The organism is Formosa haliotis (genome assembly GCF_001685485.1).
Taxonomy (GTDB): Bacteria; Bacteroidota; Bacteroidia; order Flavobacteriales; family Flavobacteriaceae; genus Formosa; species Formosa haliotis.
On record NZ_BDEL01000001.1, the window covers coordinates 807,400 to 865,070 of the forward strand.

The 57,671-nt window shown below is 33.1% G+C and carries 42 protein-coding genes, 2 tRNA genes, 2 pseudogenes and 1 CRISPR repeat array (1 of these 47 running past the window's edge); of the genes and pseudogenes, 9 read left to right on the forward strand and 37 right to left on the reverse strand.

From position 1 onward, the window contains the following. Positions 1-254: 254 nt before the first annotated feature. The 3 genes from A9D35_RS03400 to A9D35_RS03410 are packed head-to-tail and all read right to left on the reverse strand — an operon-like array spanning position 255 to position 5,825. On the reverse strand, positions 255-605 hold the full coding sequence (locus A9D35_RS03400; protein ID WP_066219044.1) for a hypothetical protein: 351 nt from the start codon (positions 603-605) through the stop codon (positions 255-257). Between the two features lie 3 nt (positions 606-608). Further along, a complete protein-coding gene (locus A9D35_RS03405; protein ID WP_066219047.1) occupies positions 609-5,366 on the reverse strand; it encodes a DUF6443 domain-containing protein in 4,758 nt (1,585 codons plus the stop codon). Positions 5,367-5,378: 12 nt separating this feature from the next. Then, on the reverse strand, positions 5,379-5,825 hold the full coding sequence (locus tag A9D35_RS03410; RefSeq protein ID WP_141675464.1) for a hypothetical protein: 447 nt from the start codon (positions 5,823-5,825) through the stop codon (positions 5,379-5,381). 1,000 nt (positions 5,826-6,825) lie between these two features. On the opposite strand from A9D35_RS03410, the gene A9D35_RS03415 reads away from it, so the two are divergent. The 4 genes and pseudogenes from A9D35_RS03415 to A9D35_RS03425 all read left to right on the forward strand — a co-directional run bounded on the left by A9D35_RS03415 (position 6,826) and on the right by A9D35_RS03425 (position 9,837). Next, positions 6,826-7,467: a type IV toxin-antitoxin system AbiEi family antitoxin domain-containing protein gene (locus A9D35_RS03415; RefSeq protein ID WP_066219053.1), complete on the forward strand. Its 642-nt coding sequence runs from the start codon at positions 6,826-6,828 to the stop codon at positions 7,465-7,467. Beyond that, positions 7,464-7,631: a hypothetical protein gene (locus tag A9D35_RS18855; RefSeq protein WP_218017717.1), complete on the forward strand. Its 168-nt coding sequence runs from the start codon at positions 7,464-7,466 to the stop codon at positions 7,629-7,631. The genes A9D35_RS03415 and A9D35_RS18855 overlap by 4 nt, the downstream gene beginning before the upstream one ends. After that, positions 7,616-8,319, forward strand: a pseudogene (locus tag A9D35_RS19085) (nucleotidyl transferase AbiEii/AbiGii toxin family protein). Before A9D35_RS18855 ends, A9D35_RS19085 begins: the two are co-directional and overlap by 16 nt. A gap of 321 nt (positions 8,320-8,640) precedes the next feature. Continuing rightward, positions 8,641-9,837, forward strand: coding sequence for an IS256 family transposase (locus tag A9D35_RS03425; protein ID WP_038527458.1), 1,197 nt, complete (start codon positions 8,641-8,643; stop codon positions 9,835-9,837). Positions 9,838-9,986: 149 nt separating this feature from the next. Here the strand turns inward: A9D35_RS03425 and A9D35_RS03430 are convergent, their stop codons facing one another. The 22 genes from A9D35_RS03430 to A9D35_RS03535 all read right to left on the reverse strand — a co-directional run bounded on the left by A9D35_RS03430 (position 9,987) and on the right by A9D35_RS03535 (position 36,623). Beyond that, complete coding sequence (locus tag A9D35_RS03430; RefSeq protein ID WP_066219056.1) at positions 9,987-10,895, reverse strand: hypothetical protein; 909 nt, start codon at positions 10,893-10,895, stop codon at positions 9,987-9,989. Position 10,896: 1 nt separating this feature from the next. Beyond that, on the reverse strand, positions 10,897-11,715 hold the full coding sequence (locus tag A9D35_RS03435; protein WP_439951250.1) for an ORC-CDC6 family AAA ATPase: 819 nt from the start codon (positions 11,713-11,715) through the stop codon (positions 10,897-10,899). After that, positions 11,655-12,692 (reverse strand): ORC-CDC6 family AAA ATPase, encoded by a 1,038-nt coding sequence (locus tag A9D35_RS03440; protein ID WP_066219064.1) that lies wholly within the window; start codon positions 12,690-12,692, stop codon positions 11,655-11,657. Before A9D35_RS03440 ends, A9D35_RS03435 begins: the two co-directional genes overlap by 61 nt. Then, on the reverse strand, positions 12,689-13,870 hold the full coding sequence (locus A9D35_RS03445; protein ID WP_066219066.1) for a metallophosphoesterase family protein: 1,182 nt from the start codon (positions 13,868-13,870) through the stop codon (positions 12,689-12,691). Before A9D35_RS03445 ends, A9D35_RS03440 begins: the two co-directional genes overlap by 4 nt. A gap of 3 nt (positions 13,871-13,873) precedes the next feature. Then, a complete protein-coding gene (locus A9D35_RS03450; protein ID WP_066219068.1) occupies positions 13,874-14,722 on the reverse strand; it encodes a DNA adenine methylase in 849 nt (282 codons plus the stop codon). Continuing rightward, on the reverse strand, positions 14,715-15,764 hold the full coding sequence (locus A9D35_RS03455) for a nucleotidyl transferase AbiEii/AbiGii toxin family protein (RefSeq protein WP_066219071.1): 1,050 nt from the start codon (positions 15,762-15,764) through the stop codon (positions 14,715-14,717). The genes A9D35_RS03450 and A9D35_RS03455 overlap by 8 nt, the downstream gene beginning before the upstream one ends. A gap of 21 nt (positions 15,765-15,785) precedes the next feature. Then, the gene (locus A9D35_RS03460; protein ID WP_066219076.1) at positions 15,786-16,517 is read right to left on the reverse strand and encodes a DUF6577 family protein; all 732 of its coding nucleotides are present in this window, start codon (positions 16,515-16,517) and stop codon (positions 15,786-15,788) included. A 110-nt stretch (positions 16,518-16,627) separates the two neighbouring features. Continuing rightward, positions 16,628-18,067, reverse strand: coding sequence for a type IV secretory system conjugative DNA transfer family protein (locus A9D35_RS03465; protein WP_066219078.1), 1,440 nt, complete (start codon positions 18,065-18,067; stop codon positions 16,628-16,630). Further along, positions 18,064-19,098 carry a MobB family relaxase gene (gene mobB, locus A9D35_RS03470; protein ID WP_066219082.1) on the reverse strand — a complete coding sequence of 345 codons (1,035 nt, stop codon included), beginning with the start codon at positions 19,096-19,098 and terminating at the stop codon, positions 18,064-18,066. The genes A9D35_RS03465 and mobB overlap by 4 nt, the downstream gene beginning before the upstream one ends. Next, positions 19,064-19,639: a BfmA/BtgA family mobilization protein gene (locus A9D35_RS18810; protein ID WP_066219085.1), complete on the reverse strand. Its 576-nt coding sequence runs from the start codon at positions 19,637-19,639 to the stop codon at positions 19,064-19,066. Before A9D35_RS18810 ends, mobB begins: the two co-directional genes overlap by 35 nt. 435 nt (positions 19,640-20,074) lie before the next feature. Further along, on the reverse strand, positions 20,075-20,518 hold the full coding sequence (locus tag A9D35_RS03480; RefSeq protein ID WP_066219088.1) for a JAB domain-containing protein: 444 nt from the start codon (positions 20,516-20,518) through the stop codon (positions 20,075-20,077). 74 nt (positions 20,519-20,592) lie between these two features. After that, on the reverse strand, positions 20,593-20,925 hold the full coding sequence (locus tag A9D35_RS03485; protein WP_066219090.1) for a single-stranded DNA-binding protein: 333 nt from the start codon (positions 20,923-20,925) through the stop codon (positions 20,593-20,595). Positions 20,926-21,443: 518 nt separating this feature from the next. Then, positions 21,444-22,019: direct repeats of the CRISPR family, unit length 46 nt; unit sequence GTTGTGAATTGCTTTCAGATTACTATTTTAGTAGATGATTCACAGG. A 109-nt stretch (positions 22,020-22,128) separates the two neighbouring features. Then, the gene (gene cas2 / locus A9D35_RS03490) at positions 22,129-22,476 is read right to left on the reverse strand and encodes a CRISPR-associated endonuclease Cas2 (protein WP_066219093.1); all 348 of its coding nucleotides are present in this window, start codon (positions 22,474-22,476) and stop codon (positions 22,129-22,131) included. 29 nt (positions 22,477-22,505) lie between these two features. Beyond that, positions 22,506-23,405 (reverse strand): type II CRISPR-associated endonuclease Cas1, encoded by a 900-nt coding sequence (gene cas1 / locus A9D35_RS03495; RefSeq protein ID WP_066219096.1) that lies wholly within the window; start codon positions 23,403-23,405, stop codon positions 22,506-22,508. A 3-nt stretch (positions 23,406-23,408) separates the two neighbouring features. Next, positions 23,409-27,710 carry a type II CRISPR RNA-guided endonuclease Cas9 gene (cas9, locus tag A9D35_RS03500; RefSeq protein WP_066219098.1) on the reverse strand — a complete coding sequence of 1,434 codons (4,302 nt, stop codon included), beginning with the start codon at positions 27,708-27,710 and terminating at the stop codon, positions 23,409-23,411. 447 nt (positions 27,711-28,157) lie between these two features. Further along, on the reverse strand, positions 28,158-28,526 hold the full coding sequence (locus A9D35_RS03505) for a hypothetical protein (RefSeq protein WP_066219101.1): 369 nt from the start codon (positions 28,524-28,526) through the stop codon (positions 28,158-28,160). Positions 28,527-29,187: 661 nt separating this feature from the next. After that, entirely contained in the window at positions 29,188-29,574 is a 387-nt protein-coding gene (locus A9D35_RS03510; RefSeq protein WP_066219104.1) for a hypothetical protein, read from the reverse strand. 714 nt (positions 29,575-30,288) lie between these two features. Next, positions 30,289-32,487: a hypothetical protein gene (locus A9D35_RS03515; RefSeq protein ID WP_066219107.1), complete on the reverse strand. Its 2,199-nt coding sequence runs from the start codon at positions 32,485-32,487 to the stop codon at positions 30,289-30,291. Between the two features lie 279 nt (positions 32,488-32,766). Next, positions 32,767-34,053, reverse strand: coding sequence for a site-specific integrase (locus A9D35_RS03520; protein WP_066219110.1), 1,287 nt, complete (start codon positions 34,051-34,053; stop codon positions 32,767-32,769). 216 nt (positions 34,054-34,269) lie between these two features. Beyond that, positions 34,270-34,344: transfer RNA gene (locus A9D35_RS03525), tRNA-Pro, on the reverse strand. Positions 34,345-34,395: 51 nt separating this feature from the next. Beyond that, positions 34,396-34,479, reverse strand: a tRNA-Ser gene (locus tag A9D35_RS03530). A 92-nt stretch (positions 34,480-34,571) separates the two neighbouring features. Then, entirely contained in the window at positions 34,572-36,623 is a 2,052-nt protein-coding gene (locus tag A9D35_RS03535; RefSeq protein ID WP_066219113.1) for an HD family phosphohydrolase, read from the reverse strand. Positions 36,624-36,749: 126 nt separating this feature from the next. Between A9D35_RS03535 and A9D35_RS03540 the strand changes: the two genes are divergently transcribed. The 3 genes from A9D35_RS03540 to A9D35_RS03550 all read left to right on the forward strand — a co-directional run bounded on the left by A9D35_RS03540 (position 36,750) and on the right by A9D35_RS03550 (position 39,271). Then, positions 36,750-37,928: an acetyl-CoA C-acyltransferase gene (locus tag A9D35_RS03540; RefSeq protein WP_066219116.1), complete on the forward strand. Its 1,179-nt coding sequence runs from the start codon at positions 36,750-36,752 to the stop codon at positions 37,926-37,928. 65 nt (positions 37,929-37,993) lie between these two features. After that, positions 37,994-38,743: a C40 family peptidase gene (locus A9D35_RS03545; RefSeq protein WP_066219118.1), complete on the forward strand. Its 750-nt coding sequence runs from the start codon at positions 37,994-37,996 to the stop codon at positions 38,741-38,743. A gap of 84 nt (positions 38,744-38,827) precedes the next feature. Next, complete coding sequence (locus tag A9D35_RS03550; RefSeq protein ID WP_066219120.1) at positions 38,828-39,271, forward strand: DUF2541 family protein; 444 nt, start codon at positions 38,828-38,830, stop codon at positions 39,269-39,271. Between the two features lie 74 nt (positions 39,272-39,345). Here the strand turns inward: A9D35_RS03550 and A9D35_RS03555 are convergent, their stop codons facing one another. The 9 genes from A9D35_RS03555 to A9D35_RS03595 form a co-directional block, all read right to left on the reverse strand. Further along, the gene (locus tag A9D35_RS03555) at positions 39,346-39,606 is read right to left on the reverse strand and encodes a hypothetical protein (protein WP_066219123.1); all 261 of its coding nucleotides are present in this window, start codon (positions 39,604-39,606) and stop codon (positions 39,346-39,348) included. Positions 39,607-39,764: 158 nt separating this feature from the next. Next, positions 39,765-41,522 carry an efflux RND transporter periplasmic adaptor subunit gene (locus A9D35_RS03560; RefSeq protein WP_066219125.1) on the reverse strand — a complete coding sequence of 586 codons (1,758 nt, stop codon included), beginning with the start codon at positions 41,520-41,522 and terminating at the stop codon, positions 39,765-39,767. A gap of 4 nt (positions 41,523-41,526) precedes the next feature. Further along, positions 41,527-42,009, reverse strand: coding sequence for a DUF305 domain-containing protein (locus A9D35_RS03565; RefSeq protein WP_066219126.1), 483 nt, complete (start codon positions 42,007-42,009; stop codon positions 41,527-41,529). A gap of 17 nt (positions 42,010-42,026) precedes the next feature. Continuing rightward, complete coding sequence (locus tag A9D35_RS03570; RefSeq protein ID WP_066219130.1) at positions 42,027-44,828, reverse strand: heavy metal translocating P-type ATPase; 2,802 nt, start codon at positions 44,826-44,828, stop codon at positions 42,027-42,029. Positions 44,829-44,897: 69 nt separating this feature from the next. Next, positions 44,898-45,461 (reverse strand): helix-turn-helix domain-containing protein, encoded by a 564-nt coding sequence (locus A9D35_RS03575; RefSeq protein WP_066219132.1) that lies wholly within the window; start codon positions 45,459-45,461, stop codon positions 44,898-44,900. 163 nt (positions 45,462-45,624) lie between these two features. Beyond that, a complete protein-coding gene (locus A9D35_RS03580; protein ID WP_066219137.1) occupies positions 45,625-46,155 on the reverse strand; it encodes a DUF3347 domain-containing protein in 531 nt (176 codons plus the stop codon). A gap of 25 nt (positions 46,156-46,180) precedes the next feature. Continuing rightward, positions 46,181-47,422: a TolC family protein gene (locus tag A9D35_RS03585; RefSeq protein ID WP_066219140.1), complete on the reverse strand. Its 1,242-nt coding sequence runs from the start codon at positions 47,420-47,422 to the stop codon at positions 46,181-46,183. After that, positions 47,419-51,138, reverse strand: a complete 3,720-nt coding sequence (locus tag A9D35_RS03590; RefSeq protein WP_066219143.1) for an efflux RND transporter permease subunit — start codon at positions 51,136-51,138, stop codon at positions 47,419-47,421. The genes A9D35_RS03585 and A9D35_RS03590 overlap by 4 nt, the downstream gene beginning before the upstream one ends. Before the next feature lie 119 nt (positions 51,139-51,257). Beyond that, positions 51,258-51,671: an HYC_CC_PP family protein gene (locus A9D35_RS03595; protein WP_066219145.1), complete on the reverse strand. Its 414-nt coding sequence runs from the start codon at positions 51,669-51,671 to the stop codon at positions 51,258-51,260. Positions 51,672-52,021: 350 nt separating this feature from the next. Between A9D35_RS03595 and A9D35_RS19805 the strand changes: the two are divergent. Together A9D35_RS19805 and A9D35_RS19390 are read left to right on the forward strand one after the other, a co-directional pair. Next, positions 52,022-53,151: pseudogene (locus tag A9D35_RS19805) on the forward strand (SusR-related protein). Positions 53,152-53,156: 5 nt separating this feature from the next. Next, positions 53,157-53,483: a DUF6377 domain-containing protein gene (locus tag A9D35_RS19390; RefSeq protein ID WP_066219153.1), complete on the forward strand. Its 327-nt coding sequence runs from the start codon at positions 53,157-53,159 to the stop codon at positions 53,481-53,483. Between the two features lie 356 nt (positions 53,484-53,839). On the opposite strand, the gene A9D35_RS03615 is transcribed toward A9D35_RS19390, so the two are convergent. The 3 genes from A9D35_RS03615 to A9D35_RS03625 form a co-directional block, all read right to left on the reverse strand. Further along, positions 53,840-55,864, reverse strand: a complete 2,025-nt coding sequence (locus A9D35_RS03615) for a glycoside hydrolase family 97 protein (protein ID WP_066219156.1) — start codon at positions 55,862-55,864, stop codon at positions 53,840-53,842. 27 nt (positions 55,865-55,891) lie between these two features. Continuing rightward, the gene (locus tag A9D35_RS03620; protein WP_066219160.1) at positions 55,892-57,145 is read right to left on the reverse strand and encodes a glycoside hydrolase family 99 protein; all 1,254 of its coding nucleotides are present in this window, start codon (positions 57,143-57,145) and stop codon (positions 55,892-55,894) included. 104 nt (positions 57,146-57,249) lie between these two features. After that, positions 57,250-57,671: the end of a RagB/SusD family nutrient uptake outer membrane protein gene (locus tag A9D35_RS03625; RefSeq protein WP_066219162.1), read on the reverse strand. 1,084 nt of this gene lie beyond the right edge of the window; 422 of the gene's 1,506 nt are visible here — the last part of the coding sequence; the start codon falls outside the window, past its right edge; its stop codon occupies positions 57,250-57,252.

Genomic DNA, 57,671 nt, shown 5'->3' on the forward strand with positions numbered 1-57,671 from the left:
ATTCCCTTATATGGGACTGCTTATTTTAAAATGTGCTCGGGAATAGCACGGCGATTTGCCCAAAGAAGTGGTTATCGAGGATAAACAGGCACAGGAACAGTTACGGTTGATTTCCGAGCTTGATACCGACGACAGGGCGATTATCTTCAAGATGATTGACAAGATGCTTACCTCTAAAAAGTTCAAGGATTTCTTCAGCAAAAACGTTGCTTCGCTTTAGAGCATAAAAAAACCGTCACTTGGGCGGTTCTTCGTTATCTCTTTTTGAGAGAGATATCTACCGTGTTTTTCTTTTGATAAATTTCTTTCGTTTCGTGTCCATCGGTGTAAGTCTCCGCAGATACTTTCACTTCTACAAATGCTCCTTTGTCAAAATTAACTTTATACATTCCTTCATTATTGGTAGTGACTATTTTAGTTTCGTCCTCTGTGTAACTTTGGTCTGGACTGTTGCCATATTTCCAACAAATTATTGTTACATCAATATTTTTGATTGGCTCATTCGTTTCGGCATTCTGAACAACTCCTTGTACGGTAATATCTTGCACATCTTTATTGCAAGACAAAAAACCTAAAAAGATAAATATCACATAGCAGTACTTCATATCTTAATTTTGATTTCTTGGATAGTTGTTTATCCTTGTATTGATTAATGGCTGTATTGTGTTCTGTGCTTTCTGTTGGATATTTCCGTGAGTAACACCTTTCCCAGTTACGTTTTTATTGATAACGTTGGTTTTGGATGGATTAACCGCACTATTTGGTCCACCGTTGGAACCTGGCGAATCGCTTGAGCCACTATTGCTACTACTGCTTCCGCTACTACCACTTGATGTACCTGACGAAGTTGCTCCTGTTGACCTCGAAGAGCTCGAATTTCCAGAGTCGTCAGTTTGATAAACATTTAAGTTAGTATCTACATTTTCGGGTATATCGGTATTTACAGTTGTATTCTGTAGTGGACCATCAGAACCATCTACCGTAACGAGCAAGTCTACATCTATCCCAGCTTCATTTAAACTTTCTGTTAAATCAACAGCAACATCAACCCCATAGCTATATCCGTAAACCATTACTTGGTCGCCAGCTTCATAATTATCATTTACAAAACTCATTCCCGTACTAACTCCCGATGAAGAGGTTAAGCCTGGTGCTATTATTGTTCCAGAAAACTCTCTACCTGAACTTTGAGCAAAAGATTGAGTATTAGAATAATAATCGCCTGTTGTACCAGCCTTATCAACTGTAGTTGGTTGACCGCCTCCAGTTGGTCCACCGTGGTAGTATATAGCTAAAACCTTTTCTAATCCTTCTAATTCTACAAAAGCAATCGGACTGTTTTCACTAAATGCGTATGGCGAGTTATAAACAAAATCCTCTGCTAATGGGTCAATCTGCCAAAAACGTCCAATTGCTGGGTCGTGGGTACGCCATTTAAATTCAATCACATTTAGTCCAAGGTCTTCGTGTAATTCTTGTCCTTGGAATGTTTTGAGGTTATTTTCTGTTCCTATAATTGTATTGTTGTAACCTTTGTGCTGTAATCCAAATGGGTAATAGTTGGTTTCCTCTAAAATCTCGGTATTTGGGTCAATGGCGCCATTCAAATCAAGGTCGCTGTAACTTAGGCGAACATTGCCTACCAAGTCGGTGTAATTATAGACATAATTATATCCTTGACTTAAATCATTTTCATTTTTCGGCTCACTATATCCTTCGGGGTGATTAAAAAACTTCAATTTTTCGCCATTGAATATCCCTTGGTATATATAATTACTTAAATAAAGAGTATGTATAGGTTCACTTCCTCCATCAACAACTTCTTTTCTAAGCTTTCTTCCTGTAGCATCGTAAGTATAATAAATGAATGTATCGTCTTCGTTGAAAGTTATAGTAACTGGTAAATTTAGATGATTATACGTAATATTGGTTATTCCTTTATTGATATCTTTTAACATATTTCCATTATTATCATAAATATAATCAATTGTAGTATCATCTTCAAATTCCATTGTATTATCATCTACAAACCCATAGCCACTCTTTCCTTCATCTGAAACTATTATAAGTTTATTACTTTCTTCTTGATAGGTATAAGTTAAATCATCCATCATTCCATAATCATATGAATTAGACAATCCAGGATCCTTCTCTATTGCTCCTTTTCTAATTAACTCTAATATATTGCCATTCTTATCATAACTAACATTTTGAAGATTAAATTTAGCTGTATTATCTATTGCATTTGTAATGCGGTTTAAAGCATCATAACTGTACTTATACCATTTTAACCCATTATCTGTATTGGAGGTGCGCCATTCTGTTCCACTTATATTACCATTGTATAATGGTGTACCTGAATGACTAACTCTATTATAGTTAATCTTAAATCCAAACAAATCATTGCCTAAAGTTGTGGGGTTGTTAATCTGTTTTAACCAGCCCCTTATATTGTATGTAAAATCTACGGTTTGTAAACCTGTTGAGTTTTCTATAACTGGGGCTACTTCCCCGCCTACTTTTTTACTTTCTAATTGTCCTAATTCGTCATAAGTGTTTAAAACAATGAGTTCCTCTGGTTCACTGTTAATTTTTTGCTTCTGACTTATTAAACGCCCCATATGGTCGTAACTAAACGAATCTGTGGTCGAAATAATAGGAGGACCAGGAGAACCATCTGAATGATCTGATACAGTTTGCTTTACCTTACCAACAAAATCTAATTCCATTCTAACAACATCTGTCGTTCCTAAATACGTATTAACACTCTTATTGTATATCCCGCGTCCTTTTTCATCGTATCCAATTATTGTAGTATTCCAATTAGATGTGGTTAATACCTTTACTTTACTTACTGTTGCTAGGCCTTTGGTTTTTAATCCTGTGGCTGTGGTTTGTCCCAAGACTGTACTTGGCACACTCATTCCTGCTGTATCCACATAACTATCGTAATAATTTACAGTATATAAATTGGTAATATTAGTATTTGGAAATGCTGAATTGCTGTAATAAACAGTTCCCCCTGACAGATCCCTTCCTTCGTCTTGTCTGGTTTCATACTTGGTAGAAATAGCATTAGCCGCTTGCTGTAAAGCTGTTCTAGATGAATTACTGGAATACTCTCCGGTATACACTACACGACCAAAGACATCATATTTAGTAAACAACCATTTCCCTTGTGTTTTTAAATTTGGATCTCTGGTTAATACAACCTGATCCAGTTTGTTGTAAACAATTTCCTCCCAGTCTAAAGCGGTTCCTTTTCCTGGTATTTTCTTCTCGACCAAACGATTTCGACTATCATACTTATACTGATAGCATAATTCGGACAATACTGTAGCACTAGGTGTTGTTGTATGAGATTCTGACTTTGGAGGTAACACATAAGTTAGATTCCCATAATCATCATAGACATAATAGGTGTCGTGTGGGGTTTCTGTGCCACCAATTGTAGCATAAGTCCGTTTCAATACCACTCGCCCCTGTTTGTCTTTAAACTCCTCCGTAGTGTGATTTTTCCCCGAAGTCCAGTTCTCGTCCTTTGTTATGGTTTTATACAAACTATTTTCGGGATAACTGGATGTACCTCCTATTAATGTCGGAGTAAAATCGCTAGACAAACTAACACCATATAACTTGACCTCTCCGGAAGTATTCGAGCTATAGTCAAATTCTATTTCATGACCCGCTCCTAGTCTCCAACTATCCCCTGGAGCTGCTTGGCGTATAACACGATTCAGAGGTGAGGCTTCTAATTCCTTTTCAGAGTAGGGGTTTGCCTCTGAAATACTACCCCATTCTTCTATATATCTATTATAATAGTAGAGTTTTATATCTGAAGTTACATTTATATCATTATACGCACCTAAATTAGATGTTCGTGAAATGGGTAAATAATCTTTTTCTTGTCTACCGAACTTATCATACTCTAAATGAGTTATAACATCCTCTTGTCCTCCTCCTGCTCTTATACCGATGCGCTGAATCTCCCTTCCTAAACCATCATAATATGTTACAGATTCCATCTTTTCTTCCAAAGACAAACTACTTACGTCTGTTGTAGGTGATCTTGCTATTACTGTATAAACGTAGTTTTCATTACTCAAATTACGCTGAGCGATTTCCGACTGCTTATATGAAAGTACCAGGTTATCTATCCCCATATCGCTGGTATAAGAACTTCCTGTTATTCCCGTAAATCTAAATTTAGTATTAGCTCCTGAAAAACTAGAGAGATCAATCTCCGCCGTATACCATTGATTTCCCTGATTTCCTTGTTTACTCCATAACTCCTCCCAGCTCACGCCGCCATCGGTACTTGCTAAAAACTTGAGGGTCCCCATGGCTGAACCGTACATATGATAATTAAAACTAAAGGTTCCTTGTTCTCCAATGGTGTAGCTTACTGATGTTATTGTTGCTGTTTTTGATGGATAATTTGGTGATGAAGATTCTGTGTAAAGGTATTGGCTACCTCCACTAGCGCCTGTAGGACCTGTACTTGAAGAACTCGTCCCTCCCGAATGAACTGTCCAATCAAAATCTTCATCAGAATCCTGAATCCAGTTACCTAATCCGTTCTCAAAATCTTGAGTTATCGTTGTTAGACCATTCCCTGTAGGACACCCTCCATTGGAAAGAACCCCATTCTCACTAGGGCATTGATCATCGCCATTAGAAACATACCCTAAGGGTTGACTACATGCCGATAATGTATCGTTAGGATCACCTAAACCATCATTATCTGAATCCTTATACCAAGTGTTAGGCTGATTTATGGTATAGCTTACTGTGGTAGCTGTACTCCACTGCCCAGAACTATTATCTCTTGCCCTTAGATAAAATACATTACCTGAACTCCTTGTTATGGACACTGTAGAACTAGAAGTACTTGTGCCTGTTGGACCGCTTTGCCAATAATAAGTCTGTCCTGTTGGAGGCACAGCTCTAGTTAACACCGTATTTCCACAATTATATGTTATGGTAGGCATTGGAGGCGAAGTAGGTATCATCACTATACTGGAAACCGATACCGACAAGTCTCCATAATAAAATCCAAAAGAGCCGTCCCCACTGTAACTTATACTCTGTGTACCTGATGTATTCCATGTTATTGCAACAGATGTTGGAGTCTCAAATCCCTTCTGACCCATACTTACAAACCAATTTGCTGAGAGAATATCTTCTGGCGGACTTACACTATAAATATAGGAAGAATTAACAGAAACGGCTGTAGGGCCATTTACACTCAGCTCATTAGAACCAGGTATTTGTATTTGTGCTTCTAAATATTGTACCACACATACCAATGCTAAAAACAGTAAAATTATTTTTCTTAATTTTATAGTATATATTATTTTATTCATAATACTGCTCTTTTATTGCTTGTTCTGTTTCTTTAGGTACCAAGTGTCCATTAAGCGGTTAACATCGGACGTGTTTTCGCCGAGATTTAAGGTCATGCTTGTTTCATCAATTTCCATCACCTGCTGATTAAACTCGTGACCATCCAGATAAATTAATAGCGTAACCCTGTCTGCCAAGAGCTCCCATGTCCCTTCCTGTGAATGCTCTGAATCTATTCTAATGATATAAGTACCATCTTTAGAAAAAGTAAGCCTACGAGCTCCTATACCCTTTTTTATGGCTTCTTGCTTCTCTGCTTTTAAACTTTTATAATACGACTTAGATTCTTGCTTTATCGCCTTTAGAGTGTTGGGATAATCCAACTTCCAACTACCAAGTAACAGATCGAAGGTGTCATTATAAGCACGCTCTTGAGCAACGCTAAGATTACTAATAAAAAGAAATAGACAGGTGAACACCAGTAAGCGGACTGCTGTGATGGTTTTGATAAACATATGCTTGGTTTTAGGGTTTTGGTTTATTGGTCTTTATAGTGATATTGATTTTTACTTAGTATTTTGAATTCTGAATCTTTAACATATTCTAACCTTCCAAAATCATCATAATCGTAATAAACAGTATTACCCTTGGGATCGGTCTCACTGGTCATACCTATTAACGGATCGTAGGTAGAAATCGTAAACCTTAACCTCTTCCATTTTAGCCGTAGGATTTTTCAGAATTTTTATCCCCTTACATTTATTCTATGAATTTCGATTGCTTTTGAAAATTCCTAAAAATCATCATTATAATAACGACAGGGATATGGTTAAAGATTTTCTACTGAGCGACTACCTTCTTTTGAATCTGGAAAATATTACGGTAATATCAAACCTGTTAACTATTTATTTTTTTCATGATCTAATTTTAAAGTGTGAAACTTATAAACTAATTCTTAAAAACAAGTAAGGTTCTTCCTTAGAATAAGTAAGGTTGCCCCAAAAAACACATTAATAGAACTTAAAACATTGTTTTACACGAAATAAATTCTTAATAAAAATAATCCTAACTCTTACCCTGAAAAGAATTATTAAAGATAATTACGTACAACGAAGTAAAGTAAAATAAAGTAAAGCCCTAAAACATCTATTTTATTGGTTAAAATTCCAATGTTTTAAGACTTAATTTCATTACCAACTTAAATGTAAAAACAGACATTTTGAGCCACTAGAATCAGAAAATACAAACCACATGCTCCTCATTAATTCTCTCTTAACAAATCAATTATAGCACTATAGCTTTTAAAGCTGCTTATTTTGTACCAATTCTCCCAACTATCCAACAGACTTCTACAAATTGACATAATTAACACATATAATCGTATTTTTTCCGATTATATAATACAATTTAGTCACATAATTGCTACTTTTGAATTAATTAATCGGAATAAAACCGATTAAACATAAAAATAATTACATTATGGATTTTAAAACAATGATAAAAGAGTATTCTGAGACTCCTTTATCTAGACATTTAATTCTAGATTTACTTCGTGATTACAAAAGACCTAATGATAAAATCAGCGAACTTATTAAAAGCAAAAAACTAATTTCAGTAAGAAGAGGATTATACATAATTGGACCTGAAAACTATTTACCATCACCAGAACCTTTTTTAATAGCAAATCATCTAAGAGGCCCTAGTTATGTATCTTTAGAATCTGCATTGTCGTATTGGAATATGATACCTGAGAGAACTTATGAAATTAGCTCTGTTACCAGTAAACCATCAAAATTATATAAAACTCCAATCGGCAGATTTAGTTACCAAAACTTAAAAATGCCATATTATTCCTTTGGAATAAAAAACATAGAATATTCACCTAAACAATCCGTTTTAATTGCTTCTCGTGAAAAAGCTCTATGCGATAAAATTATTCTAACACCAAATATTAATCTTAGAAGCATAAAACAAACACAAGAATTTTTAATGGATGATCTTAGAATGGATGCAGAGATTTTAAGCACATTAGATATAGAAATCATACAATTATGGATTCAGGATGCACCTAAAAAAAGTAGCCTAAAAATGCTTATTAAAATGTTAAAAGAATTACGATGATAAAAGAATGGATTGCAGAATATAATCCTCAAAATGAGGAAGAAATATTATCGGCATTACGAGAAATAATGCAAGAAATAACTTTGGCTGGCTTATCCAGAACTGATTTTTTGAGAAAGCTGCCTTCTACGGAGGAACAGCCCTTAGAATATTTTATGCTTTAGATCGGTTTTCTGAAGATTTGGATTTTTCTTTGATTGTACCCGATACTAATTTTTCAATAGAACCTTATTTTAAATCCATATTAGAGGAATTTAAATCTTTAGGACTTACAGTTAGCATTAATGAAAAGAAAAAGACAAAAGTAACAGCGGTCGACTCAGCATTTTTGAAAGCTGAAACAATATGGAAAGAAATTATTCTTGAAGATATTATAAAGGAAACCGGTGTGCGAAGCAACAGAACCATAAAAATTAAAATAGAAGTTGATAGGCAACCTCCTTTAAATTTCCAAACAGAAGAAAAACTGTTACTCCGTCCATTTTCTTTTATGTCAAGTGTTATACTAAATCCAGTTTGTTTGCTGGTAAGTTGCATGCTTTACTGTTTAGAAAATGGAAAAACAGAGTAAAAGGAAGAGATTGGTACGACTTAGAATGGTATATTAAAAAAGGGATTCCATTAGATGTTGGTCACTTTTTAGCAAGAGCTAAAGACACGAATGATTGGCAAGGAAATAGCATCTCCAAGGAAGAAGTGTTGGAACTTTTAAATCATAAAATCGAATCGGTATCTTTTAACAACATTAAAGAAGATGTTGTTAGATTTATTAAAAATGATAGCGTTTTAGCTATTTGGAGTCCTGAGTATTTCAAAGATTTAATTAATAAAATGAAATTTGAAAATATCTAATTAAAACAAAATACTAACAATTATAAAATACGAAGGCAAAAAGACATCGTATTTACAAGAGTTTACCAACGCAGGTGAATTTTAAAACAAAGCTAAAAACATAAACCTTACCATTAATCGGATTTTAATTCTGAATTTTGTATTTAAAAAGAATACTTATCGAAATTCTATCCTGTTAGGTTAGGACGAAAATCATGAACTCTGAATAGCAGAAATAATAATTTAAGAAGGCAGTATCTCATAAACTGTGTAAGTTTTAAAATCTCAGGTTAAATATTAATCTGAGATTTTTTATTCATTAATTTTAACTTTTACACACTTATGAAACCAGAAGATTTATTAAACGAAGACTTTTTAAAACAATTCAAGAATGCACCAGAGCTAACATCCTTTTTAGAACAGTTGCACAAACGTGGTATTGAGAAGTTACTAGAAGGGGAACTAGATGCCCATTTAGACTACGATAAGCACAAAAAAAGTAAAGCAGCCAACCTTCGAAATGGTTACACTAAAAAGAAATTAAAATCCGTTTTAGGAGAAACAGAGATTCAAGTTCCTCGAGACCGTGATAGTTCTTTTAATCCTTTAATTGTAAAGAAAAGAGAAAGTACAACAGAAGGCATCGAAAATATTATTATATCGCTTTATGCCAAAGGCATGAGTAACAGTGATATTGAAGAACAAATACGTGAGCTGTACGATTTTAATATTTCTACATCCACTATTTCAAGGATTACAGATAAGATTACAGAAGATGTTATTGCTTGGCGGAACAGGCCTTTGGAGGCCACTTACCTAATTGTTTGGATGGATGGCATCGTATTTAAAGTTAGGGAAAACTCTAAAGTCATAAACAAGACTATTTATATTGCAGTAGGCCTGAGAACAGATGGCAAAAAGGAAGTCCTAGGATTATGGTTAGGTAAAAATGAATCTTCAGCCTTTTGGATGAGTGTTTTAACCGATATTAAAGCTCGAGGAACTCAAGATATACTTATCACAGCTACCGATAATTTAAATGGATTTACGGATACTATTAAAACTATTTTTCCGAAATCAACGACTCAAATTTGTGTTGTGCATCAAATAAGAAATTCGTGTCGTTACGTGGTCTGGAAGGACAAAAAGGAATTTACTCGTGACATGAAGCAAATCTATACTGCTCCTACAAAAGAAGCTGCAAAAGCTGCTTTAAATGACTTCAAAACTAAATGGGATTCTAAATATTCTTACGCCATTAAAAGTTGGGAAAATAATTGGGATGAGCTTACAGTATTCTTTGATTTTCCTATTGAAATAAGAACCATAATCTACACCACAAATCTTATAGAAAACCTAAATGGAAAGATACGGAAATACACAAAAAACAAACTCTCGTTTCCAACCGATGAAGCAGTTATGAAATCCGTGTTTTTAGCTTTGAGAGAAAGCACTAAAAAATGGACCATGCCAATCAGAAATTGGGGAGTGATACTAAATCAATTTTTAGCTATATTTGAAAACAGGATTAAGTTATAAATAACCTAACCCTGAAATTTTGAACTTACACACTTTTTAGGATAGTGTCATAATTTTCTGATTTGTTAGGTCTAGGACAAATCAAATTCTAATGTGAAAAATGTTTTTTGAAACGAGTTTTAGTCACTATTTTTTTAAGAAATAATCAACTAGTTTTTAAAGTATACTTCACATATGATAAATGATTTATCATCAATGGGTTCATTATAGTATTCATTTATATCATTACCAGATCCAACTCTCCAAATATCAATATCTGAATATTTAACTGATAACATCATAGATATAAAAGAAAATGGCTTTGGACCTAAAGGGGCTATTATTATGCTATACTCATCTTTAAGATAAAAATATAACCTTGTCAACTCTTTTTCTAAATTAATTAAGTCATCAAAAGAGTAAGTGATTATATTATTAACTTTTTCTCGTAAAATATTTTGATTGTTATTTTCAATTGTATTAACAAATTTTTTATCCGATGCAGGTTTTGTATAAAATAGATAATATTTCTTTGGATCCAAGTGCTCAATAATACCCTCAGCTTTATTTTGTTCATAACCTAAACAAACTATAAGAGCTTTCGGTTTGTCCGTTGGAACAACATACTTTCCTGGTAAAGGAGCAATGCTTCTATTAGGTTTTGGTTTTTTAGGTTCAATATATTTTGAAGGTGTGTAAGAGAAATATGAAATAATATTTTTACATCTATTTTCTTTGTTCTTAAGATATAAAATAATTGAATAGTACCACGATTTTGTCATACAGGAATAATCAATTACGATATTGATAGTATCCTTATTTATTTTTTGTATTTCATTTTCCAAAATATTTATGACCTCTGTATGGTTATTTGTTTTAATTTTTTTTATTAAAACATTTTCATCATAATCTATTTCCTTATAGCAAAAAACAATCTGATTATCAATTTTATTTGTCTTAAGTAATGTGTTGTATAAAGTATATGATCTTTTTTCATGATTTTCTACACATAAAAACAAATCAATGATTTTATCTTTAAAATCATTGATTTTTATCTGCTTTCCGTATTGTATTTCCATTTTATTCGAATAATGACATTTGATTAATATTTGATAAATCAGTCCCTTTTAAACATCTGCTCAAGGATATCTCTCCATATTTTCTAATTGGCAGATCATATAAAACAAAAAACAAATATGAAAGCTTGATTCTTTGGTTTCTAATCTCAAAATCAAAGGCATCATCATTAGTATCTAATAAAATGAAAGCTCCTTGTGAGATTCCTTTCTCTAATAAATCTAAAATATGATTAGGTATTAAACTTTCTTTTTCATCTACAATAAAAGTACCTTTTGGATCCATTTTAAATTGATTACCCAAAATTTCAGATCTAAAATACAGACCTATTTTATCAACAATATCCATAATGGATAATTTATTGTTCTCACCAACAGGAATATTATTTATTACATTTTTAAATTTTTGAGCAATTAAATAAAGTTCTTTATATTGTGTTGTAGCTTTTGCATTTTTCATATCCGATTTTATTAAGATAGAATTTGTTAATCCAATTAACCATCTAGGGTTACCATCGCATATTTCACTCAAAATTTCAATCCCAGAAAGAAAATTATTAGATTTTCTACTTCTATATTTAACAATTAGTTTTCCTTTTGAAGTTTTATTACTTTCAATAAAAAAATTCCTATAATAAACTATTGGTTTTATTTTTCTAAAAAGAGTGTCTTTTTGACCTTCATTAATAGGTGTAGGGTTAGTTGTTTTTACTTTTTTTTGTTTAAGAAAAGTTTTAAACGATTCATCTTTTCTTATTAAATCTAACATTTGTTTATAAAAATCACTTCCCTTTTCATAACTATCACTTTCTTTATTGTAAATTTCGTTTGATTCAAAGTATGAATAAGGACTTGCGTTTGGATATTTCTTTTTAGAAGAGATGTGATTAAAGCGATTGAAAATTCTTTATTATCACTTGAATTCCACATTTTTATTAGTTCATAATCATTTCCTGTTGTTGCTCTATAAGTTCCTTTTAAACAATTTTCTAAATCAGAAGACAATATTGGACTTGCGCTTAATTTATAAAGAATATAATGTTTTCTGCTTCTTAGAGAGACAAACAATTCAGATTGTAGCCATATTGGAGCAAATTCTAATTCATCAAAACATAAAGCCCATTTTTTATTGTTTTTAATTTTAAAAATTCTTTCAAAAATAGGAATGATTGATTCTATTGATGTTACAAAAGATAAGTTAAAATAATCATAATGAGGTAAATCATCGCCTTTGTTATAATTAAAAATAATATTTTGAATCATTTGATTCACATCATCAACTCTTTTGGTTAGTTCCTCCTTAATATACTTAATTTTAGGAATTGTAAGAGGAAGTTTCCATGCTGAAATTAAAACTTTACCTAATTCAAATTCTTTTTCTTCACTTACATTATTAATTTCGAACTCTAAAACATTTAAAAAAGTATCACATAATGACATAAAAACATTTGTATTTACTGAAAATCTAGATATTATTTCAGAAAAATTTCCAAACTTTTTTAATTGTTCATTATATGTATGATTTTTTACATCCCAATATATATCAGTAGATATATAAATTGCATAAAAAGGTATATTTCTTCTAATATTTTCTGCTCTTTCAGATTCCCAAGAATTTAAGGCAGGAAGAGTCAGCATTTTCATCAATGTTGTTTTGCCACATCCTCTGGCACCTAAAATAACTGAATGATTGTTTTGAATTAGTTTAGAAAAACTTTCAGACCAAATAAATGTTTCAGCAACTTCTTTTGGAGCATAATGTCTTGCATTATATGTAGGAAAAATAGTATCTGATTTCATAATAGGTTTAAATTAATTATTCTTTTAGGATTATTCCATAAATGTTCATCAGGCATATAACCACTTTCTTTTAACAGCTTATATAATTGTTTTGAGTCTGCTGGAGTTAAATAATTAACGTCTTCAATATTTTCTGAAATCTCAATCCAAGACATTTCTTTTTTAGTCTCTAATAAAGCTTTTAGATATTCAAATATTTGATCAATATTTTTCTCATTTCCAAAACCAGATATCGGTGCAAAAGCACTCTCGTCAAAGTTTTTTTTCCAGCCATCTTCAGGTAAATAAGTCCATGTTAAAATTTGACCTTTACATTTGCTTTGTCTTTTTGAAAGCTCAATTATATGAAAAGCATTTCTTAAGCCGGCAAACATAATATTACTTCCCGCAGAAAAACTTCCTGCAGAAAAAAGGGGTAATCTATATTTTCCTTGAGGAGAATAATATTTTATAAATGGATCATGTTTGTGACCGTATATAAACAGATCAAAATTATTTTCACCTAACAGATTTAAAAGTTGCTCGCCATTTACAATTCTGTCATCCTCTCCTAAGTTTTTTCTTGGATGTTCAATAGGTGGATGGTGACTCATGGCTATTTGTATCTTACTATCATTATTTTGAATTAAATAACTTTCAATATATTCTATAGATTCCGGAGATATTTCACCTTTACATGCACTTTCTTTGTCATAGTGAAAATGCGAGCTATTAATCACTAGTATTCTGTATTCATTTTCTTCAATAAAAACGCACCCTTTAGACCAAAATATATCCCTATCTGCTTCCTTTTTAATTGGAAAACCTCTTTTTACACCCCTTACATTTTCAGAACTATATTTACTATTGTTTTTGTATACATCAACATCATGATTTCCAATAGTAGCTATAATGTTTTTTGATTCTAGTTCTCGGTTTATTTCAAGAGAAAATTCCCAGCCAGATATTAAACCTTGAAGACTTGCTTTATCTGTGAAGTCTCCTGGACAAAGGGTTAGATCAACTTTTAGCTTACTTTCTTCGTTATTTATTATTTTAATCAAACTCTCTACTGGATGATCATTCGTTGGATAGCGTAACTTATCTGTTAATAAATATGTACTAGGACTATCTCCAACTTTAGTTGGATGACAATGTAAATCACTTACAATTGCAATTCTTAGCTTATTTTCACTCATGTATTATGATCTAGTATTGTAAATTATTAACTCATTAAATATTCCTCTTGTTTTATTTCTACCACCAACTTGACTATTTCTGGATAACTTTTTAGTTTTCCCAATTTTGTTATATAATTTTGTTATAGAAACATGAGATGCATTTGTTAAAATAAAAAATGCTTCACGATTAATAATATTTTCAATGTAAACTTTTAATCGTTCTTGATCATCCCAAGAAAATAATTTTTGATTATACTCAATGAAGCCATTATTTTCGTGAGCAACAGTATATGGAGGGTCTATAAATACCAAATCTCCTTTTTTTATATTATCCAGATTTTTCTCAAAACTTTCATTTCGGATTATAACATTTTTAAGCTTTATACTTATATTCAATAATAATTCTTCATTAATAAAATTAACGTTTTCTTGTTTTCCATATGGAACATTGTATTTCCCTTTACTATTCACTCTAAAAATACCATTAAAAGATGTTTTATTTAAGTAAATGAATCGTGCCGCTCTTTTTTCATTTATTCTTGGATTCTCATTTCTAATTTTATAATAATTTTCAGAAGTGTTTTTTAATTTTTTTAGATATTTGATGACATCATTGGGATTGTCTCTTAATTGAATATAAGTATTAATTAAATCTTTATTAGTGTCAGATAAATAATATTCTTTTTCTCTATTTATATCTAAGTTTATTAAATGAAAAAAAACTGACCCAGCACCTAAAAAAGGTTCGTGATAATTATTGAATGAAGTTGGCAGAAAATCATCTATGTGCTTTTTTACAAACCATCTTTTAGACCCTGTCCATCTTAAAAAAGGCCCTATATTAGATATATTTAATTTTGTTTTAATCATTATACATTGATTTATACCAATAAAAAAATGCTTCTGGATTGCTTTTTTTTAGTTTGTTTAATTTATTGAACTGTTGGTTTTCAATAGTCCAATCTTTAATCTGTTTTGGGCTTTTAAATTTTTCTAAATCTGATACTATTTCATTTTTTAATACTTCTGCTAAATAAGCTGTTTTGGCTGCAGCTGTAATCGCTTCTTCAATATTAAATTTTGTAATGATGAAATTTGTAAAATTACTAATCCCTAGTTGTAAATGTTTAAATTCTTCTGATTTGACATCTCTAGTTGCTAATATGTAGCAAGCTTCTTGGGTATCTTCTAATACATGAATGGCAGATACGTTTAACTTTCTGAATTTAATTTCTTCTGCCACTACTTTGTTGTAGCTATTTTGAACTGTTTTTAAATCTGTGATGTTATCTGTTAAAAAGGCCACATCAAACAATTGCTTTATGATTTCTACGGGTCTGTTTTTACTATATAATATTCCTGTTGTTTTTGGTGCAAAAGCAGTTAATTTGTCTCCTAATATAGCATCAAAAGTTGGCATTTGTACCGTAATAATTTCTCCTGTAGTTTGGACCCAATCATGCGCTATGGGAATTTCCATAAGAGCCGGATATGGATTTGGTGTGTATAATACATCTAATAGTATTGGTTCTACACTACCATCTACATTACTGGTATAATGCATCTTAAAATGTCCTATTGGTGCATCTTGTGTGTGTTTTCTATTGTTGTCGTCTTCCCAATGTGTAAACACCTTATTTTTACTAATCTTTTCTAAAATGTTTTCTATTTCACTTTGTGTTTGCTCTGTAATAATGTCTATATCTATTGAAAATCGTTTAGGTATTTTGGTTGCTAGTAATAATGCCGTACCTCTTTTAAAAATAAATTCTAATCCGTTTACTTTTAATTGTTCTAAAAACAGCAATGCATAAATCACCTTCTCAATTAATTTAGGATCTAATTTCTTTTTTCCTAAATTACTTTTGACTTCATAAATCCAATCTGGATGGTATGTTGTTGGTTCTATCATTCGTAATTATGTTTTGGCAAATTATTTAATTTTTGCCAAAGTTAAATCCGTTAAATTTTCTACTTCATTCTCTCTATTTCGTCTGTATGCATACCGCTTCATTTTATTTTTATTTACCTCATACTTTTCAAATGCAGAAGCGTAAATAAACTCTATTTCACTTTGTTGTGCTGCGTAAAGTTTGGTATCAATAGTCATATCAACTAATAATTTTTCCAGCATTGGCAGCGTTATTTTATTTATTTCTTGCAATGGTGCTTCTGATATTAAATGCTTTAAAATAATAACATCTTCACTATTGTTTATATACAGATTGAACGTTTCTGCATCTGGTTCTATATAAACTTGTTTTCCTTGATCTTTCAGCTCATGAAATACAGCTTCTGTAACATCTTTATCTAATTCTAAAACCGTATAGAATTTAAATGGTTGATGCTTCATAAATTCATTTAACCATTTGGTGTCCCAAATACAAAACGCTGCAAAGGGGTAGTCTTTTTTTATTTTATTGAACAAGCGTTTTAAATGACTATCTACAACAGGATTGTAAGCTTTTTTTTCTTTTAGAGCATACATGCCTCTTGCGGGATTTTTAATAAGTCCTTCCTTTTTTAAACGTGACAAATACACGTTTATAGTGCTTTGTTTTAATTCAGGAAAATCTAAAATAATACATTTAACCAATTTCTCTTTTGAAATAGTTGATTGTTTCTTAAAATAAGATTCTATTTTATCTTTTAATGTATCAATCAATGTGTAAAGTTCTTAATTAATCTTTGGCAAATTACATAATATTTGCCAAAGATTAATACCTTTAAACTTTTTTAACTCAAAACATATATAACTTCGTTTAATAAAGTTCATCACCCATTAATAAATCCTATCTCTCTGTAAACCTTTTCATAATTAAATTTTAATTGCTCTTCAGTTACATTTTCTGTACAATCGGGTAAGGCTTTTATAATACGTTGATACTTAAGGCGGACTTTTCTATCCTTACCATCAGCAAAAGCAATAAACTCACCTTGTTTCAGTCTAAAAAATATACTAGCACGACGTTTAGATACTTCGCGTTCCCCTTTTGTGATACGACTCTCCATACTTAAACCACTATTTTGGCTAACACTTCTTGTTGCCACTTTAATCATTTCGAAAAAATGTTCATAATACCTAGCCGTATCTGGATCGTTGACTTTTCCAAAAAACTGATAAGAGAGATTGGACAAAATTGCTTTACTCGCTTTATCTCCATAAAGAATATCATTTTGAATCTTATCCTGCATCACATAAATTGTTGACACATCAAAACTTCTTAAAGTGGCAGGTATACGTGGCATATTTAATAGTTTAATAGTAGGAGCTTCCTCCATCAAAACAAAAGAGGACCTTCTGTGTCGTTCACTCATCTGCTTCACAATAGTATGCATAATTGTCGCTATGATGGGTGCGTATGCAGATTCGTATTTCGGATTATTTACAACAGATATAACTGAAGGATTTCTATCTGAATTGATATCTAAAGGCACTTCATCTTCAGATAACACCATAAATATTTTGTGTGAGCTAATTTTTTTAAAAGCATTAGATAACGTACTCTTTATCCCCGCTGTTTGTTTTTCGGATTCTATGCCGTTTATAAAAGCACTAGCCATACTTTTAGCCGTTAAATTTGTACTTAGAAAAGCAATTAGCCTCTTAGTCGTTAAGCTTTGAAACAACGCAATGATATGTGGCAACGTACATAGTTTCGGATAATCGGTTTTCATTTTCCAGATCATGCCTGCTAACAAACCTTCAACAGCATCATTAAAAAAGCGAGAAGTCGCATTAGTCTCACCATGTACCTCTAATAAATTTTCGATGAGTACCCGAGAAAGTTCATTCACACTTTCTTCGTTTGGCAGATATCTAGGTGCTATGGGATTAACTTTATTATATATTGTATCAAAAGAGACCGTATAAAAGTTTAAATCTGACTGTGCTTTAAAAAGCGGATACGCTATTTCAGTAAGTTCAAAATGTTTATAATCGTGAATAACTCCACAAAAATTATATTTACTAAAATGCTGCAATAAATTATACACTACACTTTCCGTTTTACCACTTCCTGCAGATCCGATAATGGAAACACCTCGTTTAATATTTTCTATATTAAAACGACCTGAGTTTAATTTAAAGATAACCCTATACTTTTTATCTAAAGCTTTAGATTCTGATTTAAACAAACCTATATATAGTAAAATTAGCATCACTAGTGCAGGTATAAGTACAAATAAAACTATATGTGGGAGTGAGTTTATCATATAGAAATAGATCCAGAATTCAGCGCTCTTGTTATTCCCTGTTTCATTTTATTTATGGTTTTAAGTACCAATTGAGTCTGACTAGTTGGAACATTAAGTATGGGAACAGATACCCCAGCCTGAGATAATAATTTAAAAGCGATAGCTTTTTCATTATTTGGTAAGCCTATTAAAGAGGCATAATAACGTTGTGGATTTTTAGTTAATAACTTCTTCGACTGATATGTTTCTACAAAATTACGATCATATTTAAACTGTCCATCAAAACGCTTTTCTGCCTGTCCAAAAAACTGGTCCCGATCAAATCCACGTTTTACGGTCTTACCATTAAATTTCACTTCGGAGGCTTTATATTTACTACCAGGAGACAAACTATACCGATTAGATTGATCCTTTCGACTTACAATAATATGAATGTGTGACTGCTCCCCTACTTTAGCCATACCTTGTGTAATCATTATACCATTGATTTTATGAGGAGCTTCATGCTCCAAATTTTTAATTTGTTTGTGCTTTTTATCTATATCCCCGACTAGCTTACCACTTTCTATTTTTTGTATATCGTTCCTGAGTTTTACAATTTCTTTATAGTAAGGTGCATTTTCCTTAATCGCTTTATCTGTGCCTTTATAAGTCCGCTCATGTTCAATTTTAGCATAATATTTAATATCCTGAATACGTATGGGTTTTCCTTCTATTTCTCTGTTAAACGCTTTAGCATAATCCTCCATAATCGTTTTGGTATACATTTTTAATTTTTCAGTATCATTTTTAATATGTTTTAATTCTGATTTACTAGGATTTACTGTTATGGAATAAAATCGAGGTTCATTTTTCTTCAGTTTGGATGTATTCCCATCAATATCTTTTATAACATCTTTAGCTAGAAATTCATCACCTTGTTGATTAAAAAAGTACTCCGTTTCTTCAAGCGGTTTATTCTCATTCTCTTTTTCTAAATAAGCCACAAAATCAGATACAGAACTACTATAACTCTCACCAATTTTCTGCGCGGTTATTGTAATGTACATGATCTATATTGTTTTTAATGCGTTCTATATCTTCTTTGCTTAAATTGAGTCGATAATATCCTACCCCAAAATTATTCCTTACATACTTCAATTTTTCAAGCATTAATTGGGTGTCCGATTTGAGATTCTGATAGTGTTTCTGACTGTCCTTATACTGCTTTTGATAATACTCTAGCTCCTCATTTTCTGTAATAAGCTCCTGAGGTTTAAATTCAATTTGATCTTCTTTTTCTTGTTGTGCACTAACTTCAAATAACCGTTTTATTAAGAAAGCTGTCGGTTCTGTTTGTTGTTTTTCAATTGATTTTATAATAGCTATAAGGGCGTTAAAACGTTTTTTCATTTGAAACTTTAAACTCGTAATAGTTTCCCCAAAACGTTCAGAAGGACTAATCTCATTGGTTTCAAAAAATAAAATCATATCTAGTAAACTAAGCGATTGCGACTTTCCATAATGCTTACAGAACCGTCTAAACTTCCTAGCTACTGAAGATTTCAGTTTAAATGTTACAAACCTTTCTTTTTCAAACCCCTCATCCATTTTTTAGTAAAAATTTATTGATTTTACTGGGCTGAACTGATTTTTTACTAAAAAACCAAGATTACTGCCATGTACCATATTCTAACAACCCCCTATAAACAAAGGGATAACAGCGAAATCGAACCCCGTAACATCGCGCAGCGTGTTACCCTCTTGCTATTCGATTTCGTCCCGTAGGGACAAAATTTTCATACACTTTTAACTCTCAAAATAATTGAGATCTTACACCGTATGCGTTCGTCTCAAGGTATTATATTATGAAGAAAACCAAAAAACTAGATTGTTCTCAATTACACTGATTTAAAATTAAACCATATGAATTTTCAAAATCTATACAATTTGAAATGCAATTTGAATTTAACTTATGAAAACTATGACATAAAAAAACCTCTGGAGAAACCAGAGGCTTTAATAGTATAATACTAAAATTATAAATTATAAGATACCATTATCGGCAAAACTATAATACGCTCCATTTGGAACAATAATTATATGATCCAATACTTTAATATCTAGAAACGTGGCCGCCTCTTTAATTTTACGTGTAATCTGTTTATCCGCTTCACTCGGTTTTAATTTACTACTCGGGTGATTATGAGCTAAAATAATGGCAGTACTCACCGATTTTAAAACTATGGCAAACAGGATCCGAATATCTACTAAAGTTCCGGTAATTCCTCCCGTTGAAAGTTCATAAACCCCTTTAACTTTGTTGGAATTATTTAAAAGAAGAATTTTAAAAGATTCGTGCAATCCTATAGTATCCTTATCCCAGTTATCATATAATATATTGCAAGCATCCTGCGAGCAACCAATTGAAAAAGAAGCTTTTAATTTCTCTTTATAACGTACCTGAATTTCATTAACTTTGCTTTTCATATGTTTGGATTTAAAAGTTTAAACGTTAATTAAAAAAGGGTGCTAGGATAAAGGGAGCACCCTTTTATTTAAAATTAGGCTCCTAGAAGAAGGATTTCACTAATTGTAATTTCTGTAACGTATCGTTTTACGCCGTCTTTGTCTTCATAACTTCGAGAAGATAGTTTCCCCTCAATAGCTAGTTCTCTTCCTGTAAACACATATTCCTCAATAATATCGGCTTTTTTACCCCAAGCAATTAAATTATGCCAGCTGGTGTTGGTATGCTTTTCGCCTTTCTTATTACTGTAATGTTCATTAGTTGCCAATGATATACGGGCTAACTTTTTTCCGTCTTCTAAAATGGTAATACTTGGTTCTTGTCCTACATTACCAATTAATTGCACTCTGTTTTTAATTGTACTCATGATTGAAAAATTTAAAAGGTTAATAAATACCCCTTAGTTTTTAAGTTTTAATGTGATGTAAATTTTAAGGGGTGCTTTGTATACTTCTCTCTAAAAGAGAACCATGTTTGAGGTAGGTTTTGTCAAGGCTTTTAGTGAAAGTTCAGGAGTGTCTGCTACGTAGTAAAATCCTTGGATTTTCAAGGCTGTAGAAACCTTAAGTTTTGCTAAAATTTACTTGGTCTTGACAAGTTCTACTATAGCCTTAGCCCTTCTTTTGAAATATTCAATACCACAGGTGTACGGAAAGTTAAGCATGGGGTATTTAAAATTTCAAATTAGAAGTGGCTTTGGCTATGCCTGGTTTTTGTTGTACCAAAAACCAACAAAGGCCTCAAACATTATAAACCCCTTAAAATGATTTGACAAGTCCTGAATTTTTATGATGAATCGCGGAAAGCCCCGAGAAGGCTTTTCCGATACAGCAGTTAAGAAAATTTAGGGGTTGACTTCCTAATTCTTTTTTAATCAAATTTATGGTTGTGAACTGCTTTCAGATTACTATTTTAGTAGATGATTCACAGGTGCGAGTTCTTAAGTCCAGCTGGTGTAAATGTTGTGAATTGCTTTCAGATTACTATTTTAGTAGATGATTCACAGGATTTGCCACATTTCCAGAAAACATTAGGCGTTGTGAATTGCTTTCAGATTACTATTTTAGTAGATGATTCACAGGCATGATGCGGATAAAATAGAGGTCTGGTTGGTTGTGAATTGCTTTCAGATTACTATTTTAGTAGATGATTCACAGGGACTAGGTGAAGCGGCCAATCAACGTATTAGTTGTGAATTGCTTTCAGATTACTATTTTAGTAGATGATTCACAGGAACAGCCGAAAACTAAAAACCTTTATGCTGGTTGTGAATTGCTTTCAGATTACTATTTTAGTAGATGATTCACAGGAAAAGTTGTAAAACAGGTTCCATTGCTTGGGTTGTGAATTGCTTTCAGATTACTATTTTAGTAGATGATTCACAGGTTTCGCTTAATAGGTTACGCATGGTTACGGTTGTGAATTGCTTTCAGATTACTATTTTAGTAGATGATTCACAGGATACCAACCACAAACAACTGGTATCCTGTTTATTAACCACAATATTAGAAATTAAAAATATTTACTATTCTTTAATTTCTAATAACTGATTATCTGACTTTCAACAATCCTAGAACAACTCTAATTGCTGACTAATTGGTTCCTGTTCAATCTCTTTTTGACCATGAAATAGCTCCATCATTCCAAACTGTTTATCGGTAATTTGCATAATACACACCTTACCTTTTTTGGGTAAATTCATTTTGGTTCTTTTAATATGCACAGCTGAATTCTCACGACTTGCACAAAATCGCATGTATATACTAAATTGAAACATGTTAAATCCGTCATCCAAAAGCTGCTTTCGAAAACGTGTAGCTACTTTACGCTCTGTTAAAGTTTCTGTTGGCAAATCGAAGAACACTAACACCCACATACTTCTATATTTATTTAATCTTGAAAATTTATCATCTTTCATAACCAAAACATCAGAACAAATACAACGCTTTAAGTAAACTCCGGATACATAACCTTTCTACTTACACCTGCAAAACACTCATACAAACTATTTGTTGTCCTACTCATAGCTACCATTAAAGGACTTTGTTTGCCATCAATTATAACATCCATAGCAGGAATACATAACAATTCCGCTTTTAAAGATTGTGTTAAGTCTTCTATATTACAACCTGTTTCTACGATATCAAACACTAAAGAATCTACAAATGGCCGGTAAGGTTCCATTACATCATCGGCTAAACAAAAGGCGTTGTACTTATTACTATGAAAAATCCCAACCGAAGGTAATAATCCACTACTAACCAAAGCCCTTGCTGCAACAGCCCTTAAAATAGCATAACCATAATTCAGCAAATTATTAGGTGGTACGCCTTTTTGGTTTCGACTGAACCTGTCAACTTCTTCAAACAATGACTGAAAATAATAGGCCGCTGCAATTGCTTCAATGTTTCCTGAGTCCCCACTTTTAACTTCCTTTGCCCAACGTTTTAACTTTAATGCTCGCTTACCTTGTTGCAACAAGTGATTGGCTTGATTATCGACTTTAGCACTTACCGTTTGCTGCCAAAGTTGTTTTTTTAAAGGAACCGAAGCATTCAATTGATACCGTATCCGTTGGGTTTGTTCACTATGCCCCACTAATGGTTGTAAAAAACCACAAGGCAAATGTTGTTTATCACAAGTAATTACTGCGGTTTTATTTTGTACCAATTTCATCATCAAACCATTTGTAATGGTAATTTGCGGATCTTCTAACACTACATACCCTAAATCTTCAATAGGAATAGTCACTTCTTTCTTATCGTCCTCAGGAAAGTTGACTACCAATTGCTCATGTTTTGTACTTAAATAGGCTGGATTACCGAAGAAGAGAGTACGTTTTATCATTGTTTAGAATTTCCAAGTTATTGAACCATCTAAATTCATTTCAAAATCTTTTTCTTCAATAGCAAAATTCCAGCCATTTGCTGTAATTCTTAAAAGAGGAGTGTACTCTGCAAAATTCATTGAGGAAGATTCTTTATACTCTTTTTTGATATCAGTGGTGCTCCCTGAAATTAAATGATGTTTTAATCTTATTCTTCCATCATTTTCAAAAATGTACATCTTATACAAACGTTCAGAAAGTTCTTTATCACTAAGCTCTTTTAACTCTTCTAAGCTTTCCTTATAAAAAACAGCCTTTTGACCCGATTTTAAAACAGTATATAGTGGAAGTTGATACTTTTTCTTTTGAATAGAATTAAAATGGGGAATTTCAAAAAAATCTTTTTCCTCTTTTATACTATCTTTCATTTTTGCTAAATCGTAAATACCGATAATGTTAATAGCTCGTTCTTCCTTTCCTTTTATTTTACCCTTATAAAAAAGACAAAATACATTTTCACCATTTTGCGCATAAGTGGTTTGTTTATATTCTTTATCAGAAGCAAAATCATGTGTATGTGGACTTACCGCAGTAGTATGTTTTAATCTTTCAAAACACCTAATATGCCTTATTTTATTAACCTTTTCTCCCTTTTTATCCAGCATATAAATACCTTTTTCTAAAGCATCTTTAAAACTTCCCGCTTCTTCAACTTGTTTTGCAATCATTTGAAATAAAGCTTTATCTACAATAACTTTTTCAACATCTGCTAAATTTTTAAAACCTGGTGAAGCAGCATCTTTAGCGTAGACTAGTGGTTTTCTTACGACAAGTTTGATTTCGTCTTCTAATACCATGTTCTTTTCCTCATCAAAAACAATGGTATTATCTTCATTACGTTTGGCTTGTTTTATAGCTCCATACAAAGACTCTCCATGTAATTGTCCGCGAATACTATCTCCTTTTGCCCACTTGGTAATCTTATTATATCTTTCATCTAATTTGTATTGCCATTTTCCTTTTTCATCTTTGTATTTTATATAATCTACCTCACCACGTTTCCTAACTTTTTTAAAGGTTTGGCTTAAAGTCCGTGGCTCAGTTAAATTATTGATAAGAGATTCTTCTTCAATTTGCTTAATGTAATAAGGTTTAAAGTCTTCCCAATCTATCGGTTGTTCGTGATGTATATACCTAAAGTTTTCTTCTTTTTTAAGTTGATATTCCTTAACGATCCTATCACGATGCTCTGGTTTAGGTATTAACGTTAATATAGCACCGTCCATGGCATGATGACTGTGTTTCATTCGGTCTTTTTTATCATCTAAAAATTTAACATTAAAAACTTCTTTAAAAATATCTACCACTGCGCCTTTTTGAACCTCAACACGATTAAACACAGTTCGTAAATAAGGCACAGCGTATTTAGTCATGATTTGAGTATCTCGTAACTGACTATTTTTCCAACTCGCTTTATATTCTTCAATAGTAAAAGTTTGTAGTTTTTGTTTTAAATAATCCAGTTTGAATTTTAAGAGATGTCTTTGCTGAATTTTATAATCTTTAGCGTCTTTATTATCTATATAACTTAGATTTTTTAATCCATCTAACTGTTTTTCTAAATCAGCTATTTTAGCCCATTTTTCAACAACTATTTCTTTTTCAACTTTACCCCTTTTTATTTTCTTTTTGTAAAAAGTTCGTTTTCCAAAAATGCTTTCAATATTTTTTATAACAGGCTCAATTGATTTCCCATTAAAAGTTGAAGCTTCTTTATAATTATTAAGTTGTGAAGGAAATCTTTTTCCTTTAATCAGGTTGTTGAAATCTTTATTTGCTAGACTTAAATTCTTTAACTCACTATCAAAACTGATACTTGCTGGAATGGTATGTTCAATATCGTAATGCTCCCCATTAAGTACATCGCACATATTAATGGTTTCTCCTGTGTAAAGGCATTTCCTATCTTGCTCTTCCCAAAGACGAATTTTGCGCAATAGCGATTTATCATTAACATCAAAACTAGTGCTACATTCTTTATTGATTTCCTCTATTCGTTTTTTAAAAGACTCGTTTTCTCGCTCACGTTCATTTTGCCATTTTTCAAGAGCTTTTCTATAGTTGGCATTGTTTAGTTCTCGAGCAATTTCAACCACAACACGAGTATGAGCATCAATTTGATTGGTTTGCAATAAAAAGTTTAATAATTGTTTTAGCTTATGCAAACTTTTTAAAGCCATTGGATTTTTAAAGCCTTTACTTATGGGCTCTGGGTCTCCCAATAATTTTAAAGAAATACCCTCGGTTTCTGCCTCTGGGTATTTATGTAAAAATCTATCTAATTCGGTTTCTTTAATATAAATAGTTTTATTCTTTAAGGAAACTTCTTGATAATCGGACGCATTAGGGTACTTTTCTTGCTCGGAAGGATGCCATAAAAACTTGATATTTCCATTTGGCACCTGCTCAGGATAATGTTCTTGTAAATATGTAAAAATCTGGTCATGAATTCTAGGCTGTTCCATAAACCCACCTTTTTTGGCTTGAAGTGGCTTTTGCAAGAACTCCTTAAAGTGTTTTTTTACATAATCTAGATATTTTTTTTGAGTTATATCATCTGTCTCCTTCCAAGTTTTTTTACCTAAATTTTCAATAATTTTTTGCTGAATCGAATCTAAATCAGAGACATCCAAATCTTCATTTTCCGAAAGATGATAGTCACCCTCAGCAACCAATTCTGCTCTAAAAAGACTATTTAAAACATTGTTGAGTTGTTTTACTGTAGAAGCATGTTCATAAATTCTATCAATTTCATGAGCAAAATGATTGATAAAATTTTCAGATACTTCGTGCGTTCCTAAAACCTTTTGAAGATTTGCCATGTAAACAGCCTTTGAATAAATAAATCCTTTTTGCAGATAGGGAAGTATCTTTTTTATCGCTGAAAGACTTAGCGTTGCATACCCCTGCTGTAATCTTATTTTTGAAAATTTTTCAGCTTGTTCTTCAGAAAGTCCTAGTTTTTGTATTCCAAACTCTTTTAGTTTTTCTTCATTATCAAAAGTGAACAATACGTGCCAAATATCTTCAATTGTATAATCTTTATTTAGTTTCTTTTTGGGCTGTGCTTGACGCTCAAAAGAAGCTTTCCAACTATAATTTTCTTTCCAATTTTCGCCTAAAATATCCTCTAGCTTTTTTAGTAGTTTAGCCGATAAAACTTTTGTATCTGGCCTTTCACTAAATTTGGAATGTATTTTTGCCCCATCTCTATTAATTCTATCCAGAACGGTTTTCAATTTAAAATCGTTACCGCTTTTTAAAAACAACGGATATATTTTTTTCTGAAGATAATTCTCTAAATCTTCCCCCTGTGGAGCTTCAATTTTAAGATTATTAATAAATACCCATGTTCTATATTCCTCATAAAACGGATGACTTATTGGCACTCGACGTTTATTCTTCTCGTAAGTACATAACCCCACCAAACCTTTTTGAGTTCGTAAGGGGCGTTGCCAGATAATCGCTTTATATAATTTTTTATAATCGTCCTCGTTTAAACTTTGTACGCGACAAATTTCTTTTAATTCATTTTCGTAATCTTTACGTAAATTATAACGTTGACGAATTCTTATTTTTTCATAATTAGAGGATTTATCCTTTTGATAATAGTAAAGCGCGGCCCCTAAACTTATATGTTTTTCTATATAATCTGCTATTTCATCTCTACCTTTTGTCGCTCCATCTTTTGAACCTTGAAGCATAGTTTTCGCTTCCTCTTCATCGCGGCCTTTAAACCCTCTTCTCTGTACTAATTGATAAAAAACACGGCCTAAAATTTCAGGATTATTCTGAAACACCTTTTTATTCTTCTCTTCTTCACTTATAGCTTTCGCCCTAAATAAATAGTAACTTTCATGTTTATCACCTCCCAATAAATTAAAATCAGGTTTACCATCGCCATTAAAATCAAACCTAAGCCAATTAATAAATCTTTCCGTTTGCGGATATTTACGTTTATCCTTTTTTGAATATTTTCGCCATTGGTCCAACTCCTCAATACTTAAAGGACACATGCCTTTATTAATTAAAAATTCAAGCACCTCCCATTTTCTATACTTTTCAGCTTGATAATTTCTTCGTTTTCCCCTACTTTCTGTACGCTTTTTAACTTTAGGAAATTCTACACCTTTTTCTTCACCAACACCTTTGTCGAAAATTAAAACGCCATTTTTAATAATTTGATTTTCGGATGCTGATACATCTCTTATCGCCCACCCGATTGAATTTGTCCCAAGGTCGATTCCTAAAGTTAAGTTATTCATAATGCGTGTTTTGTTTTTTTAAATATCTGAAGATTTATGCTTCAAATCTTATCTTCAAGATTGTTATCATTCAAATTTAATTAAAAAAAGGTTCTATACAACTTGTATATTTGAAAATAAAAGCTTTCTTTGCTTATAGAGAGAAAGTTATTTGTGCACAAATAATTGAATTTGGTGGTCCAAACCCATTTTCTGATCTTTAATAGATTTATCTCTTTTTATACTTTTGTACAGGTTTAAATTGAACCTGCACAAGTTGTATGTTGTGAATTGCTTTATTTTTTCTATATTTACTAACTGAAAGCAATTCATAATAAGGCTATAAGCCGAAGAAAAATCTTAAATCCTGCGTACCCCGTGGGATTTTCAAATTTAACCACTTAATTTCCAGTGTTTTTCATTTTTCATCTTATTTGATTTAACCCTATTTTCCATATATATTTCTCTTTAAACTTCTGTACTATTAATTCCAATTTTCCCATAGGTATATTTCGTAGTCCCATGGGATAAGGATTCTTTAAATTTAAAATTGTATATACCTGCAGTATAATGTTTAATAGATTTAGTACCACTCAATGGAATAGTCTGATATCCTTGTCCATTTCCAAAATCTGCTTGAAGACTTGTGATAGTTGTACTGGAAGACTGCATAGTAAAGTCACTACCTGTTACAAAGGTTACAGAAGTACTATTGCTATTTTCTTTTAATGGACTTAATACTAAAGCAGTCTTTTTTAAATATGGACTTCTTGATCTACCGCTTACATCTACAAATAAACTATCGCTGCCTGAAAGATCAAATAAATTTTCAACCAAAGCATTTTCATCAATTATTTCATATTCAGTGTTAATTATACCAATCGCAATTTTATTTTGAAGAAATTATTCTTTTACATCATTTTGAAGATCTGATAATTCTTGCCATCTATTTAAATAATCAGAAATTTGTAGTTCAGCATAAGCCTATAAAAATGATGTACACTGGAATTGTCGGTCGAAGTTTGATTAAATGATGGTAAATCAGACATATTAAATACCCTATCATAAAGAATATCCGTTGTTACATAAGATTTGTTTAATAACTGAAATTTGTCATCAATATAATCAGTATAAGTCTGACTATAAATCAATACTGGAAACACATGCATTAGCAATAAAAGTAATCTTTTTCTCATGGTAAATAAGGATTAGAATTATGGTTATAAATTAATTGCAGATATAAGGGGAATCAAATATAAAATGGTAAGTAAGTAAACATTAAAATTTATGACATAAAAATTTTAGATTATTAATGAAATGACCTAGCCTTATAATTTATAAGGCAGTTTTTATTCAGATTCAGCATTCAAAGTAACCAAATTAATATTCAATTTACCTGAGCTTAATAAGATGTATTTAACCGGATCATTTAAATCCTGTAGTTTAAGATTATCAAATGTTAATTGAATTTGTTTCTTTTCATTCAATTCCAATACTTTTATTTTACCAGAAAATGGGTGGATTGAGTTATTTCAGTAGCCAAATCAACAACCATTTTATTCCCATCTTCCTCATAAAGATCTTTATTTCCATCACTTAAACTTAAATCATAAGTACCTGTATGAGTAACGTCTTTTAAGTATAATTTTATTTGAGATTTTGAATTTTGAATTTTGAAAGTTAAAAATCCAATCATTTTCACTTGTAAAGACACTAATACCCTTTTAATCACTGGCAATGAACCGTGATCCTTAGGCAAAAACACATCATCATTAATCCTACAGGAAAAAGTATTTTCAGTAGTAATTGGTGGAATGGTCTCATCACTGAAACAACCTATCGTAATGGTAATAAAGGCAATAATTAAGTAGGAGAAAATTTTCATAGCTTTTTAAGTTTCCAATTGTAATACTCTAAAAATATATAAGTTAAAGAAATAAAAAAATGGTAATTTCTATTTTATTTGTATTTATCAATCTTAAACACACATAATTTTGTATAAAGGAAAAAAGCCAGAGGGTAACACGCTAAAGCGATTTTACGGTTTCAATCCCCCTATTTACAAGGCTTTTCAGGCCTCTTTGGAAATATCTAGATTTATTTTTCACGGAAAAACGGTCTTAGCACTTTAAAACCAAGCCTTTTATTCGTGAAAAACCTAAATAGGGTTCCTTTTAATTATAAAAAACTTAATATTTAAAGTTCTTAGAGACTAACCTATAAGCATAAAAATAATATATTCCTTTCTTAAAATAAAATTTAAGATTTGTTTTCGTTTTAGTACAAAACCCATTTCCTTTCAATCAAAATTTAATAAATCAAGAGATTTTTTGATTGCCCATAATATATGAAAGTCATCCCCAGCACTTGATAAATCTGAACCTGATATTTTTTTAATTTGGTTCCTTCAATTAAAAAATAAATTTTAAATTATCGATAGAAATTCAATTTTAAAATCACTTAAATCCTAACTTTATTGAGTTAAAATGTAACCTATCCCGTAATTAAACTTCCTCTCCTTAGCCATATCGAAAGCTAATTTATACAATTCTCTTTAATTTGAATCCTTTGAATAAGAACAGCAGTAATTAAATAAAATTTAGGACAAATCATCAAATAAATTTGACTCATAACTGCCTGCTATAACAGAATAAGGATAATGATTATAATTAAGGTCATATCCAATAACCAATACTCCTCTACTATTCTCATCTTCTAAGCCTTCTGCGATTATATCATTTATTAAATTATTTCGAGTTACTTTATCAATGTCCTTATAAGGAAATCCAGCAAGTGTATAACGTCTTCTTTCAACTCCAACCTTCATTAACATGTAATTATATTTCTTTTCAACCTTTCCATCAAGGATTCTTTTTTTCAGAATTTTCAAGTTTCTTTCATATTCCTTTTGGTCTTGTTCTGGTAAGTTCAAAAGAATAAAAGAATTAATTAGCCAATTTTTAGTTCTTAATTCTATTTTATCTAATAAGTCTTGCCAATATTTAGTCTTTTTAAGAATAGGTTTTTTAACTTCTACTCCTCTATGTTTACCAATCATGTATGGGTCTAGCTCTTTGGATTTAAGGGTAAAATCAAAATGAGTTGTATCATTGTATTCCACTTCTCCAATATTAAAACCATTATCTAAGTAAAAGGCAAATAAATCTATTTCATCTCCATTAAATTCAACATGTGCTTCAAACTCTCTTCTTCTTGACAAATAATGAATTTTCTCAGACTGTGACGATAATATTTCAAAAATAACCTCCAAATCAGTATAACTTATTGAAGGAGCTAATTCTTCTAGTTTATTACTGACAACATTTGCTTTTATTAACTTTTTTAAATTGCATCCAATATTGCCTAAATGTGACAATGTTACTCCTAATGGAACAAAGTATTTAATTTTTGAAGAATCAACTTTATTTTTAACTTCTGATGATTTAGTTGTAAATAAGTGTTCTTTTGGATTGTTCTTTAAAAAATTTTGAAATCTAATAGCTTGCTCAGATGGTGAAATCACCAAATCTTTCATTGTTCTGAATAACCTATCGGGAGCACCTCTCTTAGCTGAAGATGAAATTGCTCCAGATTTACACTCTACTATAATTGCAAATTCTTCAATTAATACAATTAAATCGTTTTCATAATCTTTCTTATCCATTGGACAATACCATTTACTACCTGAAAGCACTCTTGCGTTAGGGAAGGAGCTTTTAAACAATAGCTCAACCTTTTCTTCAAGATACTTACCTTTCTTTTCTAAATAAATGTTTTTTAATTTAACATCAGTCCAGATTAAGCTTTCTAAAAGACTTACTCCTAGATGGTCAAACATATGCGGTATTGAAGAAAAGTATCCGTCCTCAGTTTTAATGAAAGGCTTAGAATGAATAGGATTATCAAGAAACACAAAGTCCTTATTAATTTCAGACAATTCTCCAAAGGACAGACTTAAATTCTCTAGCATATATTCAATATCAACTTTATTATATTTCCCTTCAAAATGATTAAAGATTTCTTCAATGTTCAGGGTAAATATATCAGACAAGAATAAATCAGAATGTTCTAAAAGAAAGACTTTTAGTGCTTTTAGATTCTTTACTATCTTTTCCCTAAATTGTTCTCTTTGCTTTTCCCCCTGTTTCTCTACTGAATCAAAACTTTTCTCATAGGTATTAAAAACATCATTATAGTTTTTCTGTTGTATAAAAAGACGTGTATTATTTCTATGAGCATTGAACTTATTCTCTATTAAGTTAACCAACCCAGAAAAAACTTCAATGAAATCACTTGAATTAAATCCAATAACTCTTTTAAAATCCTCAGAAATAAGAAAAGCAAGTTCTTGATTAATTGTTTTCATTTGACCTACATAAGCCCAATTTCTAACAGCTAAAGTATGTAGCATCATATCGGCTCTAAGTATAAATTCATTTAACCCATTTTCATTTTGTTCTATATTTTTTATGAGTTTATAATACCCAATGCTTTGATTTTGATTGAGGTTTTGAACTAAAGATTTGAAGTCTTCAACTTTTTCATGTAATGGTTTAGCCGAAATAGTTCTTTCAGCCATTAAAGAAAAAGCCTGTAAAATTTCTACATAGAATTGAGGAAATTCCAAATATCCTTTTATTGCTTCCTCATCTATCCCCTCTTCACTGGATGTAAAATAATAGGCGCAAAATGAACATAAGTATAGAGGATCATATTCTTTAAAATAATTAAGCAGTTCAACATATTCATTTTCAAACCTTTTATTGGCTTCTGCTCCAAGTTCTAAAAAAACACCCAACCTTTCTTCAAATGATAAATCTTGACCAAAAGAAGGGCTTTCAAACCTAATAAAATCTTGTTTAACAACTTCATAAGGTTTATAGCTTTTCTTTCTAGGATTTTTAGTCTTCTTTTTTTCTTTCGTTTTCTACTTAAAGGCATTTATATAAAATTATGGCTAACTAAAACACTACCTCAAATGTAAAAAATATCATTATTAAATAATATCTTACCTAAAATTTAACTATCCTCATTTGTCCAACAAAGGTGGCTCTCTAATTCCAAATTTTACAACTATTTAAACAATTCGTAGGGGAACAGGTTCAAACGATGACTTTTTAATTTTATTTTTTTTCTCATTTTCTATTAATACCTGCTTCAACCTCCCCATATCCTTACTTATTTTTTTCTCCACTACCCTAGCATATTTTTGAGTAGTAGAAAGTTTGGTATGTCCCAATAATTTTGAAACCGTCTCCAATGGCACATCGTTGAGCAAAGTAATGGTAGTTGCAAAAGTATGTCTTGCAACATGAAAAGTCAGATGTTTGGAAATACCTGCTATCTTAGCTAGAATTTTAATATTATCATTGACTTTTTGATTAGAAATGATAGGAAACAGCCTAAACCCATTATTTTGATTACCATAACAACTATATCTATATAATATTTCCAAGGCCTGTGGCAAAAGCGGCACTCGAACAGGTGTCTTTGTTTTTTGTCGTTTTACATTAATCCATAAAGCGCCATCAATTCCTTCCACTATATCATTATTTCTCAACTGTTTAACTTCTACATAAGATAGTCCTGTATAGCAAGAAAATACAAAAAAGTCCCTTATCTGTTTTAAAAGTACAGAAGGTAAACTAACACTTTTTAACCTTTCTAATTCCCAAGACTCTAAAAACACACTATCGTAATCCTCATACTTAAAAGCGTAAAAACTAAAAGGACTGCACTTATAACCACCAAACTTCATGGCAATATTAATAAGCTTCTTTAAGCGTTCCATATGCTTCATCACCCCATTGTTATTTAGAGACTGTGATGCTCTTAGCGGTTTACAGGTCCGAAGAAAATCCTCAAATTTAATTACAAACAGGTAATCAATAAAGGGCAATTGGATATCAGAACCACCATACTTTTGCTTTATAAAACGTTTTAAATATTTTTCTGTTGCAGTATAGTTCTTTAAAGTCCCTGGAGTCAATTTCTTCGATTCCACTGTTCTATGGTATTCAAGGATATCATCTAGGGTTTCCATAACCTTATCCTTACCAAGATAGCGTTTCTTAATTCTTTGGGAACTTATTGGAACACCTTCGGAACACAATTGTTTATGACATTCCAATAAATCGGTATAAATCCCATCCAAAAAGTCATTAATAGATTTAGCGTCCTTTAATCTAGGCTTTACCCTAAAGGATTGGTAACACCAATTGGATTCCAATGTAGTACGTTGTACACTAATATCAGCACCAATACCATTTACTAAAATACGCGCATAAATAGGAATTTGACCATTGCTTTTAATTGATCTTTTTTTCAGCCAAAAGTTTACACTGAATGATTTTGTAGTTTTCATTACATTTCACTTTAATTAGACATATTTTAAAGTGAAAGTCAAATCTTAGAAAAGCCCTAAAGGACTCTATTATACGAAAGTACATCCTAAAAATAGGACACGCTATAGGACATATTAACCATTAGTTTCAATTGAAAACAATTGAAACTAAAAAATATTAAATAACTGATAATCAATATATTTAATACTTTTTTAGTTTACAATATGTCAAAATTGTCGGGGTGGCAGGATTCGAACCTGCGACCTCCGCGTCCCAAACGCGGCGCGATAACCGGGCTACGCTACACCCCGAAGATGTATTTTAAACTCTTTAATTCCCGATATTATATTAAAGACTAATTGCGGAGAGACAGGGACTCGAACCCTGGCGACAGTTACCCGTCGACAGATTAGCAATCTGCTCCATTACCACTCTGGCACCTCTCCTAAAAATTATGAACGTTGCAATATTTTTGCGGTTGCAAATTTAAGCTTTGTTATTAGATTTCACAACCTTTTTTAATCTTTTTTTATAAAAATTATTCAGGGTATTCTATTCGTAAATGGTAAATGTTTGCTAGCTTGAGTTTTAGCACTTTTTTTATAGATTGAATTTCTTTAAACGTAATATTAGAATTTAAGAATTGCCCCTCATCCATCTGCTTATTTATAATATTTTCTACAAATTCATCAATCTTTGTCGACGTGGGTTCTTTTAAACTTTTTGAGGCCGCTTCTACACTATCGCACATCATTAAAATGGCTGTTTCTTTACTAAAAGGCTTTGGACCTTGATATCTGAAATCATCAATATTTACATCGTCGGGATGCAATTTCTTTTCCATCATATAAAAATAATACACCACACTTGTACCATGATGCGTTCTTATAAAATCTATAACGCGATCTGGCAAATTATTTTTCTTTCCTATTTCAATTCCATGTAAAACATGATCTATAATTATACGAGCACTCTCTTTTGGAGATAACTCATCGTGCGGATTTATTCCTGTAGACTGGTTTTCTGTAAAGAAGGTTGGATTCTTCATTTTACCTAAATCGTGATACAAGGCACCAACTCGAATTAACATACCATTTGCTCCTATTTCGTTAGCAGATGCTTCAGCCAAATTAGCAACGTTTAAACAGTGATGAAAGGTTCCAGGGGCTTTCTCTGCTAATTCTTTTAATAACTTCGAATTGGTATCTGTAAGTTCTAACAGCGAGACATCAGACACTAAACCAAACATCTTTTCGTAAGCATAGATTAAAGGTTGTACAAAAAGTGTCGCCAATCCACATAAAATAAACATTAAAAAAGTTTCCCATTTTAAGTTGTCTATGCTTCCTTCATGAATAACGAAAAATGCGAAATATGCAATAATATAAATCAGTGTAATTTGTCCAACCGAAATAAATAAATTGGCACGCTTATATAATTCAGACACCGTTAAAATAGTGACTATACCCGCTATTATTTGTAAAAACATATACTCATAACTATTCGGGACTATAGACCCCAATAACAACATGGTTACCACATGGGTGAAGAGGCCTAATCTGGCATCGAAAAAGGCTTTTAAAACCAGTGGAAGAATACAAATCGGGACCACATAAATATAATGTGAATTGTAATTTACAACCAAAGAGGTTATAAAAACCATAAACAACACGTTGAAGAAAATAAAAGTTACTTTATTATTATTTTCGAAAACATCGCGCCTGTATTTCCTTAAAAACAAAAGCAACATTAATAAGGCTAATGCGACCAACAAGGTGTATGCAAAAACGATCCAATTATAGTTTGAAGCATTCCAAACTTGCGATTCATATTCAGATTCTAACGATTTTAAAATTTGAAATTTATCGCCTTCAACAACTTCTCCTTTAGAGATGAGTAAGGTTTCCTTTTCTATACTCCCACGAGTATAAGATATTTTCCCTAATTCTTCATCTAACGCACGTTCCGTAAACTCTTTGTTATACGTTAAATTAGGCTGAATAACATCGTAGAAAACAGATAAAAACACCTTCTCGTAACTTTCTAACTTAACATCTTCTAAAGTTCTTATTAGTAAGGGTTTTATATTTTCTTGTTTCACTAAACTAGAATAGGTTGTATTAAGTTTTTCAACCCTATTTTCTAATAAAACAACTGTGGCCTGACTATTAAAACTGAGATCTTCATGAAGGATTCCGTAATGATAAAAATCATTTAAAATTTTAGTCCCTTCTTTTAAAAGCGTTCGATAATCTTTTTTTGGAATCGAATCCGGAACGGTTTCTTCAAAAGCGGCTTCAAAATCTTTAAAAACCTTTTGTTTTATACCACTATCAATGTCAAAATAACGAATGGCATTAGTATTAATTTCATGCTTTTCTTTCTCTATTTCTTCGTTACTCTTTTTTATAGCAAAATTAAAGGGCGCATATAAGTTTTCGGACTGCCAAGGTTTACCTTTTTCAAAATCGTACTTAAAGCGGCCACTTTTTGGAAACAAATACACAATTAAAAATGTGGTACATATAAAAAGTAATGCCTTATACAGCAGGGTATGATTCCTATAAAGGGTATTTATAAAGTCTTTCATGAATACATTTAAGTAAATCAAATGTAATAAAAATTAAAGCGTTTTAACAGGTTTATAAGAGTGTATTCCTTCCTAAATCCTATTAAATTGATTAATTTCGCAAGTATAAATCGTAAATGTGTTGTTATGAGTAAAGAAGTCGTTATTGTTTCTGCAGCTAGAACTCCTATTGGAAGTTTTTTAGGATCACTTTCTACAATTCCTGCCCCTAAATTAGGTGCCATAGCAATTAAAGGTGCGCTCGATAAAATAAATCTAGACGCCAATGCTGTTGAAGAAGTCTTTATGGGCCATGTTGTTCAGGCTGGTGCCGGCCAAGCTCCTGCTAGACAAGCAGCCATTTACGCCGGAATTCCAAATACTGTCCCTTGTACAACGGTAAATAAAGTGTGTGCTTCGGGTATGAAAGCTATTATGAGTGCAGCACAAACCATTGCTTTAGGCGATGCCGAAATTGTTGTTGCTGGAGGTATGGAAAACATGAGCTTAATTCCGCATTATATGCATGCTAGAACTGGCACTAAATTTGGACCCGCAACATTAATAGATGGCCTTCAAAAAGACGGTCTTGTAGATGCTTACGACCAAAATGCTATGGGGGTTTGTGCCGATGCTTGTGCTACCGAACATAAATTTAGTAGAGCAGATCAAGATGCCTACGCCATCCAGTCTTATTCCAGATCTGCTGCAGCCTGGGAAGCTGGGAAATTCGATAACGAAGTGGTTCCTGTTGAAGTCCCTCAACGTCGTGGCGAACCTTTAATTTTTAGTAAAGACGAAGAATTTACAAATGTAAAACTTGATAAAATTCCTTCGCTTCGACCTGCGTTTACAAAAGATGGTACCGTAACGGCTGCCAATGCGTCAACGATAAATGATGGTGCTGGTGCTGTTATTTTAATGAGTCGAGAAAAAGCAGATGCTTTAGGTTTAAAACCTTTAGCGCTTATAAAAGGATATGCAGATGCTGCCCAAGAACCAAAATGGTTTACCACGGCGCCTGCAAAAGCACTTCCAAAAGCCTTAGCAAAGGCTGGGGTAACTATAGATGAAATAGATTTTTTCGAATTTAACGAGGCCTTCTCTGTGGTTGGTTTAGCTAATATGAAAATACTTGGCTTAACAGATGCCAATGTAAATGTTAACGGCGGGGCGGTGTCTTTAGGTCATCCGCTAGGATGTTCTGGGGTTAGAATTATCATTACACTTTTAAATGTGCTCGAACAAAATAATGCCAAACTTGGTGCGGCGGCCATTTGCAATGGTGGCGGAGGAGCATCGGCAATGGTAATTGAACGACTTTAATTCAAAAAAATCTTTTATAAAAACTCATTAAATTCTATATTTAGCCAAAATCCAATAGTTAGTAAATGCAATACGGCGTTTGTAATTTAAGCATTGTCCCATTACGATTTGAACCTAATGACCCTTCCGAACTGGTGTCTCAAGTGCTCTATGGTGAACATTTCAAAGTTTTAGAACAACGAAAAAAATGGAGTAAAATCCGATTAGCTTTCGATGGCTATGAGGGATGGATAGACAATAAACAATACGTAGAAATTACTGAAGATATTTATATACAGCTGGATGCCGAACAGCCCAAACTAGCGACCGATTTGGTTGAATTTGTAAATGACGCAAATAACCAGCTCTACCCTATTCCTCTAGGGTCTTCTCTGAATAGTTTACATATTTTAAAACATACCCACGATGGTAATGTAAGTAACCATATCGCTCCAAAAAGCAATCTTATAGATACCGCATTTATGTATTTAAACGCACCTTACTTATGGGGAGGAAAAACACCTTTTGGAATTGATTGCTCTGGTTTTACACAAATGGTTTATAAACTGAATGGCTATAAAATATTCCGAGACGCTTCGCAACAAGCTACGCAAGGAGAAGCTTTAAGTTTTATAGAAGAAAGCGAAGCTGGTGATTTAGCTTTTTTTGATAATAACGAAGGTGTAATTATACACGTAGGTATTATTATGAATGATAATTACATTATTCATGCTCACGGAAAAATTAGAATAGACAGACTAGATCATTCGGGCATTTACAATGTAGATACCAAAACACATACACACAAATTGCGGGTTATTAAAAAAATTATATAACGCAATCTTCATTCTAATACCGTTTGCTTTTTATTCTTTTTGTGTATATTTAATTCTTATATAACCAATTAAATACCTACCATCATGAAGTTTAATACAAAATTCTTACTATCGGCACTCCTAATTTGCATACTCAGTATTCAGGCTGTCTCTGCGCAACGCATAGTAAAACCAAGACCCGTAACACACAGTAATAATGCTATAGGAAAATGGATTAATTTAGGAACCACTCATGCCAATCATACGGCAGACCACGATAGAATAAATGTTCCAGGACCTTACGATTATTATAGAAAAATTAAATTTACAGTAAGAGATTCTCCTGTTAATATTCAACGTTTAGTAGTTACTTACGATGGTGGAGTTCCTCAAAATATAAACACGCGTTTTTCAATTCCTAAAAATGGAGAAAGCCGTGTTATCGACTTAATTGGTGGAAAACGTAAATTAAGAAGTATAGAATTCTGGTATGATACTAAGGGTATTTTAAACGGAAAAGCAGATGTTACCGTTTATGGCATGAAATAATCTTACAACTTAGCAACAAGTCGTAAAATATAAAAAAAAGGTTAGCATGTAATATGCTAACCTTTTCTTATATATTAAAAGGAAAAGAAATCCCTTGGCCTTGCATTAAAACCAATGTCGTTAACCGCTTCCTCGATAAATCTAACCTCTATCATTTTAGAGACTTCTACTCGAAATTGTTTCGGAAAGACCACATCTTTAAATACAATAGATTCAACACCTTCAACTGCCATAACGGCTTGTTTAACTTTAATAATATCTTTATGCTCTGAAGCATTTGTTGTAAATGTTCGCCCCTGATTTTCTGGAATTACATTATCTAATAAGATTTCCATATCGAATTTGCTTTGATTTATTAATTATTAAATCTATCGCAAATTAGCATTAATATTTTAAATTCAATAATTAGACCATAGAAATTATCTATAGTTCAATTATATAATTCTCAAAAAACACCCTGAGTTCTTGTTATAAAACAAATTAGGATGCTTTATTACTCTATTATTTTATCATTTTCTCCACAGCCTAACATTGCATCTCCAAAATACGGATTCTTAATAACCGCATCAAAACTAAGCCAATACCCCCCGGTATTTACATTTGCCATAGGACAAAATTGTACATATACTTTTCTATCTATTCCAAAATGTTCTATCATTGATTTTATCGATACCGATACTTCTGAAAAATATTTTCGTTGGCCTGTAATATCCTCTGAGTTTACCACCGATTTAACCTGCCCTTCTAAATCCTTATGAATAGCCATATAGGTTTTATGAGCCTCTGTATCTTGTTCTAACGACTTCATATCTACATTTTTTAAGGTATGTAACAATGTAGTCGCTTCCGTTTTAGCTCGGTTTTCATGACTTTCCACAAGAGCATCTTTTAACCCGATATACGCTTTAAAAATCTTTAAAACCTCAGCTTGAAATGCTTTAGAAACGGTTATACGTTTAGCGACATCAATTTCCGAGGTCTGCGTAGACCGGTCTTCTATACTCACATAGTTCTGGTTCATCATAGAAGCTTTTCCCTGTAACTGAGCGGCAGCATCTACAGTAAATGTACCATGAGTTACAATAATATCGCCTACCGCTAATCCGTTTAACACTTCATAAGTATCGTTAATTTTATTTCCCAAAGCAATTTCACGCATTTCAAATACAGGTTCATCTGGATTTGCTTTTAAATACACCACAGACCGCTTTCCCGTCCACAGCACTGCCGAAGCCGGAATAGTAAGCACAGCCTGCACGCCTTGAGATTGACTAGCTATTTCGCCCTCGACAAACATTCCAGGCTTAAACAACCTTTTTGAGTTATCTAAGACGACTCTAATATTCACGGTTCGTGTAGAGGGATTTAACATGGGGTCTATAAATACAATCTCAGAATTTATAATAGTATTCGGATATGCTTTAGCTGAAATAGCAATATGCTGACCAACTTTTAACGATCGAATCTGATTTTCGTAGGCATCAAATTCAGCCCAAACTGTATTTAAATTTGAGACTTTAAAAATGGCCTTTCCATCCATAACATGATCGCCTTCTTTTGCTGAAATCTCTGTTACCGTACCCGATACATGCGAGTAAATTTTAAATTGAGTAATCACTTTTCCTGAAGTTTCTACCTCATGTAATTGACTATCATGAATCATCCAGTTTTTAAATTTATTATGAACCGCATGATATAATTCGGGTTGACTCCCTTTCATTTTATACGCCGTAATTAACTCCTGTTGTGCACTAATAAGCTCTGGGGAATACACCGTTGCAACCAATTGACCTTTACTTACTTGTTGTCCTACAGATGTCACATACAACGTCTCTATCCTGCCGTTAAAATGGGCAGGCTGCGTAAATACTTGATCATCGTTAACAGCGATAGTCCCAGATAAGACTAAGTGCTGCCCCTGGCCTGTTTCACCTAAAATTTCTGTAGTTTCAATGTTAGCCAATGCAGCAGCGTTTTTAGTTAACTTAAATTGCTGTGCCGTTAATCCGCTTGCATCGGTAACCATCGGGATTAGTTCCATACCACAAATAGGGCAATCTCCAGGTTCTTCTCTAACAATCTGCGGATGCATGGAGCACGTCCATTTTTGTTGCTGCTGTTCCGATGCTGCTTCTTCAGCATGATTATGGTCGTGATTTGAAGTGCTAGTTTTATGTCCTCCAAATAAAAAGTAACCCAAAACAAGCCCTAAAACCAATGCTATAATAATATAAACTGATGTTTGTTTCATGACTTTATTTCTTTTCTTCTAAACGTTTAATCATCGCTTTCATGTCTTCAATTTCCTTCTTTTGAGCCTTTATAATATCATCTGCCAATTGCTTCACTTCAGGATCTTTAAGGTCTGCGCGTTCACTCGTTAGTATAGCAATAGAGTGGTGAGGAATCATAGCTTTCATCCATAATATATCACCAATTATTGGCGCTTGAGTTCTAACCAAACCTAAGGCTCCAAAAAACAGAACAATACTCCCTATAATGATAGCCCTATTCATTTTTTTATTTTGATACATATCTCGCATGGCAAAAAACATAATAATTGCCATCGTTGAAATACCTAAACACGTCATATAAAAGCGGGTTAAACTAAAATACACATGGTCTATGGCATAAGTATTTAAATACATGGTGATATACATGGCAACAAATGATGCCGCTAGCATAATGAAGAATCGTTTGTAATTATTTTTTTTAGATTGATTTTTTGAATGTTCCATATCTAGTTTTTTTTTGATTAATCAATTTTTGCCGATTTTAATCGTAATGCATTGGCAATGACAGAAACCGAACTAAAACTCATGGCCAAAGCTGCAATCATAGGTGATAATAATATTCCGAAAAATGGATATAAAACCCCAGCCGCTATAGGCACCCCTACAGAATTATAAACCAAAGCGAAAAACAAATTCTGTTTGATGTTTTTCATCACTTTATCACTCAATTTTCTTGCTTTTACTATGCCATGTAAATCGCCTTTTACAAGCGTAATTGCTGCACTTTCTATCGCCACATCGGTTCCTGTGCCCATGGCAATACCAACATCACTTTTTGCCAATGCAGGCGCATCGTTTACACCATCGCCAGCCATAGCAACCTTTTTACCTTCATTTTGCAAGCGTTCTACTTCTGCCAATTTATCTTGAGGCAACATGCCACCTTTAAAATGTTTCAAGCCTAATTCTACGGCAACAGCCTTTGCCGTAGCTTCATTATCGCCCGAAAGCATCACGACATCAATGCCCAAGTCTTGCAATTCTTTTATGGCTTGTTTGCTTGTAGCTTTAATTTTATCGCCAATAACAACATAACCAACGGCTGTTTTATCTACCGAAAGGAAAGACACTGTTTTACCTTTTTGTTGTTCTTCAGCGGCAGCTTGTTTTAATGCTTTTGAAAGCGATGCCTTCGCTTCATCCATCATTTTAGCATTCCCCAAAGCGATTTGCTTACCATCAACTACAGCGGTAACCCCTTTTCCCGAAACCGAATTAAAATCGGATGCTTTTAAAAGCGTAACATTCTGCTCCTTGGCATACTTTACCGTAGCTTCGGCTAGTGGATGTTCACTCATGGTATTTACAGAAGCGATGTATTGGAGTACGGTGTTAGCATCTATACTATCTGAAACACTTTTTGCTTTTTCTACCGATGGTTTTCCTTCGGTTATCGTACCGGTTTTGTCAATAATCAAAGCATCCACTTTATCCATTTTCTCTAAAGCTTCGGCATTTTTAATCAGTACACCATTTTGGGCGCCTTTACCAACTCCAACCATAACCGACATGGGCGTGGCCAAGCCCAAAGCACAGGGACAAGCAATTATTAAAACCGCAATAGCATTTACAAAAGCAAAAGCGTATTTGGGTTCCGGGCCGAAAATAACCCAAAGCACAAAAGTTAAAATAGAAATCGCTACCACCACGGGCACAAAATACCCTGAAATTTTATCGGCTAATTTCTGAATAGGCGCCTGACTCCTGCTCGCCTTGTTCACCATGTCTATAATTTGCGACAATAAGGTATCGCCACCCACTTTTTCGGCGGTCATTATAAAGGATTGTTTCCCATTAATGGTTCCCGAACTCACTTGATCGCCTACAGTTTTTCTAACAGGAATTGGTTCTCCCGTAATCATCGATTCATCAACCGAACTTTCGCCTTCATGAACTTTACCATCTACAGGAATTTTATCTCCTGGTTTCACCCGTAATAAATCTCCTAAATTAATATCATCTATAGCAATAACTTCCTCATTACCATCTACCACACGAGTCGCTTCATTTGGTGCTAATTTCAATAATTCTTTAACCGCATCATTGGTTTTGCTATGTGCGCGAGCTTCTAACACTTGCCCCATTAAAACCAAGGTTAAAATTACCGAAGCTGCTTCAAAATACACATGCACGGTACCCGCTTCCGCTTTAAATTGATCGGGAATAACATCTGGAAATAGCATACCAAATACACTAAATAACCAAGCAACGCCTGCGCCTATCCCTATTAAAGTAAACATGTTTAGGTTCCAGGTTTTTATACTTTTATAGGCCCGTTCAAAAAACATCCAAGTCGCATAAAACACCACGGGAATAGACAACACAAACTGCACCCAATTCCAATATTTTAAGGGCATGATGTCGTATAATGGATTATTATGTATCATTTCCGACATGGCAATAACGAATATCGGAATGGTAAATGCCGCCGCGATTTTAAGCTTTTTAAGCAGTTTTTTATAGGTCTGCTCTTCGGCAGAAACATCAACTTGCAACGGAATTAAATCCATACCACAAATAGGACAAGCTCCGGGTTCATCTTTAATCACTTCAGGATGCATGGAGCAGGTATATTGCGTTTTAGTCGCTGCTTTTAAACTCTGCTCCTTAACCAAGTCCATACCACAAACCGGGCAATCGCCAGGGGCATCATAAGTCTTTTCACCCTCGCAATGCATCGGGCAATAATAGGTTCCCTTTCCTGAATCTTTTGTTTTTGCTTTTTTAGCAGGTAGGTCATGCTTATGAGTACCTAACGGGTGAATGGTATAGGTATCTCCATCATTTTTTAAGGCCTTTTGAAACGTTTCTATAGGAATATGAGTTTCCATTTCGATGGTGGCTTCAGATTTTTCTAGATCGACCGAAGCCTTGGTAACGCCTTCAACAGCATTCAAAATAGTTTCCACATGACCACGACAACCGTTGCACGTCATACCATGTATATGATACGTATGCATCATACCTTTTGGCGAATCTGCCTGGGTTTTAACTTCTGAATGTTCATGATTGATTTCTGGAGTTTGACTCCCATCTTTTAGAGAGGCTGGGAGTGGTTTCTCTATTCCATATCGTCCGCCATCATCTTGTAACACTTTTTGAAACGTCGCTATAGGAATATATGTATCCATTTCTATTTCGGCTTCGGCTTTCGCTAAATCGACTGTTGCTTTAGAGACACCCTCCACATTAGAAAGTATGGTTTCCACATGACCACGACAGCCATTACAAGTCATTCCTGATATTTTATATATATGTTTCATGATTTGTTTATTTACTCTATAAATTTACGATTATAGTACCTTTTACATTAGCATAATTCGGGTATATGTTTATATAATTTTGTCTAATGTTTTTCTATCCCACTTTTGTAATGTTTTAAATTGAGTCATTGACATTCCAGTAATCTGTTTAAACTGACTCGCCAAATGGCTACTACTCGTATATCCTAAATCATGGGCTATTTCTGTAAACTGTAATTGGTCTAACTGCAAGAGTTCTTTTACTTTTTCAATTTTTAATTGAATAAAATATTTTTCAATAGTTATCCCCATAGTTTTACTAAACAACTTACTTATTACTGAATAATCTTTTGGAATGTGTGCTGTTAATACTTCCGAAAGTTTAAGTTTCGTATCCACTTGCTGGTCTAAAATTTTAACCAGGATCGTTTTGATACGCTCTATAAGGATATCATCTTCACTTCTAATCAGTTCAAACCCAAGTTCCTGAAGTTTAATTTTTAAAGTCTTATAGATGTCATCTGTGATAGGTTCTATAGTAACCTCTCCTAAATCTAATTGATAGACAGCAATACCTAAAGTTGCAAGCAATTGACTTACCGACTGCTTGCAACGTTCGCAAACCATATTTTTTATGTAAATCTGCTGTTTCATTTTAGGTATTATTTTAGTTGTTTTTTATATAACTGTTCGCGTTCTCCCACAATACATTGTTTTAGTTAGGCTGAACTTGTTTCTGCATCCCACACACAGACTCTATTGTAATTCCATTTATGAGCCTAGGAATTATATTAATAGTTGCGGATATTCAGAATTATTAATTTAAAGTCTCTTGCACCACCCCGCAATGCAACATAGCATCGCCGTAATACGGATTATTTACTTCCTTTTCTTTGGCAAACCAGTTTGCTCCACCTTGTAAAGCCATTGGACAATGTTGTTCGTAAATTTCACCCGATGAAATGTTACTTGCCAAAATAGGTTTTAAAGCAGTTGTTAACTCTGAAAATAATTCACGTTGCACTTTAATATCATCGGTTTCAGAAATTTTTACTGCCAACGCTTTTACATGCTCATCGGTATTGGTTTCGGCCAACATTCTAGCACCGCTTTTTGCTTCTTCAGCATCTGAATTTACCAAAGCCGTTTTTAAATGAATGTAATGTTGAAATGCAGCACCCACCTGCGCATCCTTAAATTGCAAGGCTACTTGTGGTGTTTGAGTTTCTACAACTTCTGGGGTTTCAGTAACTTCTACAGCGTTTTTGGTTTCATTTTTACAGGCCGTAACAGTAATTAAAGCTAAGGCTAATACTGTGGTACTCATCATTTGTTTTACATTTTTCATAATTTTAAAGTTTTATAGGTTCTACTTATTGGGTTAAATAATTTATTATGGCTTGTTGTCTATAATACATTTTTACCGCTTCTATGCGGTTTACATCATACTTTAATTGCAACTCTTCAATATCTAAAACATCATCGAAATCTATCATTCCTGTTTCGTAACTTTTTAACAATATCTCTTGTGCATGTTTTGCTTGCTCTAGATTTTCAAGTTGCGTTTTATAACTAATTTTTGCCGCATTTCTAAGTTTCTCTGCGGTGTCTAATACTCCTGTTAGACTATTTTTTTTATCTGCTTTTTGTGTTTTATAAGTTTCCTTTTGAATCTCGTTTTGAATCGCTTTTGATTTGTATTTTGAATTGAAAATAGGAATAGAAACAGACACCATAGGCATCACGATATCTTTCCCATTATCGGCTATGCTCATATCTTGACGTTCTTGTACCGTTATATAATCCAGTCCGAAACCAATCATAGGGGCACGCTCTTTCTGGTTTAATGCATAGGACTGCTGTACAGATTCATATAACTTATCGAATTGCAACAATTCGGGATGTAAACTATTTATAGATTCTATCTGCAAATCAGGTTCGCTAGGTATTTCTATGTCTGAAGGAATTACAATAGCAACCTCTTTTTCTCGATTTAAATCCATATTAATTAAAGTCTGACGCGCTAAATAATCCTGTTTTAAAACCTCCATTTTTTCTTGAATTTCATTTTGTCTCATTTTCAATTTTAACACATCAACTGCTGAAGCCTGCCCAACTTCTATACTGGTTAGCGCCAAAGTTTCAAAGGTTTTTAAAAGTTCTATTTGCTCTTGTAGGACCTCTTGTTTAGCCTTTATAGCCCATAATTCGTAATAATTTTGAGAAATAGACATAACTAACTTGCGTTGAGCAATGGCAATAGTTTCGTACTGGGCATCGGCCAGCGAAGAGGCATATTGTTCGCGTGCCGTTATCGAGCCAAACCAGGGTAACATTTGTTTTACCGAAGCCTTAAATACTTGTGGTCCTGTTCGCGTTTCTGGTTCACTTACAAAATACCCCATGCTAAATTCGGTATTCGGGATAACTTGTACTTCATTACCTTTCTCGACAGCCAACTTGTATTGTAAATCGGCATTTTCAATAGCTGTGTTGTTTGCCAAGCCCATTTGAATTAAGGCATTTAAATCTTGAGCCTGAAGCGAACTAATTGCTCCAAAAGCACAAATCAACAAAACAACACTGTGTAGCCTATATGTTTTACCTATTTTCATGAGTTATATTCTAATTTAGATTGCATTCTTTTCGCTTTTAATTCTTCTCTCCAGCTAAATAATACGGGAACAATAAAATAAGATGTCACATCTATAATCATCCCCCCGAAAGCAGGAATAGACATCGGAATCATGATATCGCTTCCCCGACCTGTAGACGTTAATACGGGCAATAAGGCTAGAATAGTTGTTGCTGTGGTCATTAAACACGGACGAATACGTTTCTCACCTGCCCGTATTGCTGCTAGTCGAATTTGTTTAATATCCTTTGGTTTCTCTTTTTCGAAAGTTTGGGTTAAATAGGTTGCCATAACTACACCATCATCGGTTGCGATTCCAAACAGCGCAATAAATCCTACCCAAACAGCCACACTTAAATTAATAGGATGCATCTGAAATAAATCGCGTAAGTTTTCTCCAAACACATTAAAGTTTAAAAACCAACCTTGTCCGTATAACCACATCATAATAAAACCTCCGGCAAAGGCTACAGAAATTCCTGTAAATACCATTAAGGATGTGGAAACCGATCTAAACTGAAAATACAAAATCAGCAGTATAATTAATAATGCCAAAGGCACAACCACTTGTAATGTTTTTTCGGCATGTAACTGATTTTCATAGGTTCCGGTAAACTGATACGTAATTCCTTTAGGCACCACCAATGCACCGTTTTTAATATTATCTTTTATTAATTGTTGCGCATGTTCTACCACATTTACTTCTGCAAAGCCATCTAGTTTATCAAACAATACATACCCTACTAAAAAGGTGTCTTCACTTTTAATAACCTGCGGACCTTGCTCGTAATTTATGTTTGCTAATTCGCTTAAAGGCACCGGACTTCCCTGCTCTACCGGAATGTAAATACCACTTAAATCGTCTGGACTAGACCGTAATTCTCGGGGATACCGTACACGTACACCATACCGTTCGCGACCTTCCACGGTTTGTGTAAGTACCATACCACCCACCGCAACTTTTAACTCATTTTGAACGGTTTCTATAGATATGCCATACCGTGCTAATTTTTCACGATCAATATCTATCAACACATACGGCTTCCCTACAATACGATCGGCAAAAACCGCTTCCTTTTTAACACCTTCGGCTGCTTTTAAAATAGGTTCCAAAGCTTTGCCAAAAGCTTCAATTTGTTTTAAATCTTGCCCCTTAATCTTAATTCCCATAGGCGCACGCATTCCTGTTTGAAGCATGACCAATCGGGTTTCTATGGGCTGTAATTTTGGTGCAGAAGTGACCCCTGGGAGTTGTGTTTTCGAAATAATTTCATTCCAAATATCGTCTGCCGATTTAATTTCTGGTCGCCAGTTTCTATAAAACTCACCGTCATCATCAGGAATAAGTTGTTGCTTTGCATTAAGGGTTTGCCAAGCTTCTGTTTGATCCGCTCGCAAGGACATGCCATTTTTCAACACGTATTCGCCATCATCGTTTACTTTATAACGTTGACGTTTACCGTTTTCATTTAACATATATTCAGGTTTATACTGAATAATATTTTCGTACATCGATAAGGGCGCAGGATCTAAAGCAGACTCTGTTCTACCCGCTTTTCCCACCACGGTTTCAATTTCAGGAATACTGGCCACAGCCATATCCAACTGCTGAAGCACACGTTTATTTTCGGTTACCCCAGCATGCGGCATAGAAGTTGGCATAAGCAAAAATGTACCTTCGTTTAAAGATGGCATAAATTCTTTGCCGGTGTTTTTCATTATATACACGCCAAAAATCACCAAGCTTGTAGGAATCATTAAAAACAAAGCTTTATTCGCTAAAGCCCAACTTAAAATCTGGGTGTAATAGCGTCTAAAAACAGTAAAGAATCCTAGTAATCCGAAACAGATTATCGAAACAAAAATAAGGTTAACAAAAATACTGTTCGAAACTCCTAAAGGGCGCCAATATTCGGCTAATAACCCTACAATGGCAATCGCTACAAAACTAGTTTGAATCGTGTTTACTCGAGAATCTGACCACTGATATCGTTGTTTTAAAAACCCTAAAACGCCAAAAACCACCAATAAACCTCCAATAAAGTATCCATTAAATATTCCCCATAAACCCAATGCTATTAATCCGATATTGATAATACCCACAATCATTTTTTTTACTGGTCGTTTTCTAAACACAAAAGCTGCAAATGGAGGGATTAAAAATAGAGCTACAATAATAGAAGCCGTTAAAGCCATCGTTTTAGTAAATGCCAACGGACGAAATAATTTACCCTCGGCACCCACCATGGTAAATACGGGAATAAAACTTATAATGGTGGTCATGACCGCAGTAATAATGGCACTCGAAATTTCGGCAGTGGCCTGATACACCACTTCGTTTATAGGCTTCCCATCGGTATTTTCATCGAGGTGCCTAATAATATTTTCCGATAAAATAACACCAACATCTACCATGGTACCAATGGCTATAGCTATCCCGGATAAAGCCACTATATTGGCACTTACTCCAAAGAATTTCATAGCAATAAAAACCATTAAAACGGCAACAGGTAATAACCCGGAAATTAAAATTGAGGCTCTTAAATTAAAAACCATTACAATAATAACAAGTATGGTAATCAGGACTTCTAAAGTTAAAGCTTCGTCTAAAGTATGTAAGGTTTCTTGTATTAAGACCGTTCTATCGTAAAACGGAACGACTGTTAGTTGAGATACCGTACCATCTGCCAAAGTTTTAGAAGGTAAACCATCGTGCAATTCGTCTATCTTTTGCTTTACATTGGTAATCACTTCCATAGGGTTTGCACCATATCGCGCTACGACAACCCCGCCTACCACTTCGGCACCTTCCTTGTCTAAAATCCCACGTCTGGCTTCTGGCCCTAAACTAACATGGGCAATATCTTTTATGCGGATAGATTTAAAATTTGTAGCTGTAACCACCGCATTTTCTAAGTCGGATATCGATTTAACATATCCTAATCCGCGCACCAAATACTCGGCCTGATTTATTTCTAAAGTCTGAGCACCAATTTCCTGATTTGAAGCTTTAATAGCTTTAACCACGTTTTGAAGCGAAATATTATATTGCTTCATTAACTCACGGTTTACATCTATCTGATATTCTTTAACATACCCGCCAATAGATGCGACTTCCGATACGCCACTTGCCGACGACAAGGCATACTTTACGTAGTAATCTTGTATACTTCTAAGTTCTTGCAAATCCCATCCTCCTGTGACATTGCCATCGGGATCTCGACCTTCTAAAGTATACCAAAATATTTGGCCTAAACCAGTGGCATCTGGCCCTAAACTAGGGCTTACGTCATCCGGAATTAAACCACTAGGTAAGGCGTTTAACTTTTCAAGAATTCGACTTCTACTCCAATAAAACTCAACATCATCATCAAAAATGACATAAATACTAGACACCCCAAACATAGAGGAACTTCTAATAGTTTTTACGCCAGGAATCCCTAATAAAGTGGTGGTTAATGGGTAGGTGATTTGATCTTCTATATCCTGAGGGGAACGTCCATCCCACTTGGTATATACAATTTGTTGATTTTCGCCTATATCGGGAATAGCATCTACAGCTACAGGATCACTCGGTAAAAACCCGGTATCCCATCCAAAAGGAGAATTTACAATTCCCCAACCTATAAATAAGGCGAGCATTAAAACCGCTACTAATTTATTTTCTATTAAAAATTTAATGCATTTATTTAGCATGACTGCATTTTTAAACAATTAAACAATGATAAAACCATTGAAATCCGCCTACCAATTGGTACACAGAAACTTATCCTAAAAACATAATTGTAGAGGATAACGGGTAATTGTTATAAAAATCAGATTAAGAAAGTATCGTACTCCAACTGTATATCGGAGACGAGCAAAGGCGGTGAATACGCCTGGAAGGGAATAATTTGTTTTGGTAAAGCTACAAATAGCGATTGGTAAGTATAGACAAACGTCGTTACAAACAATTGCTGATCGAGCGTTAACTGGCTAGGCACAGATTTTAATTCATCTTGCCCATTTACAACCACTTTATGGTCTGTACAGCATCCTTTTTTGGAAATAGCGCTTTTTAAAGGCGGCGCCTGCAGCTCTTCCATACCACAACCAATAGCATCTTTATTTATAGCTACGTCTACTAAAGTTTCTCCACAATAATGCATATCTACACTAAACGAAAACGTAGAAAACAATACGACAAAAGACATCGTTATAGCTAATATTTTATGGAAAGGACTTTTCATTGCAACAAATTTAATGAAAAAAAATGAAGCGTTTTAGATTTAACGTTCTTTTAAGGATACTTCTAGTTTATACTGACTATTTTCATTTCCTTTTTAATAAACTTTTAAATAATTATAGGTTTATTCCAAACTTAAATTTTACTATATTGCTAATCTGAAAGCTAAAAAATAAATAAAATTATAATATTGTAGTCGTTTAACCCCTATAATTTAAAAATGCGCTATTTATTAAGTCTACTAATCTTTTTTTATGCTTTGAAGGAATTGGTCAAAACACAGAAAGTATTCTTAGCAAACTAGAAGAAACACTATTAAAAAAGGATCAATATCTAAAAGAAAAATATGCTAAAATAAACCTATTAAAACACGAAGTAGAAAAATATAATGTTACTGATGATACAGAAAACTTATACGAAACCTATTTATCCTTATTTACAGAATACCGTTCGTTTAAATACGATTCTGCATATTATTTTTTGGAAAAGGCCAAATTAACAGCCATGCAATTAAACGATTCTTTATTACTCTCTAGAGCTAAAATTAAAGAAGGTTTTGTTCTACTTTCGTCTGGTTTATTTAAAGAATCTATAGACACTTTAAACAGCATAAACGTTAACAAATTACCAAAACCATATAAATTTGAATATTACGCTGTTAAAGCCCGTTCCTTTTACGATTTAGCAGATTATAACAAAGATCCCAGATTTAGTATTAATTACATAAAAAAGGAAACCAATATCTAGATAAAGCAATAAGCTACGCCGAACCCAATTCTAATAGTTTTTGGGCTACGGAAAGTTTAAAACGTATGAAACGGCAAGATTGGAAAGGGGCTGAATTTGCTTTTAATTATTGGATTAACAATTACAATTTACCCCCAGAGTTTTACGGAATCGCTACTTCTAGCCTAGCTTATGTATTCTCTGAACGTGGCTATAAAGATAAAGCTATAGACTACCTAACTTTAGCAGCAATTTCCGACATAAAAAATGCCACCAAAGAAACCGTAGCTTTACGAAATTTAGCAAATGAATTATTTTTAAAAGGGGATTTAAATCGTGCTAACCGCTACGTTACTTTAGCTATGGACGATGCTACATTTTATAATGCGAGACATCGAAAAATTGAAATATCTACCATATTACCCATTATTGAAGGCGCACAACTACTTAAAGTTAAAAGCCAAAAAAGTAAACTCGAAAAAATTGTGGCGCTTTTGGCCATTTTAGCAATAATAATTATCATCTTTTTTATTATAATTTTCAAGCAATTACGTGCAAAAAATCTTTCTCGTAAAGCGCTGTTCGAAACCAACGAAAAACTAAAAGAAATGAACGTTAATTTGCGTGAATCTGATGCTATTAAACAAGAATACATCACTTATTTCTTAACTGTTACTTCTAATTTTATACATAAAATAGACTCTATTCAAAAAGCAACCATCCAAAAAGTTATTTCTAAAAACCCGATGAAATTTTAGGAGTAATGAATAGGTACAGTATAAAAAAAGAACGCGAAGATTTATTTAGACATTTCGACGAAGTGTTTTTAAAATTATTCCCTTCATATATTGAAGATTACAACAAGTTATTCCCAGAAGACCAACAGGTGATTTTGAAACAAAATGAACTTTTAAACACAGAGCTTCGCATTTTTGCTTTGTACAGGTTAGGCATTCAGGATAGTAACCAATTGGCAGAATTTCTAGAATTATCTATCGCAACGATTTACACTTATAAAACTCGTATAAAAAGTCGATCGCTTTGTAAAGATAGTTTTGAAGATAAGATTATGGCTATTAAAACCTATTAAAAACACATCTCTATGCAGTTAAAGCTATAAAATAAAAATTTTCCATCCAACTACCAGTTCCAAAAGTTAGTTTTTTAAAAGCTGCTTAAAATTCAATAGCCCCAGTTTCCTTAAAAGAAATTGATAATAGATTTTTAGGATTCGTATTTTTTATTTTATAAGTTTTTAGGCAACTAGCAACTAAAAATGAATCTCTAATATGAAATCATTTTAAGGCTCTTCTTTTTGACTCTATTCTTATATTAAATTGTACTATTGACAAAAATTTGCAACTAAAAAAGACCCAACTTAACTTTGGGTCTTTTCATTAAAACAAACAAAATACTAACGAAATTAACACTATAAACACTAAAATATTAGTTCTTATCTTTTAGTACAAACCTAACTGCTGCACCACCTCCTGGAGCCAAATGTAAGGTTAGAGTTTCGCCTTGGTTTAATGTTTTATTAGCCATTATTACGGGATAGGGATTAGTTTTATAACGAGCATCTTCACCATCTGTATACAATTCTGCTTCGTAAGTTTTACCGGAGTCTAAAAAGCTTAAAGGAATTGTAAGTGTTCTGGATTCAGCATTGGTAATTGCTCCTAAATACCAACTATTTTCGTCCCAATCTTGTCTTGCCATAACAACATACTCTCCTATTTTAGCATCTAAAACTTTGGTGTGCGACCAAACTTCTGGTACATCTTTTATAAACTGAAATTCGGGTTTACCTTCATAATTTTCTGGTAAATCGCTAGCCATTTGTAGCGGACTAAATAAAATAACGTATAATGCCAGTTGCTTTGCTAATGTTGTTTGAACCATAGCGTTTTGAGGGGTTTTATAATCGAAATCGAAGTTACCTGGCGTAAAATCCATTGGTCCAGATAGCATACGTGTAAATGGTAATATAGTAGTATGCTCTGGGGTATTTCCTCCATCTGCAGACCATGCATTATATTCCTGTCCGCGTCCACCTTCCTGTGTCATTAAATTAGGATAAGTACGTTGCAACCCCGTTCCTTTAACCGGTTCATGATTATCTATCATGATATGGTATTTTGCTGCGGTTTCTATAATTTTTCTGTAATGCCTTACTCCATATTGTCCATCGTGCCATTCTTTTTTGTTTAAATACTTATTTACATAACCTGTCTTTACAGCATTTACACCATTTTTCTGATACAACTTAAAAGCATCCTCTACTTGGTCTTCGTAATGTGCCGCAGCTCCTGCTGTTTCGTGATGCCCAATAAGTCTAACATTTTTTTTAGCGGCATAATTACAAATAGCTTCAATATCAAAATCTGGATAAGTTTCTGTAAAGCTAAATGCTGTACCGTCGGCAGTCCAATCACCATCCCAGCCTTTATTCCATCCTTCTACTAAAACGCCGTCAAAACCATTCTCGGCTGCAAAATCGATATAACGTTTTGTATTCTCTGTAGTCGCTCCATGTTTTTCGCCTTGTCCCCACGTATACTTTTCTAAGTGCATACCCCACCAAATACCGATATATTTTGAAGGTTCTACCCAAGATAAATCGTCTATTTTTGAAGGTTCATTTAAATTAAGCATTAATGTAGAAGTTACGAGGTCGCCAGGTTTATCTGCAACAATTATAGTTCGCCAAGGGGTTTCGAAAGGGGTTTCGGCATATACTTTTACACCATCTGCCCAAGGCACCAACTCACTTGTATATTGATTATTTTTTGTTTTCCGTAAGGTCATAGAAGCAAAGTCAGTTAAATTGGCTTCGTGAATTGCCAAATACTTCCCACTCTTCGTTTCAATAGTTGCTGGAGTGTTTATGGTATCTGTTTTACTTATTGCCGTTTTTCTATAAAAACTTTCGTAATAACTATTTTCAGAATGTACAGGAATCCACCATACTTTATGCTCTTCTGGAAAAGTAAATTCCGTTATTTCGTTAGCAATTTTTACTTTATTTAAATGAGGTTGCTTCGGAAATTTATATCGAAATCCTATACCATCATTAAACACTCTAAACACCACATCTACTAACCGCTGTTGTCCTTTTGTTTCCTGTAAATGCACAACCATTTCGTTATGATGGTCTGTAATGGTTTTAAATTCGCCCCAAGGTTGTTCCCAACGGGCATTAACCGTATGGTGTTCTGTACTTATAATTTTAAAACCATCGGTTAAAGGTTCGTCTTCTTGAAATTCAAAACCTAGTTTGGAAGGTTCTATAATCGATTCTCCGTTAGATGTTAACTTATATTCGGGTACCCCGGCCTCTGTTAAATAAAAACTTAAGGTGTTTTTAGTATTGGGAGAACTCACTTCTAAATCCTGTTGTTTTTCGCTACAAGACACAAATAGCAACATTCCTAAAGCTATGAGATATAATTGATTTCTGTTTTTTTTCATGTTATAAACTTTAATAAGATTGAAACCTTATTCTACTTCATTTAATATTTTTATGGCTTTATCCGGCTGCATGGATACAAAATAATAGAACGCCTGATCTAATTGCTTTTGAATTTTCACATTACTCTTTTTTGATTCTCTTAATTGAAATAACTCACCAATATTTTCAAAAAATTGACCAAAATACTGTACACCCGTAAATTGTTTTACCGTATTTATATACCTATAACCAAACTCTTGTGTTGGCTCGAACATGGTGCCTTCTCCAAAATCATTCCAGGTAATTAATTGCAAATAATCTGCTTCTACATGTGTTGCTAAACTTAATGTTTCGTTTAAGGTAGCGCCATTATTATGCGAAATGGTAAAACCAATATCTGTGTTTGTTCCGCCTTCTTTATAAAAGTCTTCAAAACCGGGATAAGCTGCTGCCATACCTACTTTTAATTTAGGAAATGAAGTGGTGTAAAAATCGCTTAAAAAATTATTGTTTTGGTACACCCATGCATATTCCCCTTGCGCATTTTCACCGGCCTCGTAAGATTGATTCCATAAGGTTAAAAAAGTGGGTTTAGTATTTAAAACACTAAATACATCTGTCCAAGCCTCTGGTGATTTTAAAGTAATTGGTCCAAAATTAAGCAACAAAGGTTTAGCTTCTAAATGAATATAATTTACATCTGAAAAGTATTTCTTTTGTATATATCGCATATCTTGCTTAGCTGCACTTTCTACAGTAGGAGCCAAATTAGCATCTACTATATTTTGAAGAAATCGATCTTCATAAACAATCGCATATTCTAATCCAACTGCTTCTAACATGGCGATAACTTGTTCGGTATTTTCTTTAACCAGGGCATAATCATTAAGATTATACGTACCATACCAATCTATTAAAATGCCATCTATTCCAGCATATTTCATAAGCAACAAATGGTTTTCAATAACATTTTTATCACCAGAGTGGTATGGACCAATTAATGGATAATAATGCGATGCTATTTCTCGTTTCCCATCAGCATCTGTGTTATTTGGATTTTTATTTGCCATAGTCCAATGATAGCCCCACTGTTTATTTTCACTGCTTTCGTTAGTTTCAAACCAAGCCATGTAGTGCATATATACTTTCATTTTATTAGTTTTAGAAACAGGAACGGCATCTAATACTTCCAGCTCGTCATTTTCTTTCTGAGGTTTTGTATCGGAAGTATCGTCACTACAGTTAATATTAACTACAACAAATAAACAAGTTAGGAGTTGCTTAAATAGGGCTATTTTCATGTTTAAATATTTTAAAAGACATTACTGTTAAAAGAAGCTAACCTTCTATTTTTTATGACTATTTCTAAAAAACAAAGTGTATAGAAGGTTAACTTGACTTACTATTAATATCCAGGATTCTGTTGTAAATTACTGTTCTTATCTAGTTCTTGTTGTGGTATTGGAAAGATAGCTCTGTACGCTGGCGTAGCATTCGGGTTACCCCACCACGGCTGAAAGAACGTTCCAAAACGGATATTGTCTGTTCTGCGTTTACCTTCAAATAAAAACTCACGAAGTAACTCTTTGTCTAAATAATCTAGATCTATAGTTGCAGGTGTTTCTACTCCTGCCCTTGCTGTTATTTGATCTATAAATGGACGCGCTAAATCTGGCGAACCTAAACGTACATAACACTCGGCTTGCATCATTAAGATCTCTGCGTAGCGAATTAAAACAAAGTCGTTATCACGCTCCCATTGGTCGCCTGCATTAATTTCGTATTTATTTAAACGTACGCCTTCGTTTTGTTTGCAATCTTCTAAAT

Coding starts and splice junctions, on each gene's coding strand:
- A9D35_RS03415 (WP_066219053.1), top strand. CDS start 6,826: ATGGATTTTAAAACAATGATAAAAGAGTATTCTGAGACTCCTTTATCT.
- A9D35_RS03555 (WP_066219123.1), bottom strand. CDS start 39,606: ATGGAAATCTTATTAGATAATGTAATTCCAGAAAATCAGGGGCGAACA.
- A9D35_RS03430 (WP_066219056.1), bottom strand. CDS start 10,895: ATGGAAATACAATACGGAAAGCAGATAAAAATCAATGATTTTAAAGAT.
- A9D35_RS03405 (WP_066219047.1), bottom strand. CDS start 5,366: ATGAATAAAATAATATATACTATAAAATTAAGAAAAATAATTTTACTG.
- A9D35_RS03580 (WP_066219137.1), bottom strand. CDS start 46,155: ATGAAAAATGTAAAACAAATGATGAGTACCACAGTATTAGCCTTAGCT.
- cas9 (WP_066219098.1), bottom strand. CDS start 27,710: ATGAATAACTTAACTTTAGGAATCGACCTTGGGACAAATTCAATCGGG.
- A9D35_RS03565 (WP_066219126.1), bottom strand. CDS start 42,009: ATGGAACATTCAAAAAATCAATCTAAAAAAAATAATTACAAACGATTC.
- A9D35_RS03575 (WP_066219132.1), bottom strand. CDS start 45,461: ATGAAACAGCAGATTTACATAAAAAATATGGTTTGCGAACGTTGCAAG.
- A9D35_RS18810 (WP_066219085.1), bottom strand. CDS start 19,639: ATGGATGAGGGGTTTGAAAAAGAAAGGTTTGTAACATTTAAACTGAAA.
- A9D35_RS03585 (WP_066219140.1), bottom strand. CDS start 47,422: ATGAAAATAGGTAAAACATATAGGCTACACAGTGTTGTTTTGTTGATT.
- A9D35_RS19390 (WP_066219153.1), top strand. CDS start 53,157: ATGAATAGGTACAGTATAAAAAAAGAACGCGAAGATTTATTTAGACAT.
- A9D35_RS03510 (WP_066219104.1), bottom strand. CDS start 29,574: ATGAAAATTTTCTCCTACTTAATTATTGCCTTTATTACCATTACGATA.
- A9D35_RS03535 (WP_066219113.1), bottom strand. CDS start 36,623: ATGAAAGACTTTATAAATACCCTTTATAGGAATCATACCCTGCTGTAT.
- A9D35_RS03425 (WP_038527458.1), top strand. CDS start 8,641: ATGAAACCAGAAGATTTATTAAACGAAGACTTTTTAAAACAATTCAAG.
- A9D35_RS18855 (WP_218017717.1), top strand. CDS start 7,464: ATGATAAAAGAATGGATTGCAGAATATAATCCTCAAAATGAGGAAGAA.
- cas1 (WP_066219096.1), bottom strand. CDS start 23,405: ATGATAAAACGTACTCTCTTCTTCGGTAATCCAGCCTATTTAAGTACA.
- A9D35_RS03465 (WP_066219078.1), bottom strand. CDS start 18,067: ATGATAAACTCACTCCCACATATAGTTTTATTTGTACTTATACCTGCA.
- A9D35_RS03540 (WP_066219116.1), top strand. CDS start 36,750: ATGAGTAAAGAAGTCGTTATTGTTTCTGCAGCTAGAACTCCTATTGGA.
- A9D35_RS03450 (WP_066219068.1), bottom strand. CDS start 14,722: ATGATTAAAACAAAATTAAATATATCTAATATAGGGCCTTTTTTAAGA.
- A9D35_RS03440 (WP_066219064.1), bottom strand. CDS start 12,692: ATGAAATCAGATACTATTTTTCCTACATATAATGCAAGACATTATGCT.
- mobB (WP_066219082.1), bottom strand. CDS start 19,098: ATGTACATTACAATAACCGCGCAGAAAATTGGTGAGAGTTATAGTAGT.
- A9D35_RS03520 (WP_066219110.1), bottom strand. CDS start 34,053: ATGAAAACTACAAAATCATTCAGTGTAAACTTTTGGCTGAAAAAAAGA.
- A9D35_RS03550 (WP_066219120.1), top strand. CDS start 38,828: ATGAAGTTTAATACAAAATTCTTACTATCGGCACTCCTAATTTGCATA.
- A9D35_RS03480 (WP_066219088.1), bottom strand. CDS start 20,518: ATGAAAAGCAAAGTTAATGAAATTCAGGTACGTTATAAAGAGAAATTA.
- A9D35_RS03560 (WP_066219125.1), bottom strand. CDS start 41,522: ATGAAACAAACATCAGTTTATATTATTATAGCATTGGTTTTAGGGCTT.
- A9D35_RS03455 (WP_066219071.1), bottom strand. CDS start 15,764: ATGATAGAACCAACAACATACCATCCAGATTGGATTTATGAAGTCAAA.
- A9D35_RS03485 (WP_066219090.1), bottom strand. CDS start 20,925: ATGAGTACAATTAAAAACAGAGTGCAATTAATTGGTAATGTAGGACAA.
- A9D35_RS03545 (WP_066219118.1), top strand. CDS start 37,994: ATGCAATACGGCGTTTGTAATTTAAGCATTGTCCCATTACGATTTGAA.
- A9D35_RS03595 (WP_066219145.1), bottom strand. CDS start 51,671: ATGAAAAGTCCTTTCCATAAAATATTAGCTATAACGATGTCTTTTGTC.
- cas2 (WP_066219093.1), bottom strand. CDS start 22,476: ATGAAAGATGATAAATTTTCAAGATTAAATAAATATAGAAGTATGTGG.
- A9D35_RS03400 (WP_066219044.1), bottom strand. CDS start 605: ATGAAGTACTGCTATGTGATATTTATCTTTTTAGGTTTTTTGTCTTGC.
- A9D35_RS03445 (WP_066219066.1), bottom strand. CDS start 13,870: ATGAGTGAAAATAAGCTAAGAATTGCAATTGTAAGTGATTTACATTGT.
- A9D35_RS03615 (WP_066219156.1), bottom strand. CDS start 55,864: ATGAAAAAAAACAGAAATCAATTATATCTCATAGCTTTAGGAATGTTG.
- A9D35_RS03620 (WP_066219160.1), bottom strand. CDS start 57,145: ATGAAAATAGCCCTATTTAAGCAACTCCTAACTTGTTTATTTGTTGTA.
- A9D35_RS03590 (WP_066219143.1), bottom strand. CDS start 51,138: ATGCTAAATAAATGCATTAAATTTTTAATAGAAAATAAATTAGTAGCG.
- A9D35_RS03570 (WP_066219130.1), bottom strand. CDS start 44,828: ATGAAACATATATATAAAATATCAGGAATGACTTGTAATGGCTGTCGT.